We start from the raw sequence: 57671 nt of genomic DNA on the forward strand, positions 1-57671 counted from the left end.
GCCACCGTGACGGGCTGGATGATGCAGGAGGGGTGATCGTCAGTGGCCGGGTCACTGGGGCGGCGGACTGGTTTCGCAATGGCAAAGAGTGACGACATGAAAGGCAGCAGACCATTGCCTTTGGAGGTCGTACCCTCCGGGAAAAAGGCGATGTCATACCCTTTGCGCAGTTGGTTGATGACGTTTTCGACATCCTGTCCGGCTTCCTGCCGGTTGCGGTTGATGTAAATTGTCCGGCCAAGGAAGGTCAGATAGCCGATGACGGGCCAGTGGCGGACTTCCTGTTTGGCGATGAAGAAGGCCGGAAGAACTTTCCCCAACACCAGCACGTCCAGCCATGAGCAGTGGTTGGCCACGTAGATGACCCGTCGTCCATCAGCCCGTGGCGTGAGGGACCCCGCCCGCTCTCCGATCGTGCGGACTTTCAGGTTGAGGATGCGGCAGGCCACGCTCCAGAAAAAGAGAGGGAACCGGCGGAACATTTTGCCGGGCATGAGCAGGCACGACCCCTGCCCGACGCACCCGGCAGCAGCCCAGGCCAGCAGGGCGCCAGCCCGCAGGCGGGCCCGCAGACGGTCCGTGAATGTATCCTGCAAGGCACGGTTCTGCTCGGCAAAAAGACGGTCCGGGTCGAAAACCGGCCGATGGCTCTTTCGTTTTTTTGTTGGGTGAGGCTCTGCAACAGACATAGTCGTCTAGATAGGCATTTTATGGAAGAGAGACAATCTTTATCAGCAGGATAGGGCGATCTTCCTGTCGTGACAGTGAAGAATGCTTCATATGACAGAACAGAAACTTTTTTAGAACAGAACTGTCTGTCATAAGGGGCCGGAACAGCCAGTGTTCTGGAATATATGCCGGAACTGGTTGAATCAGCGGGAAAAATGACGAGTCATCATTTGGCAGGCAGGATGGGGAAACGGTCGGAGCGTATTGCAACGCTACTGTTGTGTGTGGTGGTGCTGGGGTGGGAGACCATGCCGGTATGGGGTGAGGACAGCATGCCTGTCGTGCACGAACTGGTGCGGCACGCCCTGCCTTACACGACAAAGATTGAACCGGTTGATGACAAGGCCGTCACGGATGGCATGGCGGCAGCGTCCCAGCTGGTCAGTCTTCAGGCTACACGCAGTGTTGGTCCATATGCTCTCGCTGGCCGGATAAGGGCTGATTATGAGCGGGTGCAGGGGGCGTTGCAGTCGCGTGGTTATTATGGCGGGCATGTGAGGATCAGTGTGGAGGCCGGAGGAGGCAGGACCGTGGATGGCCGTGCGCCGGATCTGGCTGGTTTTCTGGCGTCCGTGCAGCCGGGAGAGGCGGTCACGATCCATCTGGGAGCTGTATTGGGAGAGCAGTTCACGGTTGGGCGGATCATCATTGTCGGGGAAGATGGTGATGGCCAGGGGGCGGCTGGCAAGGCTGCGGATGGGAAACAGGGAAAGGCGGACCAGCCTTCCGTACGGCAGGTTCTTTCTCTCTCGGAGGGGGAGCGCAGCAGCCTGGGGCTGAAGGAGGGAGCCCCTGCTGTTGCAGAGGATGTGCTGGCCGTACAGGGCCGCCTGCTGACATATCTTCAGGAAGAAGGCTACGGGCTTTCCGACGTGCAGGCGCCTCAGGCCATCCTGCATCCGGAGCGGAAGCAGATCGATGTGCAGATCAGGATGAAGCGGGGCCCCAAACTGGTCATTGGCCCCATGACGCTGAAGGGGCTGGAGCGTGTGAAGCCGGATTATGTCCGACGCCGCATGTTGCTCAGGGAGGGGCAGCTGTATCAACCGTCCGTGCTGGAGCAGGCACGTCTCGATCTGGGGAGTACGGGGCTGTTTGCTTCGGTCATACAGAAGAATGGGGACAAGGTATTGCCCCTACCCAGTCAGAAACCTGCCCCCGGTGGGAAAAAGTCGGCTGGGAAGAAAATGGCGGAACAGCCTCTGCCTCCTGGAGTGGAGGGGGCGCTGCCAATCGATTTTGATTTCAGCGAAGGCAAACGACACCGTCTGACAGGTGATGTCGGTTATTCGACCGATCTTGGCGGGCGTGCCGGCGTTTCATGGCTGCACAGGAACCTGCTGGGCCGTGGTGAGCAGCTGCGTGTTGCTGCCATGGCCACGGGGCTGGGTGGAACAGCCCAGCAGGGCCTTGGCTATGACGGGTATGTGGATTTCATGAAGCCGGATTTCCTTCAGCGCAGCCAGTCGCTTGACCTCCGGATCGAAGCCATACGTCAGCTTCTTTATTCCTACCGGCAGACGGCTTTTCTGGTTCAGGGGCGTGTGGAACGCCCCTTGTGGAAGGATTTTTCTGGCAGTGTAGGCATGACGCTGGAGCAGGAACATATCCGCCAGTTTGGTAGGAAGGCGGAGTATTTCATTGCTTCTGTTCCCATCAAGCTGGATTATGACGGGACGCATCGCTCAAGCCCCATTGAACCGGCGACGCATGGTTTCCGTGTTTCGCTGGGTGTGACGCCATCTGTTTCCCTGGAGCACAAGACCTCGTTCTTCATTCCCATGAACATGCAGGCTTCCACCTATTTCGATCTGGCCCGTCTGGGGCTGACCAGGCCCGGCTCCAGCGTCATTGCCATGCGTGTCATGATAGGGTCGATCCAGGGGGCTTCCACCTGGAATCTTCCGCCGGATCAGCGTCTGTATGCGGGAGGGCCGGGGTCCATCCGTGGTTTCCGCTATCAGGGGGTCGGGCCTCAGTATGGAACGACCAAATATGCCATAGGCGGGACGAGCATGGATGCCGGGACAGTGGAGTTCCGGCAGCGTCTGCCAAAGAATTTCGGTCTGGCGGCCTTTGTGGATGCAGGCCAGGTCAGTGGCAATTCCATGCCTGGTCATGGGAGACTGCGTGTCGGTTGTGGCGGGGGTGTCCGGTACTTCACGCCGATCGGCCCTGTTCGTGTGGATGTGGCCATGCCGATCAACCGGCCGAACCGTGGTGACAAGTGGGAACTCTATCTGGGCCTTGGGGAGACTTTCTGATGCTGGCGCTGGGACGCAGGATTCTCCGTTACGTCGTCGTCTTTCTGGGATGTGTGTGCCTGCTGGTGGCCGTGCTGCTGGTGGGTATCAATCTGCCACCGGCAAAACGGTTCGTGGAGCAGAAATTGCCAGAGTGGTCAGGCGGCATGGTTCAGGTCGAGGGGATGGAAGGGATTCTGCCCTGGCATCTGGCGCTGTCTCATGTGGTTCTGCGGGACCCGCAGGGCATATGGCTGGAAGGGCGGAATGCGGACCTCCGGCTCGGCCTGTTGTCCCTGCTGCACAAACAGGTCCATGTGCGGCACCTTTCTGCGGAGCAGCTGGCCTATGTCCGCAATCCTGCTTTCCCACCGGACCCGAAGGCGCAGGAAAAACCTTTAACTGGTCTGCCAGACTGGGGGGTGCGGGTCGATCATCTGGGCCTTTCCCTGCTGACAGTCGGGCCGACTGTGTTCGGGCAGGCGGCCAGTCTGAAGATTGAAGGCAAGGTCCGGCTGGAAAGCCTCAGTGCGCTGACCCGTATGCCTTCATTCAAGAAAATGCCGGCCCTACGGCTCTGGGTGAAGGCAGAGCGTCTCGACAGGCCGGCCCATCTTCTGGTTGATCTGCAAACCTGGCGGTACAGGACACATGGCCAGCTGCATTATGATGAAGATGCTCAGGGATTTGCAGCCTCGCCGGGCGGGCTGGCCGTGTTTGATCCTCTTTCGGTCGATCTCTCCCTGCATGGGCCTTACAGGGCACTGGCCGTAAAGCTGGATGTCCGGGCTGCTACCCAGCAGGATAGCCCCCTGACGGCCCTGCTGAAAGGTCGTCTCGACCTTGTCCATCTGAAGAATGACCTGACATTGGATGTCCATGCGCCGCCCATGACGGTTCTGCCCGGTATGGGGTGGGAGAAGCTTGATCTGGCTGCCGCTCTGGATGGCGCCATGCTGGACCCTCATGGCACTATCCGGCTTGATGGCGTGAATCTGATGGCAGCAGGGGCCGGGGCAGGGCATCTGCATCTCCAGCTTGATGGGCAGGGAGGTGGCCTGCAGGCCCTTCTGGCACGGGATGCCATGACGTTCAGGAAGGTCATCAGAGGGCAGAACAGGGAAAGCAGGCTTTCCCTGTCCGCACGTTTTGATGGTGTCCGGGTACCTGGAAAAGCCCCGGCCATGCTGGCGGAGGCTCCGCTGGTTCTTGCAGCAACAGTGCAGCCCTATCGGGTGGACAGGCCCTATGAGGTGCATCTGGAACATGATGCGGTACGGCTGAATGTTACGGGAACGATGACTTCGGTTCTGGACGGACACATGCAGCTGGATGTGGGTCGGTTGCCGGAACTTGCTGCTCTGCTCGGCCAGAAGATGGCCGGATCGTTCCATGCTGGTGGGGCCTTCAGCGTTCCTCTGGGGGCACCGGGCAACATGACGGCCCGTCTGGAGGGGCATTTTGGCCTGAAGGAAGGCCCGGCACAGGCAGTAGCCCTGGTCGGAGATCAGGGAGCCTTGCGTCTTCAGGCGAAGCGGGACAGGGCGGGTCTGCTCCAGCTGGACCAGCTCTTTCTGGGAGGGAAAGCGTTCCGGCTGGAAGGGAAAGGCCAGCTGGACCCACAGCAGGTAGTGTCTGCCTCGCTCAGGTTGGCCCTGTCTGATCTGTCCGCATTGCATGAGGCCCTGCGGGGGCAGGCCACGCTGGAGACCAGAGTGGAAGGATCGGTGACGGACCTTGCCACACAGGCCCATCTGGCAGGAATGCTGGGGGTTGTGCATCCTGGTGTTTCCCTGCCCATGGCGCCGGTGGATCTCCATCTGGACCTGGCCCATCTTCCCTCCCGGCCGCAGGGGACAGTGCAGATGCAGGGCACGCTGGACCGTGCGCCCCTGAAGCTGCACATGACGTTTGCCCGCAAGGATGATGGCGAGGTCGTGGCCGACCTTGATACTCTGGCGTGGAAGGATCTTCAGGGGCGGGCCGCCCTGGCTCTGCCGACCGGGCAGCGCATCCCGTGGGGTGATGTGGAGTTGAGGATCGCCCGGCTGGATGGTTTCAGCCGTCTTCTGGGGCGGCCAATGGCCGGGCATCTCCAGCTGGGTCTGCATACGGTACCGGGGGTGGAGAAAGGGCTTGCGGGAGCTCCAGCGCCTGACCGCCTGACTCTGGCGCTGGATGGCCAGTTTCATACGAATGGCTATGCCGTGAAAATGGCGAGCCTGAAGGGTGAGCTTCAGCATCTTCAGGAAGACCCGGTGGCGGACATGTCTTTCCAGCTTTCTGGTCTGCAGGTCAATGACATGACGGGTAGCCTGAAGATGCGGGTGAAAGGACCACAGACAGCCTTGGGGATTCAGGCTGATGGTCTTTTTGAGCATGTCATGCAAGCTCCGGCCCGTTTTGGGCTTCTGGCGCAGGCTGACATTCCGGGGCAGGCCGTGAAGCTGGGCAGACTGTCTGCTGTTCTGAAAGGTGAAACCCTTCGTCTCCTGCGGCCGGTGACTGTGCATTACGGGCCAGCCATGGCGGTTGACCACCTGACTCTTGAAGTCCAGCCTCCTCATGGTGTTGCCGCACGGCTAACGCTGAATGGTAGTCTCAAGCCAGAGATGGCTCTTGAAGCCAGCCTGGAGCATGTCACGCCTGCCCTGGCAGAGCCATTTGTTCCGTCTCTTCATGCCGCAGGTGAATTTGCTGCTTCAGCGAGATTGAAGGGCAGTCTGGCAGCTCCAGCGGGCCGGATTACGCTGGATGGGACAGACCTGCGCCTGATGAGTGAGCCGACGGCGTCCTTCCCGGCGGGACGACTGCATGTTCAGGCTGATCTGAATGGGAAACAGGCCCAGCTGCGGACGGAGCTGCGTGCCGGTGAGCCGATGGCCCTGCTGGTGACAGGCCGTGTGCCGCTGTCGCCAGCAGGGGATATGGACCTTGCTGCAAAAGGGCGGCTGGTCCTGTCGGTTGCCAATGCGTTTCTGGGGACGGATGGCATGGCGGCCGGTGGGCAGATGAGCCTCGACCTTGGCATCAGAGGTCCCATGAAGCAGCCCAGTATCAATGGGAGTGTGCAGCTGCATGGTGGTTCGTTCGACCATTATGCTCAGGGGGTGCATCTTCAGGCCATTGATGCCGTGCTCATGGCTCATGGGGATACGCTGGTTCTGGATCATGTCACGGCCCGGGCGGGGCGGGGAACATTGGGGATGAAGGGGCAGGTGGGTGTCCTGCGGCCTGGTCTGCCGGTTGACCTGGAGTTCCTCATGGAGAAGGCCCAGCCGATACAGAGTGACATGTTGACGGAGCTTATCAACAGTCATCTGCATATTCATGGTCAGGCTACGACCAGGCTTGATGTCGAGGGTGACATCACGGTGCCGGAGGCTTCGATCACCCTGCCTGATTCCATGCCGGCTTCGGTGCCGCAACTGGAGATCATCACGCCGGAAGAGGCCAGGGAGGCTCCCCGACCGGAGCCGAAACTGGTCGTGGGGCTGAATATTGATTTCATCTCTCCTGGCAGACTGTTCGTCAGGGGGCATGGCCTGTTTGCCGAGATGCAGGGCAAGCTGCACATAGGTGGTGTGAGTACGGCACCCCTGCTGACAGGCGGGATCAATCTGAAGAGGGGCAATTTCAACCTGGCGGGGATCAATCTCAATTTCACACATGGGCAGGTTGGCTTTACTGGCGGTGGTGCGGCCCACCGGCTTGATCCGACAATCGATTTCAGAGCGGACCGCAACGCCAATGGGACTCTGGCAAGCCTGCTCGTGCGTGGTTATGCGAGTGATCCGAAGATTGATTTTGTCTCTAATCCGAGCCGTCCGCGTGATGAGGTCCTCTCCATCCTGCTTTTCGGGACGGACAGAAACTCTCTTTCTTCAACTCAGCTGGCATCTCTGGGGTTGGCGATCGTGCAGATTGGTGGTGGCTCTGCTTTTGACCCGATGGGCAAGGTCCGCAGCACGCTGGGGCTGGACCATCTGGCCATTGGTGGGGGCAACAGCGTGGGCAAGGGGGCTGCCAGTGTGGAGGCAGGCAAATATGTGATGAAGGGTGTCTATGTCGGTGCCAAGGAAGGTCTGTCCGGCAAGGGGGCGCAGGCGCAGGTCAAGGTTGATCTGACAAAACGGTTGCAGCTGAACACGACAGTCGGCACTGGTGGACAGGTGACAGGCTTTACAACTCCGGAGAATGATCCGGGCTCCAGCGTCGGGCTCTCCTATGGGATAGATTATTAGAGCCTGCTCCTGTAGAGAAAAGAGGCAGAGGCTTCAGTCTGCCACACGTTTTTACAGGGGAAGGACCTGCCATGCGTTTCTCATTACGGTCTGTTTTTACGGCCATTGCTCTTTCCTGCTCGGTTCCGGCAGTGGCGTCTGCACAGGTCGTGACGGATGCATCCCAGATCCAGCCGGGATATTACAGGGTCGAGCCCCAGCATACGCAGGTCAGCTTTACCGTGCTGCATTTCGGTTTTTCCGTGTTTGAAGGGCTTTTCTCCGGGGCTTCTGGTGTGCTTCGGCTGGATCCCCGCCAGCCGGAAGCCTCCAGCCTTTCCGTTTCCGTGCCGGTGTCTTCCGTCCTGACGACAAACAGCAAACTGATGGAGGAGCTGAAAGGGAGCGAATGGCTGGCGGCGGGCCAGTTTCCCAAGGCTGAGTTTGTTTCTGTCAGTGTCAAACAGACGGGACCGAATGACGCCCTCGTATCGGGCAACCTGACACTGCACGGCATCACGCATCCTGAGACGCTGCGTGTTCATTTCCTTGGGGCGGGCGTCAATATGCTCGACAAGAAATATACGGTCGGTTTTGATGCGACAGCGACCATCAGACGCAGCGATTTTGGCGTCAGGATGTTCATTCCGTATGTCAGCGATGAAGTTGAGTTGAGGATCGCTGCCGCTTTTGAACGGCAGGACGTGGCCGTTCCAGCAGGATCGGATGACAGGTGAAAGGCAGACGGCCCCGGCGGAACATCTGCGCCGGAGCCGTCTCTGGTCTTATGATGACCAGTTGTGTTCAAAATCTCCATAAAGGGTCAGGCCACCATCGACATAGAGTGTCTGGCCCGTGATGTAGCTGCTTTCCTCAGAGGCAAGGAAGCCCATGGCCGTAGCGATTTCGTCGCTGTTGCCGGGACGTTTCATAGGGATGTGGCTGGCAACTGCTTCATACTGCTTGGGATCGTTCACCCAGGCATCGTTGATCGGCGTAACGATGGCGCCGGGTGCGACGATGTTGAACCGTATTCCACGGGAGGCATATTCCAGAGCCAGGGTACGGACGATGTTGCCCACGGCACCTTTGGAAGCTGAATAGCCCAGATAATGAGGCTTGGGGATCAGCTGGTGAACGGAGGAGTTAACAACGGTTCGCCCCTTCACGCCGGTTTTCAGCCAATAGCGCAGGGCCGCACGGCAACAGAGCATGACGCCTGTCACGTTCACGGCCATGACACCTTCAAAATCGGCCAGTTTTACGTCTTCGGAGGGAGAGGGAATCTGATAGCCTGCATTGCAGATGAGGATATCAAGGCCCCCCATGCCTTCAATGCTCTTTTGGAACACGCCTTCGACAGCTTCTTCACTGGAGATGTCACCGGCAGCGATGACATGCTCGCCGCCAGCCACTTTTGGGAGGGTTTCCAGAACGGTCCGCAGCTTATCTTCCTTGCGTCCGTTAATGGCTACCTGTGCCCCGTGTCTGGCGAAATACTGCGCGGCAGCCTCACCGATTCCCTGGGAGGCGCCGGTAATCAGGACCTTCTGCCCTGCAAAACGCTTTGATGAAGTTGTGGACATAAACCTCTAACCTTTCCCGTCAGGGTTCTGGAGGAAGCACCCCTCCCGGAGAGACAGGTCTGAGGGAGGGGATGAGGGATCAGGCGTTCTTCATGGTCTGGGTCAGATCTTCAAGAACCTTGGCCGGATCCTTGTTCTCAAGTACAGCCAGCTCGGCGACGAAACGTTCCTGAGCGGCTTCGAAAAGTTTACGTTCGGAAAAGCTGCCGTCAAGGCTGTCCACATTGCGGCGCAGGTCACGCAGAACCTCCGCAATCTGGACAAGATCACCGGAGTTGATCTTTTCCTGGTAGGCCACGGCGCGGCGGGCCCACATGCCACGGCTGACATGCGGCTTGCCCTTGATGACGGACATGGCCTTGTCCACGATCTCGCGCGTGGCGATCTTGCGCAGGCCGGATTTGCGGGCCTTGGCAAGCGGGATACGCAGTGTCATCTGGTTGCCGGGGAAAGAAATCTGGATCATTTCGATCTTCGTGTCGGCGATCTCTTCTTCACCGATACGGTCAACCCGGCCTACGCCGTGGGCGGCGTAAACGATGGCATCACCCTCGCGGAAAGGATTCTTTTCCTGCTCTGGGTCTTTCTGACGGGCAGTGTGCTCGGCGGCGGCGCGGGCCATCTCGTCAGTAACACCACCCTTCTGGGACATTCTGAAGCTGTTGTTCATGGCGGGGAGGATAGCAGAAAAACGGGAATATGTCTTGCAGAACCTGAAACTGGTCTTCCATGGTTGTCTGTCATGGCATCTGCCCGAAGCGGGGCTGTGGCAATGGATGATATTCCATGCCCAGTGGCTGGAGCAGGTCCCGCTCGATCGTGCGGCTCATTGTCAGCATGGGCAGGGAATGGGGGCTGACCTTGAAAGGCTCCTGAAGGTTCTGCCCGCTCCGGTCCAGCATCTGGAAGAGCACGCCAATGATGCTGGAGCCCAGCGGGGTGATCCAGCCCAGGGTCTGCACGGCGGACAGGGGCAGCAGGATGCAGAAGAGATGCGTGATGACTTTTGGCAGAAGTGAGTACTGCACGGGCAGGGGCGTGTTGCGGATGCGTTCCAGTCCGCCCTGGGCATTGGCGAGGTCGGAGAGGATACGGTCCACCGTACCATGTACGGCTCCGTCTATGTGCCGTTCCTCAACTAGGGTACGGACCTTCTGGCCGATTCTGTAAAGCAGGGCATTGGCCGGATTTGTGCAGGAGAAGACAAATCGGTAGGTGTCCGCATCCAGCAGGCCCTGGATGGCGCTGTCCGGCTCGTTGCCGCTCAGTGAGGATTTCAGGATATAGGGATAGGCTGCCATGGCCCGGGCCAGGCTGGGCTGCCCTCCGAGCAGGGACTCCAGTTCTCGCCCGAAAGAGCGGCAGTTGTTGGTGATGGCGCCCCACAGGGTGCGGGCTTCCCACCAGCGGGCATAGGCGGCGTTGTTGCGGATTCCCAGAAAAATGGCCAGGGCTGATCCCATGAGAGAAAAGGGAAGGGCGGGCTGTTCCATCCATTCCTGATGGAATATCTGGAACAGGATGACCACCACGCAGTCCCATCCTGTGAGGATGACCAGAGGGGGGAGTATCTCCCGGAAGAGTATGGAAAGTCCGTAGCGGCGTTTGATGATCAAGGTGGCAGATTCCTCACATGGCGAGTGGTGAATATGTCAGGGCTTGAAGCCCGCTCATTCTGTGGCACAATTCGGGCCGCAGAAACAGCGACAGACAGAATTAATAAGGGGTAATGAAAATGGACGTTCGCGCCGCAATCGCTCTTGAAGCAGGCAAACCGCTGGTTGTTGATACCGTCCAGCTGGAAGGGCCCCGGGATGGGGAAGTGCTGGTGGAGATCATGGCCACGGGGCTGTGCCATACGGATAAATACACGCTCTCCGGCAAGGATCCTGAAGGTCTGTTTCCGTCCATTCTGGGGCATGAGGGGGCCGGGATTGTCCGTGAGGTCGGTGCTGGGGTGAAGCACCTCAAGCCTGGTGATCATGTCATTCCCCTTTACACCCCGGAATGTCGTGAGTGTCCGTCATGCCTTTCCCGCAAGACCAACCTGTGCACGTCCATCCGCAGTACGCAGGGCAGAGGCCTGATGCCGGATGGCACGACACGGTTCTCTTACAAGGGAAAGCCGGTCCACCATTATATGGGCTGTTCCACATTCGCCAATTTCACGGTCATGCCGGAAATTGCCCTGGCAAAGATCCGTTCTGATGCTCCGTTCGACAAGGTCTGCTACATCGGCTGCGGCGTGACGACCGGCATTGGTGCCGTGCTGTTCACGGCCAAGGTCGAGGCCGGCTCCACCGTGGCGGTGTTCGGTCTGGGCGGAATCGGCCTGAATGTCATTCAGGGAGCCAAAATGGTCGGGGCAAACCGCATCATCGGCGTCGACATCAACCCCGAGCGTGAGGCCATTGCCCGTAAATTCGGCATGACGGATTTCGTCAATCCCAAGGATCTGGGAGAGAATGGTGATCTTGTTGGTCATCTCATCGAACTGACGGGGGGCGGCGCCGACTATACGTTCGAGTGTGTGGGTAATGTCAGCCTGATGCGTCAGGCGCTGGAAAGTGCCCATCGCGGCTGGGGTGTGTCCTGCGTGATTGGCGTGGCCGGTGCAGGGCAGGAAATCAGCACGCGGCCTTTCCAGCTCGTGACAGGTCGCCGCTGGATCGGCTCTGCCTTCGGGGGGGCCCGTGGCCGGACTGACGTTCCGAAGATCGTGGACTGGTACATGGAAGGGCGCATCAACATTGATGATCTCATCACCCATGAGATGAAACTGGATGACATCAACCAGGGCTTCGAGATGATGGAGCGTGGCGAAGGCATCCGCAACATTGTGAATTACGGGCTATGATGGGCAGGAATCCATTCACACTGATTGAGCGTCATGCCTGCTGTGGAGGGGAGGTACACTTCCTCTCCCACCAGTCGCAGGAACTTGGGTTACCGGCCCGTGTCAGCATTTTCCTTCCGGCAAAGGCGCTTGCTGGTGATCGTGTGCCTGCCATTCATGTTCTGGCGGGCCTGACCTGCACGCAGGAGACGTTCCTCATCAAGAGCAACGCCATCCGTCATGCGGCGGACCATGGCCTTGCCCTGGTGGCGCCGGATACATCCCCACGGGGTGCAGACGTGGCCGGGGAAGATGATGCCTATGATCTGGGCACGGGTGCCGGCTATTATGTCGATGCCACGACAGACCCATGGGCGGCCCATTATCGCATGGGCTCCTATGTGCGCCGGGAGCTGCCTGCTCTGGTGGAAGAGCATTTTCCCATCATGGCCGGACGCCGTGGAATCATGGGTCATTCCATGGGAGGCATGGGGGCTCTGGCTGTGGCGCTTGGTGATGCTGGAGCGTGGCAGACTGTGTCAGCTTTTGCTCCCATTTCTTCACCCTCGCAGGTGGATTGGGGGCATAAGGTGACGGATGCCTATTTTGGCGGGCACGAGGCCGAGTGGGCGCAGTACGATCCTTGCCTTCTTCTGGAGGCCGGCATGACCCATCCGGGCACGCTGCTGGTCGATCAGGGACTGGATGACGAATTCCTGTCCCGTTTGCAGCCGGAGCGGCTGGAACAGGCGGCAAAGGCGGCTGGGCAGTCCCTGACACTGCGGCGGCATGAGGGGTATGACCATTCTTACTGGTTCGTGCAGAGTTTCATACAGGACCATCTCAAACATCATGCCGAGGGCCTGCTCTGATCATTCATGATTATGGCGTGGCTGAAGCCCTTTCCACCTTCGGGTCGGAAAGGGCTTTTCTGTATCAGGATGATTTTTTCGTGCTGTAAAGTTCTTCAGGAGCAATGGCCGGGCTGGTCAGCTCTACACAGCCGGCAGGGGTGAGGGACTGATAAAAGCAGCTGCGGCGACCCGTATGGCAGGCAACGCCTTTCTGCTGGACGGTCAGGAGCAGACAGTCCGCATCACAGTCCAGAGCGGCGGCAAGAAGGTGCTGTTCCTGCCCGGAGCTTTCTCCTTTGCGCCAGAGTGTGTTCCGGCTGCGGGAATAGTAGCAGACCCGCCCTGTTGCCAATGTTTCGGCCAGGGCCTCCCGGTTCATCCAGGCCAGCATGAGAACTTCGCCGTTTTCATCCTGTGCGATGGCGCTGATGAGGCCCTGGCTGTTGAAATGAACTTCATCCAGCAGGGTTGTCAGGGTAGGATCGGTGATAGGCTGCCAAGGCATGTCAGGAGTCCTTTTCTTGGGTCTGTTCCGTATCTCTGGGGAGCCAGTCAGGCCAGTCCAGCGTGATGGGGTGGTCGTCCAGCTGTAGCCCGCTGGTGTTCCAGGCCCGACGGTGCAGCAGGGCGAGCCCGTGCTGACCGGCATGTGACCTGAGCTCACCGACCTCCTGTCCGTCCAGTGTCACAGTGCTCTCATCGGGTAGGGGCTGGCCATCGGTAGACCGTACCGGCAGCAGCCGTTTCTTGATGAGCCCCCGATAATGGGTCCGAGCGGTGACCTCCTGCCCCAGGTAGCAGCCTTTGGTCCATGATACGCCATGGAGGTGGTCCATGTTGGCCTCCAGCACCAGTGTCTGGCCGGGGACGATATCCTCATCTCCCGGAATACCGGTTTGAAGGCGCCGGGCAAGCAGGGCGTCGGCTTCTCTCTGCTGGACGGCTTCATCATTGGCGGGAGAGCCTGGAATGATGGCCCGCCAGCCCAGTGCTGGATGCCGGGGGTCTGCAGCATGGATGAGTGCCCCGTCCGGCCGTGGGGTTTCCGGCGCTCCTGTCAGGATGGTGGCGTCCATCCGTTCCATGTGTACGTCTGCTCTCAGTCTGAAGCGACGCAGGGTTTTCAGGAGGGAGTCCGTTTCAGTCTCCGGGAGGTCGAGAAGGAGAGCCTCTTCAGTTTTCCATAGGAAGAAGAGCGTCTGTATGCGTCCCTGAGCATTGAGCATGGCGGCCCATGCGGTCCCGTTTTGTGAAAGGGCCTGTACATCATTGGTTATGAGGCCGTTCAGAAAGCTGGTCCGTTCATTTCCTGTGAGTGAAATGACAGAACGGCGTGAAAGATGGTTGCGCTTCATCAGTGTCCGCATGATAGTGGTGGCAAAAGAAAAGGGACCTTCGCCCTATTCCAGCATGGCATAAAAGGTATCATTTCGGGATACCGGATGACCGAGGGGGATTCTAGAGCCTTGCCGACAGATGAGATCATAGATCCCGCCATTGATACGACAGGGCGGCGCTGGCAGCTTTTTCAGTTCATAGGGCCAATCCTTGGCGTGATCCTGGTCATCATGACCATCGGAGTTGTCACGCTCTACACGTACAGGACCATGCGGGAGGGGGCGATCACCCTTTCGCGGAATCTGCTCAAAAGCCAGCAGCGTTATATTACGGAAGAAGTCAGCCATTATCTCTCTCCGGCGACGGGTATTTCCTTCATGGCCAGTGGAATGCTGGCCAGTGATGACATGAAGGCGAATGCCAGTGCCTTCATGTCGTTGGGGCGCTCTGTCCTGCGGGGCATTCCGCATGTGGACAGTTTCTATCTGGCTGATGATCAGGGGCATTTCTGGATGTCTGCCCGGCGGGAAGGGCAGTACGAGGAAACGACTCTTCAGGAAGAAGACGGGGCCCCCTATTACCGCCATAGGGTCACCGACAAGGATGGCCGCTTCATCTCTACGGACAGGCTTTCTGCCGAAGGGTATGATCCACGGCTGCGTCCCTGGTACAAGGGGGCCCTCCGGTTTGAGGACAGGACGCCGGACCGGCGCCTGTTCTGGACCGACCCTTATCCTTATCTCTCGACGCATCAGTTCATCGTCACGGCCTCCATGGCCTTCAGGACACTGGATGGACGGCACGTCGTTTTTGCCATCAGCATTTCATTGAATCAGCTGACACGCTTCGTGAACAGCCTCAAGGTCGGCAAGAGCGGACAGGCTGTGATCGTGGATCTGAGTGGTCATGTGATTGCGGGCCATAACATGCTGGATGTCGGCAAGCCAGGTTTCGATGCGGAGAATGTCCATCTGGACCCCAAGACACAGCCGGTGTTCGTCCGGGCGCTCAATGTGTTTCGTGTCATGGGAGATGGTACGGGCATGGTCCATGCCAGGGGACAGAACTATGTTACCATTGCCTCTGCCATGCCGCTGGCCAAGAGGTCGTGGGTGCTGCTGCTGAATGCGCCTGAAAGTGACTTTGCCAGTTTTACACATGCCGTGCAGAAACAGGCGGTTTATTTTTCTGTTGTGATTGTCGGGCTGGCGCTGATTCTCGCCATGGGGCTGATCTATCAGGGACGGCGGGTTGAACGGTTGCAGACCGGCCTGAATGTGCTTGATGAAAAAAAGAAGGAAGACAATGCGGTCCTTCTGAAGATCACCAACATGGAAGGTCTGCTCGATCCAGAGCAGGAACAGCCTTATTTCTGCGAGGCTCTGGCCGAACGTGCCGTAGCACGCCGGGCCAGCATCTGGCGGCTGCTGGCTGATGGGGACAGGCTGCTGTGTGAGGACATGTTCGACCGTGGCAGGGATGCTCACGGTTCGGGCATGGAGCTGACCAGAAACGGTCACTCTGGCGTCTTTGAATGTCTGGAAAGCGGCCATGCCGTTGATCTGCCAGATGCGGAGGAGGATCAGCGTTTCCAGAGCCTTCAGCGTGTGGTCATGCGGATGATCGGAGCCAGACATCTCTTCTTCATGCCTGTGATGGAAGAGCACCGGCCGGTGGGCGCCATCATGCTGGAGGACCCCTACCAGCTTGGTGAGGCGGACCGTGTTATTGGTCTGATCGCTTCGATTCTGGCTGTCCGTTTCGGTCATGTTCAGGAGGAAGAGAAAAAGGCGGCGCAGGCTCAGGGCGGGCCTGTCACCATGGCCGATTCTGCTGGCCGGTCCCCCAGACCCCAGATGCGTATTGTCGAGGGCTTTCTCATTCATCCGGAAGAGGAAACCGACAGGACACCGCCCATGCCCGGCCTGTATCCGACGGTGCCCATCATGGTTCTGGAATTTTCCGAGGCTTATTCTTCCAACCGCGATGCTGCCCAGGCCATGCTGGAACTGGTGGCCGAACTTGGCGGGAAGATCGAAGGCATTGCCAGGGAGCGTGGTCTGTTTTCGGCCCAGGTGGCGGGGAATCGGTTCATTTTCCTGGGCAGCTGTTCCCAGAATGTTGATGCGGAGGGGGCCGTCCATCTTGCAGAGGCAGCCATCGGAATCAGGGAAGCCTGCCTGATGGTCATTGCCCAGATGAACACGCAGCTCATGTTCCGTATCGGGATCGACGTCGGGCCTGTCCTTGTTGCCTATTTTGGGGAGAGACGGGACATCTTCAATCTGTGGGGAGAGGGGCTCACCATGGCAGAAGCCTTGGCCCACAATGCTCCTGATGGGGGGCAGATACAGGTCTCAGAGCGAGCCTATCAGGCCCTGCAGGGCATTTTCCTGTTCCGTCTGAGGGGAGAGTTTTTCCTGCCCAACAATGGGATCTCCAACAGCTACATTCTGGCAGGCAGGAGTGAGAACACGGCGGCAGGGGGATCATGAATTTCTCCGAGCGCTTTGCCGTCATTAATAGTGGCCTGGCCATGCTGGGCCGTTTTGCCCGGTCCCAGCCCCGGTTCTTTCTCATCATGATCGGGGCTGCATGGGGGGTCGTCTATGAGATGCTGCACCCCAGCTCATGGCGTCGGACGGTCATCATCGAGTTTCGTCGCAATCTGCGTCAGCTGGTAGGTAGCGGTTTTTTCAGCGTAGTGGTGGTGGCCGTCATCACGGGGTTGGGGCTGGTTTCGCAGGCTGTTTACTGGCTAGGTTTTGCTGGCATGTCGCAGATGACCGGAAGCCTTCTCTCCAGCGTCCTGCTGCGGGAAATTGCGCCCATTCTCGTCGGCGTCATTCTTCTGGGACGTTCTGGCATGTTGATGCTGACGGAAATGGGCACTCTGACAACCAGCGGGCGGCTCAAGACCCTGAATGGCATGGGTATTGATCCGTTTCTGGCACTTGTCGTGCCACGAACCATTGCGACGACGGTGGGCGGGGTCACGCTGGGTACCTTTTTCAGCGTCATCGCTTTGGGCATGGGGTATGTGGCCTGCTGGATGAAAGGGATCGTCACGTCATCCATCTGGTCTTTCATTTTCGATGTGATCAACAGCATGCAGCCGGGTGATTATATCGGGATTCCTCTGAAATTTCTTCTGAGCGGGGCCTGTGTCGGTCTGTGCTGCTGTCTGTCTGGCATGGATGTGACGGCAGAGGACAATCTGACAACCTTCATGCCACGGGGCTTTGCGCGTGGCATCATGTCCATTCTGGTCATCAATGTGGTGATCGACGTCATTCTGGGGAGCTTCTGACGGTGGAAGGCACAACTCTTTCAGAAGGGGATTATGGTTTTGTCCTGAAGCTGGATGATGCTGTTCCGGTGTCTGATTCCACAGGGTTGCCTTCAGTAAAATACAATCTGGCACTGGCACCCGGTGAATGTGTGTTCGTGGAGTGTCGTGACAGTTTCAGGGCGTCGCAGTTTACGGATTTCTGCGCAGGGCTTCTGCCCGTCAGGCAGGATGCGAGGACAGGCAGGGGACAGGGAACGGTCAGCTGCATGGGGCTGAACTGGGCGGAGCTGGATGAAAGACGGGCGCAGGCACTGCGGGGGCGTATCGGTCGCATTACCGAGGACAGTGGCTGGATTGACCTGTACGAGATGCATATGAACATTCTCTGGCCTAGCCTGCATCACAGTCGTGCCTCTTATGACAGACTGGTGGTGGAGGCCGTCCAGCTGGCCCAGTCATTCGGCATGCCCGGCCTGCCAACGCAGCTGCCTGAAAAACTCTCCCCGCTGGACAGGAAACGCTCGGAATATGTGCGAACCTTCATGAACAGGCCGTCCTTGCTTCTGTTGGAAAATCCTATCAGTCTTGGGGGACCGGTCGAGCTGTACAACGCTTTTCTGACAGAACTGACAGCTGCACGGGAGCGGGGCTGTGCGGTCGTGTGGATCGGTTCGGAGCGTTCCGCCTGGGCTGGTTATGCCGGGCCCGGCATGCAGCGTTTTCGCCTCGGTAGTAATGGTCTCGTAAAGTGAGAGATATGTGATGCGTCCTTTACGTTTACGTCGGCGTTCCGGTCTGGCAGCTCCTCTGTTCAGGAGCTCTTTCGTGGATGAGTGGGTCGGGCTTCTTGTTCTGCTGGCTCTTGTCATCCTGACAGCTGTTCTGGTCGAGGCCGGTTTTCTCAAGCAGTGGCTGACACCGGCAGGGCGTCTCCATTTCGTGCTGCCGGAAAGTGGTGTGGCGGGGTTGGCTGTCAATAATGACATTGAAGTCATGGGGGTCCGTGTAGGGGAAATCCGGCGGCTGGACCTCAATGAATCAGGCCGTATGTATGCGGAAGGAACGATCGAACCCCATTTCGAGCGCTATATTCGCAGTGACAGCATTGCTACCATCAAACGTCGCCTTGTCGTGGCGGGTGCGGGATATATTGAAATCACCCGTGGGCAGGGAGAGCCGCTCAACTGGGATTATGCCGTGTTGAATACCAGCGTGGAACCCAACCCTGCGGACATGATTGTCCAGACCCTGATAGATCTGCGGGCCAGATTGCTTCCTGCCATGGATAATGTGGAAGAGATCACGAAGCAGGCCAAGGACATCATGGTGGACCTTCATGCAGGTAAGGGGACAGCTGGTGCCCTGCTGACCAATGAGGAAACGGCCCAGCGTGTAAATACGATCCTGGTTTCATTGAACAAGGCCATTGAGGCTGTGCAGCCACTGGAACAGAAGTTGCAGATTACGCTGAATGAAGCCAATGGCGTGATGCAGAATGTGCACGGCCTGACCAAGGGGTTGAAAGATTCCGGCCCGGAAGTGCAGCGGAGCGTCCGTAATGTGGCTGATGCCACGGAGCAGCTTCCCGCCGTTCTGGCTGAAGCTGAGGCTACGGCAGACAGCCTGCGCAAGCTGAGTGATCAGCTGCGGGGTTTGTGGTTGCTGGGCGGTAGTGGCGGCAAAAACAGGCACCGGCCTGACCGCAGGCTCCCGGCCCGTGAGGTGAGACCATGAAATTTTGCAATTTCATCATTTCTCTTTCCCTCTCCGCCGGGCTTCTCTCAGGTTGTTCCAGCGGTCCCGGTGAGTGGGAAGACCAGCGCTACGCCACAAGAATGGATGCTGCCGACAGTGTGTTCAGTCTTGGCTATATCCAACAGGCGAGGCAGCATTACGCAGATGCTCTGGAGCGGGCGTTTCTGATTGATGATGTTCAGGCCATCCATGATGCCGGTTTCAACCTGGCTACCAGCGAGCTGCGTCTGAAAGACTATCAGGCGAGTCTGGAGACATTACGCCGGGTGTCTGAAGCATTGATGGTGAGGGGCTGGACTGGCGGACGGCAGGCTGATCTGCATCTCGTACGGGCATCTGTCTTTTATGCCCAGACATATTGGCAGCATGCGGGTGATGAGGCGAAGCTGGCCAGGACCAGTCCGGATGATCGGATACGTTTCAGCGCTTATGCGTTGGGTGGTCTGGCAGCAGCTGCGCAGTTTGATCGGGCTGGGCTAGAGGAGGCCATCACCGCTCTTGCTCCCAGCAGGAATGACAAGGACCAGGCCAACCTGAAAGAACTTCTTACCCTGCGTCTGATCCTGAACAGGGATTGGCAGCCAGCGGCAGAGTCTGCCGAGGGGCTGGTGAAAATACGCAGGGAAGACATGGATTACGAAGCCATGCGTCGGGCTCTGCTGCTGGAGGCCAAAGCTCTTCGTGCCATGGGGAAGGAGCAGGCTGCTGGGCGTGTCATGCAGCGTTTCAGGGATAGTGCCCGGAAGCAGCAGAGCAGCCTGTAAGCTCGCTGCCTGTCTGGTCAGGTGGATGCGCGCCAGAAACCGTTCTGGAGCGCATCCATGGTGGGGTCAGATCAGGCTGTTACCGTTTTCTGCATCATGGGGCTCATGCCCAGCATGGTCAGAAGCTCTGTGTCCCTGTTCTGTGCCGGATTGGGCGTCGTGAGCAGCTTTTCCCCCCAGAAAATGGAGTTGGCTCCTGCCAGAAAACAGAGCGCATGTGTTGATTCGGACATGTTTTCACGTCCCGCTGCCAGACGGACATGACTGGCTGGCATCATGATGCGGGCTGTTGCAATCACGCGGGCGAAGGTGATCGGATCCACGGCCTCTTCATCAGCCAGCGGAGTGCCCTCCACGCGGACGAGCAGGTTGATGGGAACACTTTCCGGGTGGGTCGGCAGATTGGCCAGTGTCGTCAGCAGGCCGGCACGGTCCTGCGTGTCTTCACCCATGCCGATGATCCCGCCGCAGCAGACCTTGATGCCGGCATCACGCACATTGGCCAGAGTATCCAGACGTTCCTGATAGGTCCGTGTGGTGATGATCTTGCCGTAGAAATCTTCTGACGTATCAAGATTATGATTGTAATAGTCCAGACCGGCCTCTTTCAGGCGGGCAGACTGGCTGGGCGTGAGCATCCCTATGGTCAGGCAGGTCTCCAGTCCGAGAGCCTTGACCTCCTCAACCATGCGGCAGACAGCATCCAGGTCACGGTCCTTCGGGGCACGCCATGCAGCGCCCATGCAGAACCGCCCGGCACCGGCTTCCTTCGAGCGTCTGGCATCGGCGATGACACGCTCCAGCGGCATGAGCTTTTCAGCGGCCATGCGCTTGTCGTGGTGGGCGCTCTGCGGACAGTAGGAGCAGTCTTCCGGGCAACCGCCGCTCTTTATGGAGAGCAGGGTTGATATCTGTACCTTTGTGGGGTCAAAAAATTGCCGGTGTGCCAGCTGTGCCTGAAAGATCAGCTCCGGGAAGGGCAGCGCAAGAAGGGCTTCTGCTTCTTCGCGAGCCCAGTCGTGCCGGAGCGTGACCTTCTGAGGCGAGGGGCAGGTCTGTTCAGTCATCTAGCTTTTGTCTCCAGAGTTGGCTGCATACACCTACCCAAAAGATGGACGCTATGCCATCCGAAAAGTATGATAGATGCATGAAGGGTTAACGTCATTTCGGAAAATTCAGGGTGTCTTTATGAAACATTGGCAGATTGATCAGATGGACTGGGCCGCCTTTGACGCGACGAAGGTGAACCCTGATATCCTTGCCCTCGTGAAGGCAGCTTCTGTGGTGGAGCGGAATGCACGGGACTATACCTGTTACCTCAGGAATGTTTTCCATGACGATTCCGGTTTCCGGGATGCCGCACAGAACTGGGCGGAAGAAGAGGTCCAGCATGGAGATGCCCTTGGGAAATGGGCCATGCTGGCAGACCCGGACTGGGATTACGCCAAAGCTTTTGAGCGATATCGGGACGCTTACAGGATAGATACGGACGTGTCCTCATCCATCAGGGGGTCTCGTACGGGGGAGCTGATTGCCCGCTGCATGGTTGAAACGGGAACATCCTCTTTCTATACGGCACTGGCTGACGCTACGGATGAGCCCGTTCTGAAGGCAGTCTGCAAGCAGATCGCTGCTGATGAATACCGTCATTTCAAACTGTTTTATGACAACATGCATCGTTATCTGGAACGTGAGAAGCTGGGGCGCTGGTTCCGTCTGCGGATTGCCCTGAGCCGTGTGATGGAAAGTGAGGATGACGAACTTGCAACAGCCTTTTACATCACGAACAGTGAGAAATTCCGTTTTTATGATCACAAGAACTGTATTGCTGCCTACATGGCCCGGGCCCTGTCCTTCTACCAGCAGAAGCATCTGGACCGTGTCACGGCCATGATTTTGAAGACATCGGGCCTGACACCCCATTCCCGCATGCAGCGGTGGCTTGCGAAGGGGATGCATGCCCTGATCTCTTGGAAGCAGAGGTCGTTCGCCCGTCAGCTTCAGCAGGCCTGAGCTGTTTCATACCTTTTTTTCAACAATGGATGTTTTCATGAAAATTCCATCATTCCGTACCGTCCTGAAACAGTGCAGCATGCTCATGGTGATCGGGGCCGGGCTTGCCGCAGGGGCAGCTGGCCACGCACAGACCCAGACGCCTCAGGCCTACAGGAATGGCTGGGGGTTTGATCAGGCAGGAATGGATCCGGCCACTCCGCCAGGGCAGGATTTCTTTACCTATGCCAACGGCCATTATATCGGTCAGCTGAAGATTCCTGACGACATGAGCAGTTACGGGCCTTTCCATATTCTCGCTGAACTGTCTCAGGTAAGGCAGAAAGCGCTTCTGGAGGCCTTGCTACCGTATGCGGAGGTGGGAGACGAACGCAGCAAGCTGGCAACCTTTTATAGCAGCTTTCTCGATCAGAAGACTGTTGATGCCAAAGGTGGCGATCCGCTTGAGGTGGAGCTGGGCCAGATACGGGAGATGAATGACAGGGCATCCTTGGCCCGTCTGTTCGGTCTTTCGGCCAGCTCCCTCATGTACAGCCCTTTTGCTCTGGATATTGAACAGAACCAGAAGGATCCGATACAGTACATGCTGATGCTGGATCAGGGCATGAGTATTGGCATCAGTGGCGGTCTTGGGCTGCCTGACATCAGCTATTACAGCAATCCTGCCCTGGCCCCGCAGAAAAATGCCTACCGGGCTCATGTTGCCAGAATGTTGGAACTGCTGGACTGGCCTGATCCGGACAATGACGCCTCAGCTGTTGTGGCTCTGGAAACGGCACTGGCGAAGGTGGAAACACCCCGTGATCAGACACGGGACCCCGTGAAGATGTTCAATCCGATGATGGTAAAAGAGCTGGTTGGTCTGGCGCCCGATGTGGATTGGGTCACTTACCTGCGGACCATGGGGGTGCCAGAGGCAGGTCTGATGGAGCGTGTGATCGATGTGCGTGAACCGGAATCCATTGCGGAGATGGCCCGGATCATTGCCGGGGCTGACAGGAGGACGGTCAAGGCTTGGCTGTCTTTTCATCTGGCCGACAATGCAGCGCCATATCTCTCTCGTGAGTTTTCAGATGCGTCTTTTGATTTCAATGGTCGGGTTCTGATGGGCATGAAGCGCCAGCCCGACCGCTGGAAGCGTGCTGTCCGTGCTACGAATACGGCCATGGGCTGGGCGCTGGGGCGCCTCTATGTAGAACATTATTTCCCGCCTGAGGCGAAGGATCGGATCACCGGGCTGGTCCAGGAGCTGAAGAAGGCCTTCCGCTGGCGGCTGGAGCATAATGAATGGATGGATGCTCCGACCCGTCAGGCGGCGCTCGTCAAGCTGGATCATTTTGCCATGCAGGTGGGCTATCCCCACAAATGGTGGGATTACTCCGCACTGGATATTCGCCCGGGCGATGTCTATGGCAATGCCTCACGTGGCATCGCTTTCAACTGGCATCATCGTCTGGACCAGCTCGACCGTCCCGTGGACCGGGACGAATGGGACATGACGCCTCAGACAGTGAATGCCTATAATGACCCGGTAAAGAACGAGATCGTTTTCCCTGCGGCCATTCTCCAGCCGCCATTCTTTGACCCCACGGGTGATATGGCCGTTAATTATGGCGGCATTGGCGGGGTCATTGGTCATGAGATGAGCCATGGTTTTGATGATCAGGGCCGTCATTATGATGAGCATGGTCGCCTGCATGACTGGTGGAGCAGCCGGTCTTCCCAGGCTTTTGAGGAAAGAGCGAAAAGACTCGGTGCCCAGTATGATGCCGAGGAAGTTTTTCCCGGCCTGCATGTGAATGGCAGGATGACCATGGGGGAAAATATTGCTGACCTTGGGGGGCTGAATCTGGCGGTGCAGGCCTATCATGACAGCCTTCATGGTCGGACGGAGGCACCTCTTCATGGCTGGACGGGAGACCAGAGAGTGTTTCTCGGCTGGGCGCAGGTCTGGCGTGAGAAGGACAGGCCAGATGCCCTGAAACGGCAGGTTCTTTCCAACGAGCATGCTCCAGCTGCCAGCCGGGTGAACATGCCGGTTCACAATATCGATCTCTGGTATCAGGTGTTCGGTGTGAAAGCGGGAGACAGGCTGTATCTGCCGCCGGAGCAGCGGGTCAAGATATGGTAACAGGAGCAGACCATCGTCCTGCGAAGCCAGCCCCTGCCTGAGGGAAAAATGGGGGCGGGGCTTCACAAACGGCCGGGCTATGGCTATCCCGGGTCTGTTTCTTCATCATGCGGGGCTGTTTCATGTCATATCTCACTATTGGTCATCTTTACACGGCGTTGCATGCCGCCTGTGCCAGTGGCGTGGCCCGTGTCATCGAGGCGAATGGTGAGGAAGTCGCCTATGCTGATCTGAGCCGGGATGAACGTTTACAGGCTTTGGACGATGGCGAGGTCGATATTCTCGTGTCGGCATGGTTCCCGCAGGATGAGGTCATTCTGTCTCATGGGCATGAAGCCATTGGTAGCCTGTATCATCCTGAACTTCAGTTTTCCGCCCTTAAAAAATCAGGGAAGGGTGCTGGCTGGAAGGCTGCAGACTTTACCTCCCTTCTCACCACGGCCGAGGCACGCCCGTTTGTGGAGAAAGCTTTTGAGCAGCGTCCTGCCCTCAAGGAGCTCCCTCTTGAAGTTGTTGCGCCGGAAGAGGTCTTCCCGCGGTTGAAGCAGGCGGAAGAGGCAGGGGATTGTCCTCTGGTCGCTGTCTGGCAGCCTCATGCCGTTTTCCATGTCGAGATGCTGGAGGGTCTTCCTGATGGAGACCTGCTTGCTGGCGAGGTGCAGACGGCCCGGCTTGTTCTGCGCAAGGGGCTTCGTGCGGAGGTGGATGAAGACATGCTGGATGAGCTGTCCATCATGATGCTGAGCAACAAGGTCATGAGCGCTCTTGACTACGCCGTAAGCATTGATGGAATGGGCCCCGGAGACGCTGCGGAATCATGGCAGCGCGGGCGGTTGATTCCCCGCTGACGTTCTTTTGTCATCACCGTTGATAAACTGAAAGCTGGAGGTGTTTGCATGGCTCGTCATGCGTTTGTGTTTCCTGGTCAGGGCAGCCAGTCTGTCGGGATGGGGCTGGAGTTGTACAAGGCATTCCCTGTTGCCCGTGCCGTGTTTGAAGAGGTGGATGAAGCTCTTGGGGCCAATCTTTCCCGGCTGATTTTTGAGGGGGATCCCGCCGAGCTGACGGCAACGGAGAACACCCAGCCGGCTCTTTTTGCAGTTTCCATGGCGACCGTGCGGGTGCTGGAACATGAAGGGGGCTTTGCCCTGAAAGAGAAAGCCACGCTTCTGGCAGGCCATTCCCTGGGAGAATATGCTGCCCTGACAGCAGCTGGTGTCATGGGGATTGCCGAGGGTGCCCGCCTTCTCCGCCTGCGGGGCCAGGCGATGCAGCGTGCCGTGCCTGCAGGGCAGGGAGGCATGGCGGCCATTCTGGGTGTTGAGCCGGATGTGGCGCAGGAGATCTGTGCAGACTGTGCGGAAGGTGATGTTCTGGAAATCGCCAATGACAATGGTGGTGGGCAGATCGTCATTTCGGGGCATATGGCAGCGGTGGACCGTGCCATGGCAGCGGCAAAGGACAGAGGCATCCGCCGTGTGGTGAAGCTGCCCGTATCAGCCCCGTTCCATTCTTCTCTGATGGCACCGGCTGCCGCCGAGATGGAAGAGGCTCTGGCAGGGGCAGCGTTCCGGCCTGCCGCCATTCCTGTCATTGCCAACGTGACGGCAGAACCAGTCTCTCAGCCTGATGACATCCGTACCTTGCTGGGCCAGCAGATCACCGGGCGTGTGCGCTGGCGGGAGACTGTACTTTCCATGCCGGGCAAGGATGTTACCTGCCAGCATGAGCTGGGTGCCGGGAAGGTGCTGACAGGGCTGGCGCGTCGCATCGTGCCTGATCTGGCGGCTGATCATGCTGGAACTCCGGCAGAGATCGAAACAATGCTGAAAAGCCTGTAAGGGGGTAGTCCTGATGTTTTCTCTTTCTGGTAAGCTGGCTCTGGTGACTGGCGCTTCTGGTGGTATTGGTGCGGCCATTGCCCGTCAGCTGCATGAGTGTGGTGCGACTGTCGTGCTGAGCGGAACACGGGAGGGAGCCCTCCAGGATGTGGCAGCGGCTCTGGGTGGTGAGCGTGTGCATGTCGTCACGGCCAATCTGTCGGATGATGCACAGGCCGATGCTCTGGTGGCCCGTGCAGAGGAAGTGGCAGGGCAGCCTCTGGATATTCTTGTCAACAATGCGGGGCTGACACGGGATACGTTGGCCGTGCGGATGAAGGATGATGATTGGGCACAGGTGCTCAAAGTCGATCTGGAAAGTCCGTTCCGTCTGGCCCGTGCTGCGCTGAAAGGGATGCAGCGGCGCCGTACTGGGCGTATCATCTCCATTTCTTCCATTGTGGGGACAACGGGCAATCCGGGGCAGGCCAATTATGCAGCTGCAAAGGCCGGTCTGGTGGGCATGAGCAAGTCTCTGGCCCAGGAAGCAGGCCGCCGTGGTGTGACGGTCAATGTTGTGGCACCGGGCTTCGTGGAGACTGCGATGACCGATGTTCTGCCGGAAGCTGTACGGGAGAAGCTGCTGGGTAACATTCCGCTTGGCCGTATGGGGCGCCCGGAGGATGTTGCTGCAGCCGTTGTCTATCTTGCTTCGGACGAGGCCGCATGGGTGACGGGCACGACGCTTCATGTTAATGGTGGGATGGCCATGGTCTGAAAAAGTTGGCGTTTGCAGGAAAACATGCTAAGCGCGGCCTGCTTGGCCTGGCAAAGGCTCAGAGTATGGCTTCATTGCCGGGCATTCCGATGTCCCGAAGCTGACAGGCAGGCAGGTTTTTTTCTTAGAAACACCCGGTAGGGGTAGCAAGGATTTAAGGCAGATGAGCAACGAAATCGCTGACAAGGTGAAGAAGATCGTCGTCGAGCATTTGGGCGTCGAAGAAAGCCAGGTGAAGCCGGATGCTTCCTTCATCGACGATCTGGGCGCTGACAGTCTGGACACGGTCGAGCTGGTCATGGCTTTCGAGGAAGCATTCTCCGTCGAGATTCCGGAAGATGCAGCCGAGAAGATTGCTACTGTGAATGATGCCATCGAGTATATCACCAAGCAGAAAGCTGCCTGATTCCCGGTGTAGGGATTGGATGACGGGACGGGCTGGTCGGGGATCAGTCCGCTCCGTTCTGAAAGAGCGAAGCGGAGCAAGTCCGTTTCGCTTTATGCGTATTTACGAATTGTGAGGTAAGGCGGCGATGAGCGGCTCTGGAACGGACAGAAAACGTGTGGTCGTTACGGGAATAGGCGTAGTCAGCCCGTTGGCTGTTGGTGCAGAACTGACATGGAAGCGCCTTATCAACTCTCAATCCGGCATTGGTCCGATCACACAGTTTGATGCTTCTGATCTTCCGGCGAGAATTGCAGGCGAAGTCCCAGCCGGACCAACGGAAGAGGGTGGACTTACCCTTTCCGACTGGGTGCCTGTCAAGGAACAGAAAAAGATGGACCGGTTCATCCATCTTGGTCTGGCAGCGGGTATCCAGGCTGTGGAAGATTCAGGCTGGAAGCCGGAATCAGAGGAAGATCGTTGTGCAACAGGTGTCATGATCGGTTCTGGCATTGGCGGCCTGAAAACGATCTACGACAACTCGCTGGCTGTGGCAGCAGGCAAGGCACGTCGTCTTTCTCCTTTCTTTATTCCTTCATCGCTGATCAATCTCACGGCGGGGCATTTGTCCATCCGTTATGGTTTCAAGGGGCCGAATCATGCCGTGGTGACCGCTTGTGCGTCCGGTACCCATGCGATCGGTGATGCGTCCCGTCTGATCCAGCATGGCGATGCGAAGGTAATGGTTGCTGGTGGCGCAGAGTCGGCCATCTGCGAGCTCGGTATTGCCGGTTTCTGTTCAGCCCGCGCCCTTTCGACCAGTTTCAATGACAGTCCGACAACAGCATCCCGCCCGTGGGACAGGCAGCGTGACGGGTTTGTCATGGGTGAGGGTGCCGGCGTGGTAGTGCTGGAAGAGTACGAACATGCAAAGCGTCGTGGTGCCAAGATTTATGGCGAAGTCGTTGGGTATGGTCTTTCGGGGGATGCCTATCACATCACCGCTCCGGCGGAGAATCATGAAGGGGCCTTCCGTGCCATGCAGGCTGCCCTGAAGGATGCCCGGGTCAGCCCTGCCGAGATTGGCTATGTCAATGCTCATGGGACCTCCACAATGGCGGATGATCTGGAACTCGGGGCTGTAGAGCGCCTGTTTGGTGATGCAGCTGCTGGTACGAGCATGTCGTCCACAAAGTCGGCGATCGGGCATCTGCTGGGTGCCGCTGGCGCCGTGGAGGCCATTTTCTGCCTTCAGGCCATGCGTGATGGTATCCTGCCTCCTACGCTCAATCTGGATGAACCGTCCAGTGAGAGCGCCATGGACCGTATCCCTCACAAGGCGAAAGAGCAGCAGGTGGATGTTGCTCTTTCCAACAGCTTTGGCTTTGGTGGGACCAACGCCAGCCTTGTTCTGAAGCGGTTCAGGGGCTGATCTGACTGTCTGATGCAGATTTTCGACGCTGGAGACTGAAACGATGGCACAGGAACCTGCATCAGACACTTCCAGAAAACAGGGGCCTGAAGAAGAGAGTGGAAGCAGGGCCAGGAAGCGTTTCCGTCTCCTGACAAAAGGACGGGTCTTTGCTTTGCTGCTGGCCGCTGCTGGTGGAACCGTTTTCGCCGGGTATGGCCATTACACAGACCCGGGGCCTTTACAGACAGAGCGTGTGGTTGTCATCCCAAGGGGGGGCACTGGTCGGGTCATTGAAGCCCTTCAGGAAAATGGGATTCTGGCACGGGGTGGTGTGTCTTCCCTGTTCTTCAAGGTAGCCATGTATGCCACCCGCTCACAGGGAGCGATTCACGCAGCGGAACTGAAGTTTCCAGAGCGGGTGTCCATGGCTCACAGTCTTGAGATTCTCCGTCATGGGCATCCTGTCACGCACAGTTTGACCGTAGCGGAGGGCCTGACAGCAAAGCGCATCAGGACATTACTGATGCAGGCACCTGCGTTGCAAGGAGACCTTCCCACCATAGGGGAGGGGCAGGTGGCACCTCAGACGTTCTTTTATGTCTGGGGCATGGAGCGACAGGCACTTCTGCATCACATGACAGAATTGATGGGTAAGACGCTTCAGGCGATCTGGGATCAGCGGGATCAAGCAGCCTTGCAGGGTGTCATAACCACACCAGAACAGCTTCTGATTCTGGCTTCGCTTGTGGAAAGGGAGACGTCTTTGGCAGAGGAGAGACCACAGATCGCCCGGGTCTTCCTGAACCGTCTGAAACAGGGAATGAAGCTTCAGACAGATCCGACTGTCATTTATGGGTTGAGCGATGGAGATGGGGTGCTGCCTCGCCCCTTGACGCATGAGGACCTGCAGACAGAAAGCCCCTACAACAGTTATCTTCATCCGGGTCTGCCTCCGGGGCCTATCTGTTCGCCCGGTCGTGAGTCGTTGGAGGCAGCAGCTCATCCCGCTTCGGGTAATGCGCTGTATTTTGTCGCAACAGGACATGGGGGGCATAATTTTGCCCATACCCTTGCCGAACAGACGGATAACGTCCGTGCCTATCGCCGTATGAAAAAAGCGGCAGCCCAGTAATTTTTCCTGTGCAGCGGGATACCTGAAAAGAAGAAGGGGCATTATCCACTTCTGGATAATGCCCCCATCTGTGAGAAGACCGTATGATCTGCCTCAATCTTACTGGTTGAAGGCCTTCATGACGACACGACGCAGCGCATCGGCTGACTTGTTGTTGACCTGCATCCGCACGACGATGTCTTCCGGCCCGACGACCTGATGGTAATAGGAACGGTTCGCCTCACTATCGGGTTTCAGCTTGCTGCTGCCGAGGGACACACCAGCAAAAACCCCCTTCATCTTCTGCATGGCATAGACTTCCTTGGGGGTGTTCTGCGTGCTGCTGCTGTCATTGCCAAAAGCAGCATCGGCACTGGCGTCAAAGCTGAACTCGTGATCCATCAGGTTCAGGAGTGCTTTCTGGGACGTGATGAAGAAGAAAAGCTGGCTGTGCTGATAACCAGCCTGAAGACCAAAGGAGCCTGCGCTCAGGTTATAGAAAGCCGGGTCAGACCAGGAATTGTTGGCACCACGGGCCAGCAGGACGCAACGCCCACCGGTACCACCAACGATGAGAGACATCTTCGTGACGTCGGGACAGATCACGACGGCTTTTGTCTCGCCAAGTACATGGGCCGTCTTTTCCTTGACTTTGGAGTCAAGCAGAGCGGACTGCACGGCGAATGTAGCCTTGTTTACGAGAACCTGCTGTTTGGAAATCTTGGCAGCGGCTGCGTCACCGGCGCAGGCGCTCATGGCGAGCATGCCAACACCCGCAGCAATGGAAACAGTCCGTGAGATGTAGGAAAATGACTTGGACATCGGAAACCTCTCTGTAGGCTGAAAACGGATGCACGTTGGAACTATAAACTTAATCTAGTGTAACGCCTAGTGTCTTCGAGAGGGTTGCCGCAACCAGCGGGGCACAGGCGAGGATGGTCGTACGCTGCGTCAGGCCGCCCATTTTCAGGAAAGGTGACACGTGGGCTCCAGCTTCATCAAGAAGGACCAGGGCCGCAGCAACATCCCAGAGGAAGATGACGTATTCGTGATAACCATCCGAGCGACCACAGGCAACGTCAGCCAGAGCGAGGGCGCCAGACCCCAGCGACCGTGGCATGACCCCCTTGTGCAAAAGGGCCTGCATCTTTTCGGGGTACCAGCCTTCGGGGACGTAGGGTGACCAGCCAATTTCCACCATGGCTTCATTCATCTTGTCGGTTGTTGATGCCTTGATGGGGGCTCCATTGAGGAAGGCGCCTTTTCCCTTTCTTGCCGTAAAGCTTTCCCGGATGGCTGGAGCTTCTATGATACCTGCCACCGGGACATTCCGGTGCATGAGGCCTAGAGAAATGCACCAGCGATTACGGCCTCTGGCATAATTGGATGTGCCATCAATAGGGTCTATGACCCATCGGAAGAGCCCGGATGAGCTGCCGCCATGCTCTTCTCCCAGAAAGGCATCCTCGGGGAAGAGGGCTCCCAGACGGGCCGTGACAAACTGTTCCACGGTCCTGTCTGCTTCAGTCACGTAGTCCTGATGGCCCTTGAGATCAGCGGCTGGCTTACCGGGGGCAGGCTGCATGTTCAGGGCAAGGGCCGCAGCTTCCTTGATGATGGAACAGGCCGCATGAAAGCGGATGTCGATGGCGGTATCCGTATCGTATGTGATGGGCATTCATGAATCCTTGAATATGGCAGCTGCGACGTGTCCGGGGCAGAAAAGTACAGGAAGATGCTCCGGCTGTCAGCCATTCCAGAGGAACAGTAGCTCTTCCACTGGAGAGGGCAGCTCTGTATGGTGGAAGATGATTTTATGAGCATGTATCCGTAGGATGATAAGAGATGAAGCTGTTTAAAATGGACTATTGGCGTTCGGCCATTCTTCATGCTCCTTTTGAGCAGGTTATCCGGCAGAACAGTCTGGACGACATAGACATGACGTTCCTGCCGTCCTGTGGAAAGGATGGGTTTCTTGCAGATCCTTTTGGTCTGTGGGACGGGGGACGCTTGCATGTTTTTGCTGAGTATTATGATTACAGCCAGGCCAAGGGTGTCATTGAGGTTCTCATTTACGATGAGTCCTTCGCCCTGCAGGAGCGTCGCTGTGTCCTGAGTGAGGATTGGCATCTCTCTTATCCCTATGTGTTCCGGCACGAGGGAGTGACCTACATGCTGCCGGAGGCCTACAAGTCCGGGCGTCTGACACTCTACAAGGCAACATCCTTTCCCTATGAGTGGCAGCGTGTGCCCATGTTCGACTTCCCCATTGGAGCGATTGACGCCACCCCACTTCATTATGCTGGACGCTGGTGGCTGTTCTGGACACCACCTGCCCCTAAACAGGCACGGCAGAGCACATTGCACATTGCTCTTGCAGAAGAGCTGACAGGCCCATGGTGCGATATGGGGCATTTTCTGATTGACCGCAGCGGTGCCCGTCCGGGAGGGACGCCGTTTGTTGAGGGCGATGAAGTGTTCCTGCCAGTGCAGGATTGTTCGGAGACATATGGCGGTGGCATCCGTCTGCTTCGGATCAGTGGCTTTGGTAAGGGGAGGCCGTCAATTTGCGGGGGAGATTCTGTCCCAGTGCATCTGCCGGAAATCAGGGACTATCCAGACGGCATGCATACTCTTTCTGCCGCTGGAGATGTAACGCTGGCGGATTTCAAGAAAATACGCCGCGGACTGGGACCTCTTCTCTTCAATATCAAGAGACAGATTTTGAAGTAAGATCGTGTTTCTCTTCATGCCGTTGTCAGAATGGGGCGACATGAAGGGAAATGTCAGGGATGACTCAGCAACTGCTCTGCGAGAGCTGCGTCAGCGGGTTTGTCAACATCGACAGCAGCCCGGCCGTCAGAGAGAGGGATAAGTCGTATTCTGGCGCCCGTGAGGGCATGTATGCGTTCTTCAAGCCTGTGGGAACTGAGCGTGCGCGTAAGGGTACGCAGAATGGTCGGCAGCCCCAGAATCATGGCCATGCGCAGAGGCTGTTTCCGGTAACGCTGAAGACGCTGCCAGAGCGCAACTACGGCTTTCGCCTGTGGAGTAGCCAGCCAGAAGAGATTGCAGCCTGAAAACTGAATATCTGCCAAGCGGATGTAGGTCCGCTTGGTCTGGGGTACGTCCCGCAGGATTGTCTCCTTCAAGGCGACACCGGCCGTCAGGTCGACATTGGCTGTCCGACTCTTTTCGATGAATTCCCTGACCCACTCCGGGCGGAGCAGAGCATGGTCTGCCGTCGTGACGAGGCAGGGCGTGCCGATGGCGTCGAGTGCCTGGGCAACACTTTCGCTTGGAGAGGGGGCAGACCGCAAAAGAGTGATGCGATCCCCCAAATGGCTCAATAGACCGGGCTGTTCGATACTGACCCATATTGGCCCGATTTCAGGAACCTGTTCAAGCGTATGGAGAACACGCTCAATCATGGGGCTGTTTGCAATGGGCAGCAATGCCTTGTGAGATACCTGCCCCATGCGGGCCAGAGGGTCACGCTCGCCGTCACGCGACCCGGCCAGTATCAGGACTGGAATGTTCATGCGCTCTTGGAAAGTTCTTCGTTCTTGGGAGCACGGGCAGGGTCCGGCCGGTCACGGGGAGGGGCACCTGTCCGCCGCATGACCCAAGGATAACGCTCTGCCTCTTCGACCGTGTAGCCCAGATTGAAGACATACGGGCTGCGGGGGCGTTCCTTGGCGGCCCGGTAAAAGGTACCCATCAGGCGATCTGGCAGATAGTTGGTGATGCCGTAATTGCCATCTTCATCGTGAAAATGGTGCAGGACATGGAGCTGCTTGATGTACACCACCCACTGCCAGCGGGGTTTGTAGGCCAGATGCTGGATGCAGTGGAAAAATTCATAGATGCAGGTCATGACCAGCGCTGTGGAGAGTGCTGAAAAAGCTCCACCCCAGCCGCCAATCAGCCAGCCTATGGGCATGGTGATGACCATCATGGTCGGAACTGTGTTCAGAGGAGAGCCGAACAGGACTTCGAGCAGATGGGGATCCTGGTGGTGGTCAAAATGGATACGCTTCCACATGGAGGCTGTGATGGGGTTCCGGTAGAACCAGCGTCCGTGCAGGATGTAACGGTGGATGATGTACCAGGCTGTCGGATAGACAGCGACAATGACGGGAATGGGGATGAGGACTCCCCACCAGCTGTGACGCAGATACAGGCTAAGTATGGCCGTACCGATAATCAGGGCAAAATAGAGCAGGATTGTCGGATAGGTAAGGTAAGCCGCCCATAACTGCGAAAGATTCATTTTTCCCAGATCATAACTCCTGCCTTTCTGCATGAGAGTCGTGCCCTGGAAAAATTGTTTGAACGTACTCATTTTTCCTCCATCCGCAGTATCCATGCCAGACCAAACAGGGCTGCCACGATCTGGCCCGAACTTATAGCGATTAATATGGGAAGGGAACCTGAATTTCCCAGAGCCGAGATCATGCCCTGTAGAATGACCACTCCCAGACCAGCCGCCATCACGTACACCGGCAACGGGTTCCGCAATCCCGCACGCGGCGGAATGTAGGTGATGGGCAGAGTGATGAGAAGCATCACTGCCATCTGCACCGGCAGCATCAGTGTAGCATATAATGCCATCAGATAATTTGACCTAGGTAAATTGGATGGCACTTTTCCCGAGAAAATTTTCCAGAACTGATGCGGGGTATAATACACGCCCTGCAATGTCATGTTGATGATCTCCTGCGGGGATGCCGTCAGGGTGGGAGGGGGCGGTTCGCTGCTCAGCTGAACCTGTGTCTGTTCGTTGGAAACGGTCAGCTGCCTGGCGATGCCATGGTTGACCCAGTGTCCTCCTTCATGGACCAGATTTTCATAATACTGGGCTGCGGTCAGGTTTCCGTTCTCGGCCTGACGACGGTAGAAGATGACCTTGGAAAGGTTTCTTCCACCATGGCTGATGGTTTCAACATGGATGATGTCTGTTCCGAGGCGGAACCACAGGCTGTGTAGATCGTCAGTGGCATTGGCCTGCGTTGCGCCTTCGTTCCACCAGCGGTTGAGTTCCTGCTCACAGGGGGGAATGACCCATAGTTGCACGGCCATGCAGATGACGCCAAGCAGGAGTGGAATGGGCAGAAGGTAGCGGAACATGTTGAGGGTAGAGAGCCCGGCTGCCCGCAGCACGGCAATCTCGCTGGAGAGTGCCATCTGAAGCAGCGTGAACAGGCCCCCGATCATGACCGAGAGGGGCATGATTTCAACGATGAGTGTTGGCAGGTGCAGGCCTATGTATCGGAACAGGCCACTAATCCCCAGATGCCTGTCCAGAATGGTGGAGGCATCATCCAGCAGGGCAAGAATCTCGAGCAGGGCTGTCAGCACGCCACAGCATAGGAGAATCTTTGTCAGAAGCGGCTTGAGAAAGACCTGAAGCAGGGTGGGATTGGAGGGCAGGACTCTCATGGTGACGTCCTGTTCAGGAGTACCGGTTTTCTGTGACGCCAGGAGACCTGGGAGCGTGCCAGCAGGGCTGCTGTGCAGCCAATGCAGAAGAGGAATTCGGGAACCCAGATCGTCAGCCAGACGGAGGCTTTTCCATTTGTGGCCATGCTGTGCCCAAAAAGGAGAACCTCATTGAAGCCGACCAGAATGATGGCGAGCATGATCTGCCCGACCACGGATCGGCGACGCTTGCGCCCGATGGCGAAAGCGATGGCAAGCAGTGGAATGAACATGATGCTGATGGCCCGTGCCAGACGGAAATCCATTTCGGAGCGGAGCACGATGTAGGAAATGCGTGGGGAGCCGTGGCGGAGGGCCTGGAACAGCTCGGGTGTGGTCATTTCCCGTTCATCATCACCACGGGATCGAAAAGCTTTTCGGCTTTTGCTGCGTTCGATGACACGGGCTATATGTTCAAAATGGGTAACGGTAGCATGGTCGTCAGGCACATCTGGTGTGTTAACGTGAATGACCTGCCCATCCCAGAGGTCGAGCTGGGTGGCCTGGTCCCGCTCAGAAATGGTCAGCAGCCCTCTGGGAGCCGTGATGAGCTCAGCTTTCCCATTATCCTTCAGATTGCGGATGAAGATGTTTTTCAGACGGGCCCCACCATGGTCGACACGGTCTGCTGTCAGCATGGTGGTGGAAGATGTTGAGGCGAACATGCCAGACTGAAGGTGGGGTGCCCAGCCCGTATGTTTGGCGAAATAGAATCCTTCCCGGTAGTCATATCGGGCAATCGGTTGAATGTAGCCGTACAGGAGCAGGCTGAGGGTGGCCAATATGGCCCCGACCTTGATGTAAGGCTGGCTGATGCGCAGCAGGGAAATATGGCCGGCACACAGCACGTCAATCTCGTTGTGATCGCTCATCCGGTTGACGGTCATGAAGATTGCGATGCAGAGGGCAGCCGGTAGCGCCAGTCCCATATAATGGGGCAGGAGATCGCTGAGAAGCGTGATCAGTGTGGCAATGGAGCTGCCGCTGCTGGCCAGATGGTTGAACAGCGTCAGCAGTCGCTCCAGCAGCAGGGCAACAAGCATCGTCCCCAATGCAATCGTGAAGGGGGGAATCAGCTGCTTCAGCAGGTAGCGATCCAGTGTTGGCAGGGTACTTCGTATCAACATGCAGGCTGCCTTGCCGAAATGCTGGAGAACCATTCCATGTGGGAAAAGGGGTGCCCCGTGTGGTCTCGGCGGATGAGCCTGATCTGCCATCCTTCTTCATGCGGGGTAAAGGTAAGATGGTTCCATGAGGCCCTGCGCTCGGGATTCTGGCTGTTCATGGCCGCAGCGCCGACCCCCAGAAGGGGTATGTCTGTCCCCTCGACGGTGGTTATGGTTGCATCGTGAGAGTGTCCGTGCAGGACCAGTTCTGCTCCATGGCGACGCAGGAGGCTGGACAGGGCTGGCGTGTTGATCAGGGATTTCCTGAAAGGCAGCAGCTTTTTGCGAGGGGGATGATGAAGCATGACAACCCGGCAGTATCCTTCTTCACCCAATTTCGCAAGAAGGCTTGCCAGTTTTTGGCGCTGTTTCCTGTCGATGCGTCCGTAGGCGGTAAAAGGAGGGGTTGGCAGGGCGGAGTTGAGCCCGATGACGGCGACCCTTCCGAAAAAACGGACAAAAGGAAAGGCACTGTCGGACCACGTTTCCCACTGTGCTAGGCTGTTCCTGTAAGAAATGGGCGCCATGAAGTCATGGTTGCCTGGCACGACGACGGGAGTGAGAGGCAAGGTGGACAGCCAGGCAGCCGCCTGACGATATTCTTCCTTCGTGCCGAAATTTGTTATGTCGCCGCTGATGAGCAGGGCAGAAAGTTCCTTGTGGGAGGCGATGTTTTCGAGCAGCTCGGCTGTGACGGATGGCAGCAGGACATGCTTCCGTCTGCTGACCCAGAGAATGCGGCTGAGCAGACGTTTGTTGAGGAAGGCAGACCATGCGATGGTGGGGGGAGGCAGATGCGGGTCTGACATATGGGCCAGACAGACAGAAAGGTCACGCCGGGAAGATGCAGTGGCGGACGGGTCGGAAAGCATTGTTGCACCATATCCATGAAGGGGCGGGTGATCTCTCAGGAGAAAAACTCCTTGCTGGCCCCCTTAGCATAGCCATGTTAAAGGGGTTCGGCCAGCGTATGAAATAGCCTGGCTTTTTTATGTTTCTGGGCGGATGCGTGGTGGATAGATGCAGAAATTGATGAATGTCGTACAATCGGCCCTGATACATAACCCCAACAGCCGCAAAAATGCTCAGGACAAAGGGCAGTTCGTGCGAATGGCACGGCAAAAAATGGGGGATTTCTGCGTATCTGCTTTAAATGACAGCCATCTCCCTGCGCATCTGACTGAACTGAAAAGCCGGGGTGTGGATCTGATTGCCATCAGTGGGGGGGATGGTACGGTCAGTGCCTGTCTGACAGCGATTGCTTCTGTCTATCATGACTGTCCCCTGCCGTCCGTGGCCATTCTGCCTTCCGGCAATACCAATCTCATAGCCGGTGATGTCGGGTTCGGCCTGCATGGCGAGGCCGCCATTGATCGTCTGTTGCGCCCTGAAGGGCTGAAAAGCTGTATTAGGACGCCCATAAGATTGTCCTGGCCGGATGGAGAACGGCCTTCGGTACTGGGCATGTTTGGTGGCTGTACGGGATATGCCAGAGCTGTCCGTATCGCTCATTCGCCGAATGTCCTGAAATTTGCTCCGCATGATCTTGCTGTTTTCTTTACGCTCTTCAGCAGCATGGCGAGCCTTCTTTTCCGTCGCAGCCGCCATTCCTGGATGAATGGGGACAGGCTCTCCTGGTCGGCAGAGGGAACGGGATTGCCTGTGCCAGGCAGGGAGGGGCGCAGCTTCCTTTTCATGACGACAGCGCTGGAAAAACTGTCTCATGGCATCTGGCCATTCTGGAATGAAGATACCAGTAGGGACGGGTTCCATTTTCTTGATGTCCATGCGTTTCCTGAGGCGTTGCCGAAGGCCTGTTTCAACCTTCTGAGGGGGCGGGCACCGGAATGGCTGCGGGCACACAAGGATTACACGAGCGCTACTGCCCGGGCGATGCAGCTTGAAACAGACAGTGATTTTGTTCTGGATGGTGAGGTCTTTCCAGTTTCTGCCGGTGGCCGCCTGAAACTGGAAGAAGGACCGGCCTTTCGGTTTGTCCATGTCTGACATCATCAGGAAGACGCTCATCAATGAGCTGACAACGCCCGTAGCTGGAGAGCTCGCCCAGTTTGCAGAGGCTGTTGCCAGCCGGCTGCGCAGGCCGCCGCTCGGTGTCCTATTTTATGGATCGGTTCTCCGCAAGGTTGATCCCGAGGGGATCGTTGATTTCTATGTCATCACAGACCGGCCGGAAAGTCTGGGTGGACATGCCTTGGCCCGTATGGCCAATCGTCTTCTTCCCCCCAATGTCTATTACATGGAACATGAGGTAGAGGGGCGGACCATACGGGCAAAAGTTGCCTTTCTGTCCATAGCGCAGTTTCTCGGGCGCAGTACGCTTTTTACAGTGGATACGACCATATGGGCCCGCTTCTGCCAGCCGGTGCGTCTGGTCTGGGTACGTGATGCTGGAAGTGCTGATCGTCTTTTACAGGCCATTAGCCAATGTGTGATTACGGCATCCTGCTGGGCGGCCTTGCTGGGACCTGAGCAGGGCAGGGCGGACGTATACTGGCACGATCTGTTTGCCCATACCTATGCTGCCGAGCTGCGTGTGGAAAAGAAGGGACGCAGTCACAACCTTCTGGCAGGAAGAGAAGAGCGATACGAAATCCTGCTGAAAGCAGCCTGGAGGCAGGCCTCCCTGAGCTATGCTGCGCAGGGAGACGTTCTGCTTCCCCAGCTTACGGCTTCAGCGAGAGACAAGGCAACACGGGACTGGGGAAGGGTGAAAGCCTTTGGGAAGCCGTTGAACGTGGCACGTCTCATCAAGGCAGCGTTTACGTTCAGGGATGGGGTGAGCTACCTGCTGTGGAAAATACAGAGGCACACGGGACAGACGATCCACGTATCGGCTTTTGAGAAAAGGCACCCTATTTGGACCCTGCCGCTTTTTCTTTGGCGGGCCCGGCATCTCCGGTCAGGGAGATCATGACAACGGCCTGATGGGGATGCTTATCAAAAGAAAAGCCCCCAAAGCGGAATCATGATCCTGCTTTGGGGGCTTCGGCCTGTCGGGCGGGATCAGACCAGCTTCAGTTCCTTGGCGATGGTGCCGAATGTCTCTACGGCCCGGTCAATTTCGGCAGCAGAATGTGCCGCCATGACAGAGCAGCGCAGCAACGGCCTGTTGTCCGGCGTTGCCGGAGGCAGGGAGAGATTGACATAGACTCCGGCATCAAGGAGTGCGTTCCAGAAGGTAATGGCCTGCGGAATATCTTCCAGCGTGACGGCAATGACCGGGGAGACGAAGCTGCTCGTGTTCAGTCCGACAGACTTGAATCCCTGATGCAGTCGGGCTGCATTATCTTGCAGTTTCTGGCGCAGATCAGGACGGTTCTGGATTTCCTCGAGGGCCGCCAGGGTTGCTGCGATGATTTCAGGTGGCAGCGAGGCTGTGAACATGTAGGGGCGGGAGCAGAGGCGCATGAGATCAATTTCATCATGATCCGTTACGCAATATCCCCCGACCGTCCCGAGAGATTTGGAGAACGTTCCGACGATAAAGTCGATATCGTCCTCACAGCCCTGCATTTCTGCAACGCCACGGCCATGCTCGCCCAGCACACCAAAAGAATGGGCCTCATCTACCATCAGGGGAATGTTGTGGCGCTTCTTGACCTCGACGAACTCCTTGAGGGGAGCGATGTTCCCCGTCATGGAGTAGATGCCTTCAGCGATGATCAGGCGGGCCCCGGTCGTTTTGGCTGTTCTGGCGACACGCTTCTCCAGGTCCGCCGGATCATTGTGCCGGAAGCGGATGACCTGTGCCCCAGAAAGGCGGGCTCCGTCATAGATGGAAGCATGACTGTCAGCATCGAGAAAAAGGATGTCATCCTTGTTCACGAGGGCCGAAATCGTCCCCAGATTGGCCTGGTATCCTGTCGAGAACACCATGGCGTGTTTTTTTCTGAAAACGGACGTCAGAGCCTTTTCCAACTGCTGATGCAGTCCGAACGTACCATTGGCAATGCGGGAGCCTGTAGTGCCCACGCCCATGGTTTTGGCCGTATGGATGGCTGCGTCCCGTGCTGCGGTGGATTGGCTGAGACCAAGGTAATTGTTGGTACCGAAGAGAAGGGTTTCCCGCCCCTCGATGATACCGACCGTAGCGGAAAGAGGGCGCTCTATCACGACGCCAAAAGGATTCCTCGGGCTTGCAGCCATGAGGGAGTCGTAATTTCCCTTCAGAGTGGCGTATTTGTCAAAAATGCCAGCGCTCATGCCTGTTCTGCCTTGATGGTATGCAGACAGGAAGCGAGATCTTTTATGGTACGGATGTCTGCAAGCTTGTCGAGAGGGACGGAGACATCAAGCATATCCTCAATCTCCATCACAAAATTCATGACGGCGAGACTGTCGAAGGCCAAGTCTTCCACGATCCGACTGTCTTCGGAAATGTCGCGTGGCACTTTCGGGTTTTCCAGAAGTTTCTGGAGAATCATGTGAGAGATATCAGCAACACTGTCTGTCATGTCTTGTCCCTTTGTGACCAAGCGAAGAAGGAAGACCAGCATGACCTTCCTTCTCATATTTGGGAATGGCCTCTTCAGCTCTCAGGCGAATTCCTTGTTGAGGTACATGGCCCTCGCACGAGCCCGGGTCAACTTCCCCGATGAGGTCTGGGGCAGAGACCGTGGCGGCACCAGTACCACATCCACATCAATACCATGTAGACGGCGGAACAGGGCAACCAGTTCTTCTTTCAGTCTGCTACGGGGTTCTTCTTCCGTGTAGCGACACTGGACCAGCGCCACAACCCGCTCTCCCTGGCCATCTTCAACCGAGAAGACGGCGACATCACGGGAACGGAGAGAGTCGACTTCATGCTCTGCGGCCCATTCCAGGTCCTGCGGCCAGATGTTTCGGGCATTGATGATGATGAGATCCTTGGCACGCCCGGTAATGACGATCTGGTTATCAAGCATGTAGCCGATATCGCCAGTATTCAGCCACCCATCCCCGGAGAAGGCCTTTGCCGTTTCGTCCGGGCGGTTGAAATAGCCTTTCATCAGGCTGGGGCCGCGGACATGGACGGTGCCAACCTGACGTTCCTTCAGTGCTTTGCCGGAACCGTCACGCACTTCGATCTGATGTCCGGGCAGGCAGACGCCACACAGCACGAAGTCACGTGCCGTATCGGTACCTTTCTCAGCCGGCTGCGCATAATCTTCCCGTTCCATGATGGAGAGGTCGACCGTATCTGTACGCAGCCCGGTGTTGAGCGGGGCAAAGCTGATGGCCAGAGTTGTTTCGGCCATGCCATAGCTGGCGACGAAGGCCTTTTCATCAAAGCCACGTTTGGCAAAAGTCTCGGCGAAATTGTGGATGATGTGCGGGCGGATCATGTCACCGCCGATACCGGCCACACGCCATGAGGAAAGATCAATATCCTCCCGGGCGCCACGGCGGGCGCAGAGCTCGTAGCCAAAGGAAGGACTGTAGGACATGGTTGCCTTGTTGCGGGCAATCAGCTCCAGCCAGATATGCGGACGGCGTGCAAACTCCCGTGTGGGCAGGAGATCGACAGAAAGCTGGCAGGTCATGGGCGTCAGGAAAAAACCGACAAGCCCCATGTCATGATAAAGCGGCAGCCATGAGACGCAACGGTCATCCCGCTCATCAGAGCTGGGATAGACTTGGAGACCATGACGGGCAATGGCGTGAGCATTGGCCATTCCGGCTTTCTGCGTCACACTGATGCCCATGGGAAAGCGAGTGCTGCCCGATGAAAACTGGAGGTAGGAGAGAGCCTCCTCACTGATTTCCGGCAGCGGAATATCCTTTTCTTCACAGGCTGTCAGTTCAGCCGGGGACCCGCCAAAGAGAAGGGAAAAACCAGCGACGATATCGGCTGTCCAGTCACCGATGACCTTGGGGACGACAACGGCTCTGGCATCCGCACTTGTGATCATGCCACGCAGTGTCTCGATGTACCCTTCCTTGCCACCAAAAGCGACAGGGAGGGGCAGGGGGGCGGGGACGAGACCGGCATACTGGCAACCGAAGAAAATGCGGGCGAAATCACCGTCACTTTCCGCAACAATGGCCACCCTGTCTCCCGGCTCCAGTCCCAGGCCGAGCAGGCGGCGGGCCATGGCATGGGCCTGCTGTCGCAGCTTGCTGTAGGGGAGGACTTCCAGCAGGGTTCCCCGTCCAGAATAGATATTGAAGCCACTGGCCCCCTGTGCTGCGTAGTCAAGGGCAGCGGGGAAGCTGGGGAAGTCTCCATAGCGGCGCTCGATGCCGGAGCGGCTCGGGGTGATGGAGAGTGTGGGAGTGGGTTTCTGATTGGCCTCGGTCAAACCTGGACTAGCTCCGTTTGGACCATCGGACTGAACATCCTGAGGCCCCTGCGAAATCAAAAAAACTTGACCCCTGTTCATAGGGTAAAGACCACTCTGCGCCCGCAGAGCAGTAATGCTGTGCCCTGTCTCTAATACAGAACACCCCTCTGCCTCAAGCATATGTCATGATTTTCACCGACAAAATTGCTGCCCTCTGGCGGGAGGCTTTGTCTTCCTTCCTGAAAACTGGGAGAAAAGCCCGGAAAACAGGGAAAAAACGGTATGGGATTTTATCATTAAATAATAATTTCTAAGGAAGATATTTCCTGTAAGATCAGGGCGCCTGATCTTGGACAGCATGAGAATGAGAGGCCAGAGAGATGCATTTCTGCAAGCAGACAAGTGCCCGTCTGACGGTGGATCTTGCCGCTATCAGGAGGAACCATGCGTGGTTGGCGGAGTGCGTACGGGGTGCGGAATGTGCTGCTGTGGTCAAGGCTGATGCTTATGGGCTGGGTGTGCGGGAGATTGCCTCCAGTCTTGCTGACAGGGTCCAGACCTTTTTTGTGGCCCAGCCGGAGGAAGGATGCCAGCTGCGGAGACTGCTGCCGGACAAGAGGATTTTCGTGCTGCATGGCTTCCTGACAGGGCAGCCGGAAACGATGGTGGAGCATGGTCTGATCCCGGTTCTGAACAGTCTGGAGCAGGTAAGGCAGTGGCGGGCTTTCTGTCATGGGGAGGGGCGGGATCATCCGGCGGCTCTTCAGTTCGACACGGGCATGTCCCGTTTCGGGGTTTCGAAAGATGACCTTCGCGCCGAGGTTCTGAGAGGGTTGAAGCCGGTTCTCGTCATGAGCCATCTGGCCTGTGCTGACCAGCCGGATGACCCTGCCAACAGGGAGCAGCTTCAGCGTTTTCTGGCCATGAGTGCAGTTTTTCCTGATGTGCCTCGGTCATTGGCGGCTTCTTCCGGCATTTTCCTGGGAGCTGACTATCATTTCGAGATGGTTCGCCCCGGTATTGCGCTTTATGGCATTCCGCCGCATGGGGAGAGCTGCCCACTCGTGCCAGCCATTGGGCTTGAGGCTCAGATATTGCAGGTCAGGACTGTCGAAGCAGGGGGGAGTATCGGGTATGGCCTGACCTATCGTGCAGAGCGGCCCAGGCGTGTGGCGACTGTTGGTATTGGCTATGCCGATGGCATCTTCCGTTCTTTTGCCCGGGATGGTGCCTTGTGGTGGGGAGATAGACGTCTGCCTGTTCTCGGACGGATTTCCATGGATAGTCTTTCCGTTGATGTTACGGAGTTGCCGGATGAGGTTGCCCGGGAGGGTGTATGGCTGACACTCATCGGGCCGCAGCAGGATATTGCTACGATGGCCGAATGTGTGGGTACGATCGGTTATGAGGTGCTGACGTCTCTGGGCTACAGGTTTGATCGTTTTTATAATGGTTCGTGCCGGTAATTGTCTGTCAGTTTCTGATCTGTTGATGGCCAAGAACAGAACTGGGTAATGGTATGGGCTGGATCAGCCCAATGCACCATATGGTCGCAGCATGGGATGCACATTGCCATGGGGCTCTGTGAGGTCATATGATTGTGGCATCATGGATGTTTGATACGTTGAATTTGCTGGTATGTATGGCTGGCCGTTAGATTATCTGGTTGGTTTTAACATATATGAGTTTGCATAATCTTTATTATGCGATTTTCTTTTGTGGAGGGAACTCCCACAAGATTTCTGTCGCTGCTATAAGACAACCCATGACTGACAGATCATTTGATATCCTTCCAGCCAGATATAAAAACCCGGAGACTGAATTTCTTGGGCATCCCAAAGGTTTGTGGGTTCTGTTCTGGACGGAAGGCTGGCTCTCCTTTGCCCAATACGGGATGCTTTCCATATTGGTGGTGTATCTGAAGGACATCCTGCAGCACACAGACCGGGCCCGGCATATTCTGGGCCTACCGTCCCTTCTGTCCATCAATGATAGCCTGTACGCTCCCAGTGGTCTGGACGCCACAGCTGGGAGTCTTTCGGGCCTCATCATGGCGGTCATATTTGCAGCTCCATTTGTGGGAAGTTTCATGGCAGATCACGGCCTTGGCCGGACGCGTTCTGCTGTCATTGGCATCAGTCTGCTGACAGTCAGTTTTACCCTCATGATGGCGGAAAGCTGTTTTGTTCTGGCCCTGTGGCTCTTTTTGGCAGGTGTTGCTTTGTCCGGCAGCCTGAAGGCGCAGGTTGGAGCGCTATATACGTTGGAAGACCGTAGACGTTCTGATGCTTATCAGCTTTACAGCCAGAGCATACAGATCATGGCCATCATCTCTCCCCTTCTCTGCGCCTTTCTGGGAACCATTGCCTGGCGTTGGGCTTTCATGGCAACAGCTTGTGCGATGATGATGGGGCTGGCTGGTTATCTCATGGGGTGTCGCTATCTCCCAGAAGAAACGGCCTCCTTTGCTGTTGGCAAGGATATCCGGCCAGTCGGTTGCACGGTGGTGGAAAAGAAACGGATTGTCTTTCTGCTCTGGCTGGTAGGCCTGTTTGCCCTTGGAGTTCTTCCCAATCAGGAAATCATGGATGGTTATCTTCTCTGGGGCAGTGATCATTATCGCCTGACTGTCATGGGCATTACGTGTCCCGTCAGTACGCTGGTTTCATTGGATAGCGTCATCAGCATGATTACGGGATTTCTGGTCCTGTGGTTCTGGCGCTGGTATGATCACCGCCGTGGCCGCCCCGTACATGACATGACAAAGATCATCATTGGTAGCGCCATTGCGACAGCTGGGCCGTTATTCCTGATCGCAGGAGAATATGTCTGCCCCGCCCCTCATCAGATCAGCCTCTGGTGGGGTGTGGCCTTCCATACCGTCAATGACATTGGCTGCGGGATGACTTTTCCTATCGGAATGGCCCTCTTCTCCCGTTATGCACCTGCACGGCACAGTACGACACTGATTTCCTGCTTTACATTGCATATTTTTCTGGGAAACCTGATGGTCGGCAAGCTGGCAGGGATGCTGCACCATATCCCTGATGCGCTTTTCTGGTCGCTTCATTCAGGCGCTGCTTTCCTGTCTACGCTCGGCCTGATGGCCTCCAGCAGGATTGGCAGTCGCCTGTTTCTGGCAGGTTCTTCCCACGGCTGAAAAAGTCAGCGTTTTTCCACGATCGGCGAAATGATGAAACCGGCTTCATGGGCTGGAGAGATGGTGTTGCCTTCTCTGGTAATGACCACGTTGGCTCCGAGAGAGCCCTTCAGCCTCATGTCATGCCGCTTCATGATCTGACGCTTCACGATGGGAAAGGTTTGCAGAAGCCTGTCAAAATCAGCTTTTGGAATGGCCAGCATGTGGGAAAATTGCAGGGAGCGGACCGTATTATGCGCTCTCTGTCCCTGAATATGGCTGTTGGCGCCAATCAGGTCTCCTGCTCCCAGCATGACTTCCTGGGTTTCCGTGCTGGTGGATGTTTCTACAAGACCTGCCACCTGCGCATAGATCGTGCGGATGCGCTCGCCTTTGCGGATCAGTATCTCCCCTGGCGAGAGGAAACAGATGAAGACCCGGCCCGCCAGTTCATGAAGGGCTGCATCTGGAACCCCGTTGAAGGCAGGGAAAGACCTCAGACGCTGCTCAATGCCACTGCGCAGGTTGAAGCGTAACGGCGTGTCCAGCCGATTCCTCTGTCGTTCGATCGACTTATGAAGCTCCCGATGCAGTTCCTGCGAGATGAGGTTGTCCTTTGCCAGAGTGGCATATTCTTCATCTTCCAGACGGAGGGCTATCTGGCGCAACAGACGTCCCTCCAGCGCTTCTGAATAGCCGGAATAATGCAGCCTCAGTGTTGCCAGGGCATCATCCAGCAGTTTGCGCTGCCGTCCCAGCACTTCAGACACGATTTCCGTAATACGGAGTCCCAGAGTGGGTTCCATGCGTTCCCGGACAAAGCGTATCAGGGATGTGGAAACCAGATGGGAAATGATCAGCGTTTCAAAACGCTCCATCATGCAGGCGGTCAGCGGGCGATCAATATGAAAGCGCCTGTGCAGCATCTGTGCCAGGCGGAGACGCCAGGAAGGCTGAAGACTCTTGCGGCGTGTCTTGACGTAGCCATACCGTCCCTCCAGCTGGGTGGCATCCACGATGGCCTCTGTAGCGCGCAGCAGGGTCTCGATCACCCGACGGCTGGACATTCCCTGAACCCGGAAAAGGTCCAGCAGCAGGGTCCGCTCCTGGTTGGCAATGGTCAGCAGGGCCATGTTGACGCGATCTTTGTCGGTCAGTGCTGTCTCAAAATTGTTGCTGGCTTTTTCCTTTTCGGCACGCTGTTCAAGCCGGCTGATGACCCCGCCCCGTGTCCGGGCACCAAAACTGAGTTCATCAGACACATGGGCCACACGCTGAGCCACATGGCTGAGACCGATACCGATGATCTGGTTTCGCAGGGCTTCATCAATGGGGGACAGCCTGTCGAGCTTCAGGAAAAGAACCAGAGAGCGTAGCGTCGTGCCATTGATGAGAAGCGTGGTCAGTACAAATCCGGTAGCTACGATCCCGACAAAATGGGTGATGGAATCGTTGATGTGCGGGTTTTCATTGACAGCAAGTGCCAGCGCCAGCGTGATGGCGCCACGCAGGCCACCCCAGGCCATGGTGGTCTTGAAGCGTAATGGAACAGGTGGCGACAGTCTGGTGAGGATCAGGAGAGGAAGGAGGCCGAAGATGACGGCTGCTCTGGCGATCAGCCCTGCCAGACTGGCAATGAAGATCAGCAGAAGGTCCCACTTCGTCATGCCGATCATCATACGGGGGACAAGCATGGCCGCTAGCATGAAGACGAGCGTACTGGCCCAGAACTCGATCTGCTCCCACAATTCCCGGAGAAAGCGCCACGTCTGGGGACGGAAGGTGGATGGACCAAAAGCCGAAATGGTCAGACCGGCAGAGGCCGTGGCGACCACACCGGAAAACCCGAGGATATCGTCACAGAGGATGTAAACCCCATAGGGCAGCACGAGGGAGAGTGTGATCTCAGCTGCGGGGAATCCGCTGATGGCAGTAATCATGATGAGGGCCAGTCGGGCGACTGACACACCGATGATGACGGCTCCGGCAAAGTTGGTCAGAAAATCTATGCAGGCTTCACTGAAACTGATCTGATGATGGGCGGTGATGGCCGATACCAGGATGGTGAAAATGGCAATGGCCGCTGCATCGTTCAGCAGGGCTTCCCCTTCCACAAGGCGGCTTAGGCGGGCCGCTGCGCCGATCTCACGGAAAATGCTGGCCACGGCAGAGGGATCTGTCGTGGCCACGATGGCCCCCAGCAGGAGGCAGGCAACGAGGCTCTGCTGTGCAAAGGGATAGAGGGCAAAGCCAATAGTCGCTGTGGAGACAATGACAGCCACGATGGCCAGCAGCAGCACCGTGGCGATTTCATGGGTCAGACTGCGGACATTGATCCCCATGGCCCCCTGAAAGACCAGGAGTGGCAGGAAGATGAGCAGGAAGCCCTCACTGCTGATGGGGAATGACAGGAGAGCCCCTGCCGGTCCTTCCAGCAGGTCCAGCCCCATGGAATTGTTGACGAGAGAGGACGCTGCCCCCAGCCCTATCCCCAATACGGCAATGATGACCGTTTCAGGCAGGTTGATCTTCTTGGCCAGGGGCGGAATGAAGCTGATGAGAAAAAGGAGGAAAACCAGGGTCAGAAGTACAGCTGCCAGCCCTATTTCCATCTGATATCCCCTTTTTTCACCCTCTGATCACGCTGCCCGGAGAGTAAGCGCAAAACCCCTGTCAGGCAAGCCTTGCAGGGGGTTATTACCTGCTTTCCACCTTTCTGAAGCATTAACGGGGCGTCGTCGTTACTCCACGGTAACGGACTTGGCCAGATTGCGGGGCTGGTCCACGTCCGTACCTTTCAGCAGGGCAACTTCGTAGGCCAGAATCTGTACCGGAATGGTGTAGAGGATGGGCGCCACGAAGGCACTGACATCCGGCAGGATGACCATGTGTTCTGCAATGCCTTTCAGCCGTTCAGCCCCCTTGTCATCGGTAAAGACAAGAATGCGTCCCCCACGGGCCCGGGCTTCCTGAAGGTTGGAAAGTGTCTTGTCAAACAGGATGGTGGAAGGTGCGATCGCCACGACAGGAACACTGGGGTCGATCAGGCTGATGGGACCATGTTTCAACTCTCCAGCGGCATAGGCTTCTGCATGGATGTAGCTGATTTCCTTGAGCTTCAGCGCCCCTTCCTGGGCAACAGGCATGCAGATTCCACGTCCCAGATAGAGGACGTCCCTGGCCTGGGCAATCACCCGTGCCATGGTGCGTATCTGGTCGAACAGGCCCAGAACTTCCATGGCATGGGATGGAAGGTCCAGCAGGTTGTCTGTCAGCTCCCGTTCCCGTTTTTCATCCAGCAGGTTGCGCTGGCGGGCAAAATCGATGGTCAGGGCAGCAAGCACGGCAAGCTGGGCCGTAAATGCCTTGGTAGAGGCAACTGATATTTCTGGTCCGGCTACCATGCCCAGAACCAGATCACTCTCCCGGCCCATGGTGGAATGTTCCACGTTCAGGATGGAGACGATGCTCTGCCCTGCCGTCTTGAGCTCCCTCAGCACCCCGAGTGTATCGGCTGTTTCACCGGACTGGGATATGAGCAGTGCCAGCCCCTTGTCAGGCTGTGGCGGGTTCCGGTAGCGCAGCTCGGAGGCCACATCAATATCAACCGGCAGCCGGGCCAGCTCTTCAAGCCAGTAGCGGCCGACCATGCCAGCATAAAAAGCTGAACCGCAGGCCGTGATCGTAGCACGGGACAGCGTACTGGCATCAAATGGCATATCTGGCAGAGCAATGCGGCGTGTGACAGGGTCGATGATGCGCTGGAGCGTCTGGCCAATGGCTACGGGATGTTCATGGAGTTCCTTCTCCATGAAATGCCGGTACCCATCCTTGCCAATCTGCCCTGTTGTCAGGGAGGCTGTCTGGATCGGCCGCTCAACAGCCCTGCCCTGCCCGTCCAGAATCTCGACATGCTCCCGTGTCAGCACGCACCAGTCCCCATCTTCAAGATAGGATATCTGGCTGGAGAGCGGTGCCAGGGCGAGACTGTCCGACCCGAGGAACATCTCCCCTTCGCCGTAGCCAATAGCCAGAGGAGCGCCATGACGGGCCCCGATGAGGAGATTGTCATATCCCTCAAAGATCATGGCAATGGCATAAGCACCCTGGAGCTGACGGATGGTTGCAAAAGCAGCTTCCTTGGGAGGCAGACCGTTCTGGATATGCTCATCCAGCAGATGGGCAACGGCTTCTGAATCCGTTTCAGTCTCGAAGGTACGCCCCCCGGCTTCAAGGGTTTTCTTCAGGTCTGAAAAATTCTCGATGATACCGTTATGAACAATCGCCACTTTTCCGACCCTGTGCGGGTGGGCATTGTTGGTGGTTGGTGCTCCGTGGGTTGCCCAACGGGTATGGCCAATACCTGTGGTACCGGAAAGGGGTGTTTCCTCCAGAGCCTTGGCCAGATTATCCAGCTTTCCGGCAGCCCGGCAACGTGCGAGCCGACCATGCTCCACGGTCGCAATGCCGGAAGAATCATAACCGCGATATTCCAGCCGACGGAGCCCTTCAAATACGATCGGAGTAGCAGGACGGTGTCCGACGACGCCACAAATACCACACATCAGCCCTGTTCCTTCTTCTTCCGCAGTGCCTGCTGGAGAGCCTTCCCCTTGCCTGCCTTATTGTCCTGCCGTGTCCGCCCGAATGCAAGGGCCTCGGCGGGAACGTCCTGCGTGATGACACTGCCTGCCGCTGTCATGGCATCATCGCCAATCTGGATGGGGGCCACCATGATGGTATTGGACCCTATGAAGCAGCCTTCCCCAATAACGGTTCCGTGTTTGAAGACGCCATCATAATTGCAGGTTATGCTGCCAGCGCCAACATTGCTCCCCGCACCTATCTGGCTGTCCCCCAGATAGCTGAGATGATTTGCCTTGCTTCCGGCCCCCAGAGTCGTGTTTTTGAGTTCCACGAAATTGCCGACGTGGCTGCCTTCATGGCAGACAGTGCCAGGACGCAGCCGGGCATAAGGGCCAATCACGACGCCCTGCTTCACAACACATCCTTCCAGATGTGAAAAGGCACGGATTACGCAACCTTCTTCGAGAGTGACGCCAGGCCCAATGAACACGTTGGGTTCGATCACCACATCGGCAGAAATGATGGTATCAGGGTCGAAAAAGACGCTGGATGGATCAATTAGGGTGGCGCCCTGTTGCAATGCTTTCTGGCGCAGACGCTGTTGGAGCCGTGCTTCGGCCTCTGCCAGCTCGGCCCGGGAGTTGATGCCGGCCAGCTCGTCCTCCGTCCCCTCGACGCAGCTTACTCGTCCTTGCCGGGCTGCGAGAGCGACGATATCCGTCAGATAATACTCGTTCTGGGCATTTTCGGGGGTGATGCGGCTCAACCAGTCTTTCAGCTGCGCAACCTCAGCACACATCATGCCTGCATTGCAGAGTGTAATGCGCCTTTCGGCGTCGGAAGCATCCTTGAACTCGACGATCCGTTCCACCTGCCCATCGGGGCCTGTCACAATCCGCCCATAATGCCCGGGCACAGCAGGGCGCATTCCCAACAGGGACAGTCCGTTCTCCTGTTCTCCCTGGGCATCCAGCAGGCGCTGCATGGTATCGGCTGTCAGGAGTGGGTTATCAGCATAAAGTATGACAGCCCGTCCCTCTTCCAATCCATCCACGCCTGTTTTTGCGGCGTGTCCCGTGCCCAGACGTTCATGCTGGATGACAGTTGTGTGGGGAGATACCTGCCGGGCCAGATCATCCATTCCCGGGCCGATGACGACCACAATGCGGTCCACGACCTGCCGGGCTGTTTCGATCAGATGCCAGATCATGGGGCGGTTTCCCAGACGCTGCATGGCCTTGGGATACCGGGACTTCATGCGTGTTCCCATACCGGCAGCCAGAATGATGGCAGTAGTCATGGAACTCATAGATCAGGCCTCCCATGGAATGAAGACAGGTGCATGAGGGGAAGGCTCAGCGGGTCTGGGTGTGTGTGACAGCAGAGACTTTTGGTGCTGCCTGTAGAACGACAAGAATCTGCCCCATCTTGTAGTGATCGAATTCGATGCGTGCTGGAACGAACCCGCCCTGAGGATCATGGACAAACCAGACGGTTCCTTTGTGAGGACTGGACTGGGCGGCCTTGAAGCGTGTGCCGATGGAAAAACCACCAATCTGCCGTCCCGTGAAATCACATTTCAGGGCGTCCCCCCGAAAATAGGACCCATGATCCTTGGGAAGGGTCGTCTGGCTGGGGCCATGAACATCCAGATAGGACAGACGGATACCGTCGAAAACAGGTCTGCTGAAAGTGCAGTCCTGTTTCAGCGTCATCCGGTGTGTCAGCGCAACAAGAAAACTGAGCATGTCGACAGACTGCTTCAGCTCTGCAGCGGGCAATGGCTCCCGCTGTTTGTCTACTGGCAGGAAGACGGCCACATGCGGGCCAGTCAGATCAAAATCAATGTGAGCTTTTTCTTCCTCGCCATGGGCAAATCCACTGTTGCTGAAGGAAACCGGCGCAACATTATCTCCGTTGAAGTGCCCCTGGGCACTGCTCAGCAGATTCAGTGTCAAAAACCAGCTGGCGAGACCAACGGTATAAAGATGCGTCTCCACTCCGTAGCCCCAAGGTTGCAGGACATAATCTGCATCAGCGCCCAAGGCACGATACCCATGAATGAAAACACCGTACCGGAGATGTATGTTCTGTGCGGCAGGCAGGGTGTCGGCTGCGCTTTTCAGTGAGGGTGCCGGTGCAGGCGCGTCTGCCTGCTCTGCCAGAGCCCCCGGGGCCAGCAGACAGGAAGAAGCCAGTGTCAGGCCCGCCAGCAGGCGGCCAGTGATGGAGCGGCGGATTGAAAGCGTGTCAGACGTCAAGATTGGCAACCTTCAGTGCGTTATCCACGATGAACTCACGACGGGGTTCGACAACATCCCCCATGAGGGTGGAGAAAACCTGCCCCGCTTCTTCGACATCGCCAACCTGCACTTGCAGGAGGGTCCGGGTGGCCGGGTCCAGCGTGGTGTGCCAGAGCTGCTCATCATTCATTTCGCCCAGGCCCTTGAAGCGGTTGATGGCCAGACCACGGCGCCCCTGGGCCAGTATCTGTTCCATCATCATGCCTGGGCCAGAAAATTCGAAATTCTTCTGGTCAAGCTGCAATGTCACGGGCCTGCTGAAGAATTCAGCAAGCCACTGGGACTGCGCGAGAAGACGGCGTGCTTCACTGGAGCGAAGCAGTGTGGCTTCAAACGTGTAGCGTTCTCCCACACCACGGAGAAAACGACGGCAGGTGACGCCTTGGCTGTCGGCCTCAACTTCCCAGCCCCGCTCATTTTCGGGAGATGCTGCTTCCAGTCTGGCCAGGAAGCCATCGACTGCTTTCTGTCGGATCGCTGCATCAGGGTTGATGAGCCCGCTGACAGCCGCCTGCTCCATGATCCAGAGCGGGACACGGGCTGAAAGTGCCCGCATGTCCTGTGCCAGTCGGCTGCAACGGTCAATCACGTCACGGAGTTCCGCACCGTCCAGTACGGTTCCGTCATGGCAGGTCAGGGATGCATTGCTCAGGGCCTTGTCCAGCAGGTAGCTGTCCAGTGCAGGTTCATCCTTGAGGTAGCGTTCCTCTTGTCCACGTTTGGCACGGAAGAGCGGCGGTTGGGCAATGTAGAGATGGCCGTTTTCGATGAGTTGGGGCATCTGCCGGAAGAAGAAGGTCAGAAGCAGGGTGCGGATGTGGGAGCCATCCACGTCAGCGTCCGTCATGATGACAATCTTGTGGTAACGGAGCTTGTCAATATTGAAGCCCCCCTGCTCGGCTGGACCATGACCGATCCCCGTGCCCAAGGCTGTGATGAGGGTGCCAATTTCGGCAGAGCCAAGCATCCGGTCGAAGCGGGCACGCTCAATGTTGAGAATTTTGCCACGCAAGGGCAGAATGGCCTGGAAACGGCGGTCCCGTCCCTGTTTTGCTGTTCCGCCGGCAGAATCCCCCTCCACAATGAAGAGTTCTGCCCCTTCCGGGTTGCGTTCCTGGCAGTCGGCCAGTTTGCCCGGCAGGGATGAGACATCCAGAACGCCTTTGCGCCGTGTCAGTTCCCGGGCACGGCGGGCGGCCTCTCTCGCACTGGCGGCATCAGCAATCTTGGCAATGATGATGCGGGCTTCCTTGGGATGCGTCTCGAACCAGTGGCCGATCATGTCGGCGGCGATGGTGTGCACGACAGGCTGAACTTCGGAAGAAACCAGCTTGTCCTTTGTCTGGGATGAGAATTTAGGATCGGGAACCTTGACGGAAAGAACGGCGGAGAGCCCCTCCCGCATATCCTCACCTGTGAGATTGCTGGTTTCTTTCTTGTTGCCCAGCAGAGAGGCATATTTCCCGACGGCCCTCGTCAGGGCCTGCCTGAAACCGGCCAGATGGGTGCCGCCATCACGTTGGGGAATGTTGTTGGTGAAGCACAGCATGGTCTCGTGGAAGCTGTCATTCCAGCAGAGAGCAAATTCCACCTTGATGCCAGATGTTTCATCCTGCAGCTCCCCGGTGATGGGAGGGTCGATCAGTGGCGTCTTGGAGCTGTTGAGCCATTTGACGAACGCTGTCAGCCCCCCTTCATAGTGGAAGACAACCTCCCGTGGCTCACTGTGACGCTCATCACGCAGGATGATCTTCATACCCGAATTCAGGAAGGCCAGCTCACGGACACGGCGCTCCAAGATACTGAATTCGAATTCAGTTTTGGAGAATGTCTCCGCACTCGGCTTGAAGGTGACTTCCGTCCCGTTTTCTTCGTCCGAATCACCGATGACGGCCAAGGGAGCTACACGCTCACCGTGCCGGAAATGAATGGCATGTTCCTTGCCCTGTCGCCAGATGCGTACATCCATGGTCTCGGAGAGAGCATTGACAACCGCAGCCCCCACACCGTGCAGACCGCCGGAAACCTTGTAGGAATTCTGATTGAATTTGCCCCCGGCATGCAGCTTGGTCAGCACGACTTCAGCCGCACTGATCCCCTCTTCCTCGTGCAGGTCTGTCGGGATACCACGCCCGTTATCCCGGACTGTGACAGAGCCGTCCCCATTCAGAGTGAGAATGCAGTAGGAGGCGAAACCTGCCTGTACCTCATCAACGGCATTATCAATGATCTCGAAGACCATGTGATGCAGGCCGGAGCCATCATCCGTATCCCCGATATACATGCCAGGCCGCTTGCGGACAGCATCCAGCCCCCGCAGGACGGAGATGGAAGAGGCGCCATATTCCTCATGATCGGAAGACTGAATTTCCGGCTGGTTATGGGATTCTGACATGCCTGCGCATTACTCCGGTTGGCTGAGAGCTTTGATGAGTGAATATACTGTCAGAAGCCTTTCCTGACCAGTGCTGTCACCGGGGTTATCCCGAAATAACCGTGAGAAAAGGCCATATTCTGGCCGCCTCATGCCGGATGGAGTGCGCCATTCTGAACATGAAAGAAAGCTGCAATGTTTCTGATGGAAGAAAAAGGTTCAGCTTCGGTTCCTGTCAGGATGGTGGTCGTTTTCAGAGCAGAGAGACTGTCCATCAGGATGATCCGCCGCCGTTCATCAAGATGGGTCAAAGGTTCATCCAGAAGGATGACGGGAGCCTGCCCCCAGACCCTGCTGATGGCATGGGCATGGGAGAGGATGACGCTCAGGAGCATGATTTTCTTCTGTCCACTGCTGGAGTGTGCTGCCTGACGGCCTGTCATGGCGTCCCGCAGGCTCATGTCAGCCCTGTGTGCTCCGATAGAGGTGCTCTTGCGGGCTTTGTCCTGAAGGCGGGACTGGTGCAGGGCGTGGCGGAGCTGGTCTTCCACTTCCAGAGCCGGGCTGGCTTTCAGCGCTGTGGCGATGGGGCAGTGCAGCTCCAGAAGGGTTTGGGGGAAAGCTTCATTGCCGAAAGGGGTTTCTTCCAATGTTTCGAGAAGATGCAGCCGGGCTGCCGTTATGGCGACTGCGTGGCGGCTTATGGATTCTTCCAGGGAGGTCAGCCAGGCCGTTTCATCAGGCTGTTCCAGCAGGATGCGGTTCCGGCTCATGACGGACCGCTCATGTGCCATGAGCTGCTGCGTATGATCCGGCAGGAGAGCGACGGTCAGCCGGTCCAGAAACCGTCTACGGCTGCCAGCACCTTCAAGAAAGAGACGTTCCATCTGCGGAGTAAGCCAGACGCAGGAATAAAGTCGGGCAATTTCTGCCATGGTCCGTGTTCTTTCTCCGTCCAGGAGAAAGATGCGGCGTCCCCGCCCCTCGGTCAGGCCGGTAGACAGTTGGAACTGTTGTCCTTCCCGCTCCAGATGGGCGGCGACGCCCCATTGGGTTGTTCCGTGGCGGGGCAGCATATGAGCTGGTGAGCCCAGAAGCCCCCGCCCCGGGGCAAGCAGGGAAAGGGCTTCCAGAAAATTGGTTTTGCCGCTGCCATTCTCCCCTGTCAGGACGGACAGGGTGGCGGACGGCTCCCAGACGCACCGTCTGTAATTACGAAAATCCGTTAATGTCAGACGGTGCAGGTTCAAGGAGATCGTTCAGACCCGGATGGGCATGAGAACGTACAGAGCCGCAGGTTCGGCCGTATCGCGGATCAGTGTTGGAGATGAACTGTCGGCAAGGGCGAACTCGGCTTCAGCGTCAATCTGGTCGGTGATGTCCGTCAGGTAACGGGCCTGGAAGCCGATCTCCATGTCGTCATTGTCGTAGGTGACGCTGTTTTCATCCAGCTCCTCCTGAGCAATGCCCTGATCGGGGCTGGTTGCGGAGAGGGTCAGATGGTTCTTCGTGATGGTCAGCTTTACCGGGCGGGAACGTTCCTGGCTGATGGCCGCCACACGACCTACGGCTGCCGCAAGATCCTGCTTGGTAACACGCAGGATGCGTGAATTGGACTGGGGAATGACACGGGTATATTCCGGAAAAGTGCCATCCACCAGCTTGGAGGTCAACAAGATGGAACCGATACGGAACTGGATGCGCGTCTCTGAAAGAGCCACCTCTACGGAGGCTCCATCATTATCCAGCAGTTTCCGAACTTCGGTTACGGTCTTGCGGGGGATGATGATGCCCGGCATTTCTTTTACGCCGAAAGGCGCTGGAACGTCGACTTTGGCCAGCCGGTGTCCATCTGTCGCCACAGCCCGGAGATGGTTCTTTTTGTCCACCAGTACGATATGGAGATAGATGCCGTTGAGATAATAACGGGTCTCCTCGTTGGACATGGCAAAGCGGGTACGGTCGACCAGCCGACGCAAATCACCTGCCTGAATGGCAAAATGATGAGGCAGATCGCCTGCTACCATGGCCGGAAAGTCATCAACTGGCAGAACGTTCAGGCTCGTCTCGTACCGCCCGGCCTTGAGGTGAAGGGGCCCTTCCGCATCCTTCTGTTCGAACTCGATCAGGGCACCATCGGTCAGTTTGCGGACGATCTCGAAGAGAACGGCAGCCGGAACAGTGACGGACCCGGCATGTGTGGCCTCTGATGGAATTTCCTCGACGACGGCAATCTCCATGTCCGTCGCTGTCAGGCGCAGAACCTCGCCATCATGCTCCATTAGCACATTGGCGAGAATGGGGATGGTGTTCCGTTTTTCAGCGACACCCTGAATGTGAGACAGTGCACGCAGAAGTGGCGCGCGATCAACTGTGAACTTCATGACAACCCCAAAGCCTTATCGGGAAGAGTAATATGTCTCTCTAGCAAAACAAGGACATGCTTGAAAAGCCATCTTCAGCTTTCCAGCATGTGGCGCAGCAGCTCGACGCTTTCAGCCAGACCGGGGTCCTGTTCCATGAGCTCCGAAATGCGGTTCACGGCATGCATGACAGTCGTATGGTCCCGATTGCCGAATTTCCGGCCGATTTCCGGGAGGCTGCGGCTTGTAAGCTGTTTGGCCAGATACATGGCAATCTGCCGGGGGCGGGCCACGGCCCGGGCACGACGGGCTGATGACATGTCGGTCAGACGGATATTGAAATGCTCGGCCACCTTGCGCTGGATTTCATCGATCGTGACACGGCGCTCATGAGCTTTGAGCATATCTTTGAGGACATCCTGTGTCGATTCCAGCGTGACGGGTCTGCCTACCAGATCAGCATGGGCGATGAGGCGGTTCAGTGCACCTTCCAGCTCCCGCACGTTGGTGGTGATCTTGTGGGCCAGATATTCCAGCACCTTGGGAGGGACAGGCGTGCCAGAGGCCTTGGCCTTGGCTTCCAGAATGGAAATGCGCAGTTCGAAGGTCGTAGCGTGAATATCCGCTACCATACCGCAGCCCAGCCGTGTGCGGAGCCTGTCCTCCAGACCGGAAAGATCAGAGGGGCTCTTGTCAGCG

The 57671-nt window shown here is 57.2% G+C and carries 48 protein-coding genes (2 of these 48 only partly in view); 23 read left to right on the forward strand and 25 right to left on the reverse strand.

Translation table 11 applies throughout. The features are described from left to right. Positions 1-689 carry the 5' portion of a 1-acyl-sn-glycerol-3-phosphate acyltransferase gene (locus tag CO583_RS01100; protein ID WP_081563184.1) on the reverse strand. Its footprint begins 271 nt before the window's first position, so 689 of the gene's 960 nt are visible here — the first part of the coding sequence; the start codon lies at positions 687-689; the stop codon falls past the left edge of the window. Between the two features lie 195 nt (positions 690-884). On the opposite strand from CO583_RS01100, the gene CO583_RS01105 reads away from it, so the two are divergent. The 3 genes from CO583_RS01105 to CO583_RS01115 all read left to right on the forward strand — a co-directional run bounded on the left by CO583_RS01105 (position 885) and on the right by CO583_RS01115 (position 7932). Further along, entirely contained in the window at positions 885-2993 is a 2109-nt protein-coding gene (locus tag CO583_RS01105; protein WP_248630497.1) for an autotransporter assembly complex family protein, read from the forward strand. Then, positions 2993-7216 carry a translocation/assembly module TamB domain-containing protein gene (locus CO583_RS01110; protein ID WP_248630496.1) on the forward strand — a complete coding sequence of 1408 codons (4224 nt, stop codon included), beginning with the start codon at positions 2993-2995 and terminating at the stop codon, positions 7214-7216. Before CO583_RS01105 ends, CO583_RS01110 begins: the two co-directional genes overlap by 1 nt. Before the next feature lie 71 nt (positions 7217-7287). Further along, entirely contained in the window at positions 7288-7932 is a 645-nt protein-coding gene (locus CO583_RS01115; RefSeq protein WP_043560048.1) for a YceI family protein, read from the forward strand. Between the two features lie 48 nt (positions 7933-7980). On the opposite strand, the gene CO583_RS01120 is transcribed toward CO583_RS01115, so the two are convergent. The 3 genes from CO583_RS01120 to CO583_RS01130 form a co-directional block, all read right to left on the reverse strand. Next, positions 7981-8781: an SDR family NAD(P)-dependent oxidoreductase gene (locus CO583_RS01120; RefSeq protein ID WP_154981424.1), complete on the reverse strand. Its 801-nt coding sequence runs from the start codon at positions 8779-8781 to the stop codon at positions 7981-7983. A gap of 79 nt (positions 8782-8860) precedes the next feature. Further along, a complete protein-coding gene (locus CO583_RS01125; protein ID WP_227431438.1) occupies positions 8861-9433 on the reverse strand; it encodes a CarD family transcriptional regulator in 573 nt (190 codons plus the stop codon). Positions 9434-9521: 88 nt separating this feature from the next. Then, positions 9522-10397: a bestrophin family protein gene (locus CO583_RS01130; protein WP_086431419.1), complete on the reverse strand. Its 876-nt coding sequence runs from the start codon at positions 10395-10397 to the stop codon at positions 9522-9524. Positions 10398-10516: 119 nt separating this feature from the next. Here CO583_RS01130 and CO583_RS01135 point away from each other — a divergent pair, with 119 nt between their 5' ends. Together CO583_RS01135 and fghA are read left to right on the forward strand one after the other, a co-directional pair. Continuing rightward, the gene (locus tag CO583_RS01135; protein ID WP_081563478.1) at positions 10517-11638 is read left to right on the forward strand and encodes an S-(hydroxymethyl)glutathione dehydrogenase/class III alcohol dehydrogenase; all 1122 of its coding nucleotides are present in this window, start codon (positions 10517-10519) and stop codon (positions 11636-11638) included. Further along, positions 11638-12489 (forward strand): S-formylglutathione hydrolase, encoded by an 852-nt coding sequence (gene fghA, locus CO583_RS01140; protein WP_408902078.1) that lies wholly within the window; start codon positions 11638-11640, stop codon positions 12487-12489. The genes CO583_RS01135 and fghA overlap by 1 nt, the downstream gene beginning before the upstream one ends. Positions 12490-12553: 64 nt before the next feature. On the opposite strand, the gene hisI is transcribed toward fghA, so the two are convergent. Both hisI and CO583_RS01150 read right to left on the reverse strand, forming a co-directional pair. After that, complete coding sequence (gene hisI / locus CO583_RS01145; RefSeq protein ID WP_086431417.1) at positions 12554-12976, reverse strand: phosphoribosyl-AMP cyclohydrolase; 423 nt, start codon at positions 12974-12976, stop codon at positions 12554-12556. A gap of 1 nt (position 12977) precedes the next feature. After that, the gene (locus CO583_RS01150) at positions 12978-13826 is read right to left on the reverse strand and encodes a folate-binding protein YgfZ (RefSeq protein ID WP_249102963.1); all 849 of its coding nucleotides are present in this window, start codon (positions 13824-13826) and stop codon (positions 12978-12980) included. A gap of 87 nt (positions 13827-13913) precedes the next feature. On the opposite strand from CO583_RS01150, the gene CO583_RS01155 reads away from it, so the two are divergent. From CO583_RS01155 to CO583_RS01175, 5 genes are all read left to right on the forward strand, one after another. Next, positions 13914-16304 (forward strand): cache domain-containing protein, encoded by a 2391-nt coding sequence (locus CO583_RS01155; protein ID WP_227449700.1) that lies wholly within the window; start codon positions 13914-13916, stop codon positions 16302-16304. Next, entirely contained in the window at positions 16301-17119 is an 819-nt protein-coding gene (locus tag CO583_RS01160; protein ID WP_154981426.1) for an ABC transporter permease, read from the forward strand. The genes CO583_RS01155 and CO583_RS01160 overlap by 4 nt, the downstream gene beginning before the upstream one ends. Positions 17120-17121: 2 nt before the next feature. Continuing rightward, positions 17122-17853, forward strand: a complete 732-nt coding sequence (locus CO583_RS01165; RefSeq protein ID WP_081563177.1) for an ABC transporter ATP-binding protein — start codon at positions 17122-17124, stop codon at positions 17851-17853. Between the two features lie 73 nt (positions 17854-17926). Beyond that, positions 17927-18835 (forward strand): MlaD family protein, encoded by a 909-nt coding sequence (locus tag CO583_RS01170; protein WP_248630493.1) that lies wholly within the window; start codon positions 17927-17929, stop codon positions 18833-18835. Beyond that, positions 18832-19620, forward strand: coding sequence for a hypothetical protein (locus CO583_RS01175; protein WP_248630492.1), 789 nt, complete (start codon positions 18832-18834; stop codon positions 19618-19620). The genes CO583_RS01170 and CO583_RS01175 overlap by 4 nt, the downstream gene beginning before the upstream one ends. A 71-nt stretch (positions 19621-19691) precedes the next feature. On the opposite strand, the gene bioB is transcribed toward CO583_RS01175, so the two are convergent. Beyond that, positions 19692-20687 (reverse strand): biotin synthase BioB, encoded by a 996-nt coding sequence (gene bioB / locus CO583_RS01180; protein WP_248630491.1) that lies wholly within the window; start codon positions 20685-20687, stop codon positions 19692-19694. Between the two features lie 121 nt (positions 20688-20808). Between bioB and CO583_RS01185 the strand changes: the two genes are divergently transcribed. The 8 genes from CO583_RS01185 (at position 20809) to mltG (ending at position 29293) form a co-directional block, all read left to right on the forward strand. Then, positions 20809-21633 (forward strand): acyl-ACP desaturase, encoded by an 825-nt coding sequence (locus CO583_RS01185; protein WP_043561201.1) that lies wholly within the window; start codon positions 20809-20811, stop codon positions 21631-21633. A gap of 37 nt (positions 21634-21670) precedes the next feature. Then, positions 21671-23764, forward strand: a complete 2094-nt coding sequence (locus CO583_RS01190; protein ID WP_248630490.1) for a M13 family metallopeptidase — start codon at positions 21671-21673, stop codon at positions 23762-23764. Positions 23765-23886: 122 nt separating this feature from the next. Beyond that, complete coding sequence (locus CO583_RS01195) at positions 23887-24612, forward strand: glycine betaine ABC transporter substrate-binding protein (protein ID WP_043560070.1); 726 nt, start codon at positions 23887-23889, stop codon at positions 24610-24612. A 48-nt stretch (positions 24613-24660) separates the two neighbouring features. Continuing rightward, positions 24661-25605: an ACP S-malonyltransferase gene (gene fabD / locus CO583_RS01200; protein ID WP_043560071.1), complete on the forward strand. Its 945-nt coding sequence runs from the start codon at positions 24661-24663 to the stop codon at positions 25603-25605. A 13-nt stretch (positions 25606-25618) separates the two neighbouring features. Then, entirely contained in the window at positions 25619-26362 is a 744-nt protein-coding gene (gene fabG, locus CO583_RS01205; RefSeq protein ID WP_043560072.1) for a 3-oxoacyl-[acyl-carrier-protein] reductase, read from the forward strand. 163 nt (positions 26363-26525) lie between these two features. Beyond that, on the forward strand, positions 26526-26768 hold the full coding sequence (locus CO583_RS01210) for an acyl carrier protein (protein ID WP_043560073.1): 243 nt from the start codon (positions 26526-26528) through the stop codon (positions 26766-26768). Between the two features lie 127 nt (positions 26769-26895). After that, the gene (fabF, locus tag CO583_RS01215; protein ID WP_043560074.1) at positions 26896-28179 is read left to right on the forward strand and encodes a beta-ketoacyl-ACP synthase II; all 1284 of its coding nucleotides are present in this window, start codon (positions 26896-26898) and stop codon (positions 28177-28179) included. Between the two features lie 43 nt (positions 28180-28222). After that, on the forward strand, positions 28223-29293 hold the full coding sequence (gene mltG / locus CO583_RS01220) for an endolytic transglycosylase MltG (RefSeq protein ID WP_248630489.1): 1071 nt from the start codon (positions 28223-28225) through the stop codon (positions 29291-29293). 99 nt (positions 29294-29392) lie between these two features. Here the strand turns inward: mltG and CO583_RS01225 are convergent, their stop codons facing one another. Next, complete coding sequence (locus CO583_RS01225) at positions 29393-30094, reverse strand: lipid-binding SYLF domain-containing protein (protein ID WP_052349055.1); 702 nt, start codon at positions 30092-30094, stop codon at positions 29393-29395. Positions 30095-30143: 49 nt separating this feature from the next. Next, positions 30144-30950, reverse strand: a complete 807-nt coding sequence (locus tag CO583_RS01230) for an inositol monophosphatase family protein (protein ID WP_192848220.1) — start codon at positions 30948-30950, stop codon at positions 30144-30146. 167 nt (positions 30951-31117) lie between these two features. On the opposite strand from CO583_RS01230, the gene CO583_RS01235 reads away from it, so the two are divergent. Then, complete coding sequence (locus CO583_RS01235) at positions 31118-32005, forward strand: hypothetical protein (RefSeq protein WP_043560078.1); 888 nt, start codon at positions 31118-31120, stop codon at positions 32003-32005. Between the two features lie 53 nt (positions 32006-32058). Here the strand turns inward: CO583_RS01235 and CO583_RS01240 are convergent, their stop codons facing one another. Genes CO583_RS01240 through CO583_RS01260 form a run of 5 tightly spaced genes read right to left on the reverse strand, consistent with a single transcriptional unit; the run spans position 32059 to position 36791 of the window. Further along, on the reverse strand, positions 32059-32814 hold the full coding sequence (locus CO583_RS01240; RefSeq protein WP_154981431.1) for a nucleotidyltransferase family protein: 756 nt from the start codon (positions 32812-32814) through the stop codon (positions 32059-32061). Continuing rightward, positions 32811-33617 (reverse strand): sterol desaturase family protein, encoded by an 807-nt coding sequence (locus CO583_RS01245; RefSeq protein ID WP_043560082.1) that lies wholly within the window; start codon positions 33615-33617, stop codon positions 32811-32813. The genes CO583_RS01240 and CO583_RS01245 overlap by 4 nt, the downstream gene beginning before the upstream one ends. After that, positions 33614-34714 carry an LptF/LptG family permease gene (locus CO583_RS01250; protein ID WP_052349056.1) on the reverse strand — a complete coding sequence of 367 codons (1101 nt, stop codon included), beginning with the start codon at positions 34712-34714 and terminating at the stop codon, positions 33614-33616. The genes CO583_RS01245 and CO583_RS01250 overlap by 4 nt, the downstream gene beginning before the upstream one ends. Further along, on the reverse strand, positions 34711-35880 hold the full coding sequence (locus CO583_RS01255; protein WP_081563172.1) for an LptF/LptG family permease: 1170 nt from the start codon (positions 35878-35880) through the stop codon (positions 34711-34713). The genes CO583_RS01250 and CO583_RS01255 overlap by 4 nt, the downstream gene beginning before the upstream one ends. Further along, positions 35874-36791 (reverse strand): metallophosphoesterase, encoded by a 918-nt coding sequence (locus CO583_RS01260; RefSeq protein ID WP_086431406.1) that lies wholly within the window; start codon positions 36789-36791, stop codon positions 35874-35876. Before CO583_RS01260 ends, CO583_RS01255 begins: the two co-directional genes overlap by 7 nt. Positions 36792-36951: 160 nt before the next feature. Here CO583_RS01260 and CO583_RS01265 point away from each other — a divergent pair, with 160 nt between their 5' ends. Next, positions 36952-37926 (forward strand): diacylglycerol kinase family protein, encoded by a 975-nt coding sequence (locus tag CO583_RS01265; RefSeq protein ID WP_086431405.1) that lies wholly within the window; start codon positions 36952-36954, stop codon positions 37924-37926. Continuing rightward, positions 37919-38854 (forward strand): hypothetical protein, encoded by a 936-nt coding sequence (locus CO583_RS01270; protein ID WP_248630576.1) that lies wholly within the window; start codon positions 37919-37921, stop codon positions 38852-38854. The genes CO583_RS01265 and CO583_RS01270 overlap by 8 nt, the downstream gene beginning before the upstream one ends. An 89-nt stretch (positions 38855-38943) precedes the next feature. Here the strand turns inward: CO583_RS01270 and spt are convergent, their stop codons facing one another. The 3 genes from spt to CO583_RS01285 all read right to left on the reverse strand — a co-directional run bounded on the left by spt (position 38944) and on the right by CO583_RS01285 (position 42224). Continuing rightward, positions 38944-40143, reverse strand: coding sequence for a serine palmitoyltransferase (gene spt, locus CO583_RS01275; RefSeq protein ID WP_081563168.1), 1200 nt, complete (start codon positions 40141-40143; stop codon positions 38944-38946). Beyond that, positions 40140-40394: an acyl carrier protein gene (locus tag CO583_RS01280; RefSeq protein WP_043561221.1), complete on the reverse strand. Its 255-nt coding sequence runs from the start codon at positions 40392-40394 to the stop codon at positions 40140-40142. The genes spt and CO583_RS01280 overlap by 4 nt, the downstream gene beginning before the upstream one ends. Before the next feature lie 81 nt (positions 40395-40475). Then, positions 40476-42224, reverse strand: coding sequence for a fatty acyl-AMP ligase (locus tag CO583_RS01285; RefSeq protein ID WP_249102965.1), 1749 nt, complete (start codon positions 42222-42224; stop codon positions 40476-40478). 362 nt (positions 42225-42586) lie between these two features. On the opposite strand from CO583_RS01285, the gene alr reads away from it, so the two are divergent. After that, the gene (gene alr / locus CO583_RS01290; protein WP_248630486.1) at positions 42587-43672 is read left to right on the forward strand and encodes an alanine racemase; all 1086 of its coding nucleotides are present in this window, start codon (positions 42587-42589) and stop codon (positions 43670-43672) included. A 299-nt stretch (positions 43673-43971) separates the two neighbouring features. Then, on the forward strand, positions 43972-45366 hold the full coding sequence (locus tag CO583_RS01295) for a peptide MFS transporter (RefSeq protein ID WP_249102969.1): 1395 nt from the start codon (positions 43972-43974) through the stop codon (positions 45364-45366). Between the two features lie 5 nt (positions 45367-45371). Here CO583_RS01295 and CO583_RS01300 read toward each other — a convergent pair whose 3' ends face one another. The 8 genes from CO583_RS01300 to dnaA form a co-directional block, all read right to left on the reverse strand. Further along, the gene (locus CO583_RS01300) at positions 45372-47957 is read right to left on the reverse strand and encodes a cation:proton antiporter (RefSeq protein WP_086431402.1); all 2586 of its coding nucleotides are present in this window, start codon (positions 47955-47957) and stop codon (positions 45372-45374) included. Positions 47958-48086: 129 nt separating this feature from the next. Beyond that, positions 48087-49910 (reverse strand): glutamine--fructose-6-phosphate transaminase (isomerizing), encoded by a 1824-nt coding sequence (glmS, locus tag CO583_RS01305; RefSeq protein ID WP_248630484.1) that lies wholly within the window; start codon positions 49908-49910, stop codon positions 48087-48089. Continuing rightward, complete coding sequence (gene glmU, locus CO583_RS01310; RefSeq protein ID WP_248630483.1) at positions 49910-51241, reverse strand: bifunctional UDP-N-acetylglucosamine diphosphorylase/glucosamine-1-phosphate N-acetyltransferase GlmU; 1332 nt, start codon at positions 51239-51241, stop codon at positions 49910-49912. The genes glmS and glmU overlap by 1 nt, the downstream gene beginning before the upstream one ends. A gap of 46 nt (positions 51242-51287) precedes the next feature. After that, complete coding sequence (locus CO583_RS01315; RefSeq protein WP_052349059.1) at positions 51288-52193, reverse strand: hypothetical protein; 906 nt, start codon at positions 52191-52193, stop codon at positions 51288-51290. After that, positions 52183-54630, reverse strand: coding sequence for a DNA topoisomerase (ATP-hydrolyzing) subunit B (gene gyrB / locus CO583_RS01320; RefSeq protein WP_081563161.1), 2448 nt, complete (start codon positions 54628-54630; stop codon positions 52183-52185). Before gyrB ends, CO583_RS01315 begins: the two co-directional genes overlap by 11 nt. A 128-nt stretch (positions 54631-54758) precedes the next feature. Then, positions 54759-55859: a DNA replication/repair protein RecF gene (recF, locus tag CO583_RS01325; protein ID WP_249102972.1), complete on the reverse strand. Its 1101-nt coding sequence runs from the start codon at positions 55857-55859 to the stop codon at positions 54759-54761. Positions 55860-55868: 9 nt separating this feature from the next. After that, entirely contained in the window at positions 55869-56993 is a 1125-nt protein-coding gene (gene dnaN, locus CO583_RS01330; protein ID WP_043560108.1) for a DNA polymerase III subunit beta, read from the reverse strand. A 74-nt stretch (positions 56994-57067) separates the two neighbouring features. Then, positions 57068-57671 carry the 3' end of a chromosomal replication initiator protein DnaA gene (dnaA, locus tag CO583_RS01335; protein ID WP_249102974.1) on the reverse strand. Its footprint extends 848 nt past the window's final position, so the window shows 604 of its 1452 coding nt (coding positions 849-1452); its start codon lies beyond the right edge, outside the window; its stop codon occupies positions 57068-57070.

The sequence above is a fragment of the Parasaccharibacter sp. TMW2.1882 genome (genome assembly GCF_023337635.1).
GTDB classification, from domain to species: domain Bacteria; phylum Pseudomonadota; class Alphaproteobacteria; order Acetobacterales; family Acetobacteraceae; genus Bombella; species Bombella apis.

Coding starts and splice junctions, on each gene's coding strand:
- CO583_RS01300 (WP_086431402.1), bottom strand. CDS start 47,957: ATGGAAATAGGGCTGGCAGCTGTACTTCTGACCCTGGTTTTCCTCCTT.
- glmU (WP_248630483.1), bottom strand. CDS start 51,241: ATGAGTTCCATGACTACTGCCATCATTCTGGCTGCCGGTATGGGAACA.
- CO583_RS01195 (WP_043560070.1), top strand. CDS start 23,887: ATGTCATATCTCACTATTGGTCATCTTTACACGGCGTTGCATGCCGCC.
- CO583_RS01230 (WP_192848220.1), bottom strand. CDS start 30,950: ATGCCCATCACATACGATACGGATACCGCCATCGACATCCGCTTTCAT.
- CO583_RS01295 (WP_249102969.1), top strand. CDS start 43,972: ATGACTGACAGATCATTTGATATCCTTCCAGCCAGATATAAAAACCCG.
- CO583_RS01225 (WP_052349055.1), bottom strand. CDS start 30,094: ATGTCCAAGTCATTTTCCTACATCTCACGGACTGTTTCCATTGCTGCG.
- alr (WP_248630486.1), top strand. CDS start 42,587: ATGCATTTCTGCAAGCAGACAAGTGCCCGTCTGACGGTGGATCTTGCC.
- fabD (WP_043560071.1), top strand. CDS start 24,661: ATGGCTCGTCATGCGTTTGTGTTTCCTGGTCAGGGCAGCCAGTCTGTC.
- CO583_RS01260 (WP_086431406.1), bottom strand. CDS start 36,791: ATGCTTTCCGACCCGTCCGCCACTGCATCTTCCCGGCGTGACCTTTCT.
- CO583_RS01110 (WP_248630496.1), top strand. CDS start 2,993: ATGCTGGCGCTGGGACGCAGGATTCTCCGTTACGTCGTCGTCTTTCTG.
- CO583_RS01135 (WP_081563478.1), top strand. CDS start 10,517: ATGGACGTTCGCGCCGCAATCGCTCTTGAAGCAGGCAAACCGCTGGTT.
- dnaN (WP_043560108.1), bottom strand. CDS start 56,993: ATGAAGTTCACAGTTGATCGCGCGCCACTTCTGCGTGCACTGTCTCAC.
- CO583_RS01280 (WP_043561221.1), bottom strand. CDS start 40,394: ATGACAGACAGTGTTGCTGATATCTCTCACATGATTCTCCAGAAACTT.
- CO583_RS01185 (WP_043561201.1), top strand. CDS start 20,809: ATGAAACATTGGCAGATTGATCAGATGGACTGGGCCGCCTTTGACGCG.
- CO583_RS01155 (WP_227449700.1), top strand. CDS start 13,914: ATGACCGAGGGGGATTCTAGAGCCTTGCCGACAGATGAGATCATAGAT.
- hisI (WP_086431417.1), bottom strand. CDS start 12,976: ATGCCTTGGCAGCCTATCACCGATCCTACCCTGACAACCCTGCTGGAT.
- CO583_RS01265 (WP_086431405.1), top strand. CDS start 36,952: ATGAATGTCGTACAATCGGCCCTGATACATAACCCCAACAGCCGCAAA.
- gyrB (WP_081563161.1), bottom strand. CDS start 54,630: ATGTCAGAATCCCATAACCAGCCGGAAATTCAGTCTTCCGATCATGAG.
- glmS (WP_248630484.1), bottom strand. CDS start 49,910: ATGTGTGGTATTTGTGGCGTCGTCGGACACCGTCCTGCTACTCCGATC.
- spt (WP_081563168.1), bottom strand. CDS start 40,143: ATGAGCGCTGGCATTTTTGACAAATACGCCACTCTGAAGGGAAATTAC.
- CO583_RS01125 (WP_227431438.1), bottom strand. CDS start 9,433: ATGTCCCAGAAGGGTGGTGTTACTGACGAGATGGCCCGCGCCGCCGCC.
- fabG (WP_043560072.1), top strand. CDS start 25,619: ATGTTTTCTCTTTCTGGTAAGCTGGCTCTGGTGACTGGCGCTTCTGGT.
- CO583_RS01160 (WP_154981426.1), top strand. CDS start 16,301: ATGAATTTCTCCGAGCGCTTTGCCGTCATTAATAGTGGCCTGGCCATG.
- CO583_RS01105 (WP_248630497.1), top strand. CDS start 885: ATGACGAGTCATCATTTGGCAGGCAGGATGGGGAAACGGTCGGAGCGT.
- CO583_RS01115 (WP_043560048.1), top strand. CDS start 7,288: ATGCGTTTCTCATTACGGTCTGTTTTTACGGCCATTGCTCTTTCCTGC.
- CO583_RS01250 (WP_052349056.1), bottom strand. CDS start 34,714: ATGAGAGTCCTGCCCTCCAATCCCACCCTGCTTCAGGTCTTTCTCAAG.
- CO583_RS01240 (WP_154981431.1), bottom strand. CDS start 32,814: ATGAACATTCCAGTCCTGATACTGGCCGGGTCGCGTGACGGCGAGCGT.
- CO583_RS01235 (WP_043560078.1), top strand. CDS start 31,118: ATGAAGCTGTTTAAAATGGACTATTGGCGTTCGGCCATTCTTCATGCT.
- mltG (WP_248630489.1), top strand. CDS start 28,223: ATGGCACAGGAACCTGCATCAGACACTTCCAGAAAACAGGGGCCTGAA.
- CO583_RS01120 (WP_154981424.1), bottom strand. CDS start 8,781: ATGTCCACAACTTCATCAAAGCGTTTTGCAGGGCAGAAGGTCCTGATT.
- CO583_RS01175 (WP_248630492.1), top strand. CDS start 18,832: ATGAAATTTTGCAATTTCATCATTTCTCTTTCCCTCTCCGCCGGGCTT.
- fabF (WP_043560074.1), top strand. CDS start 26,896: ATGAGCGGCTCTGGAACGGACAGAAAACGTGTGGTCGTTACGGGAATA.
- CO583_RS01255 (WP_081563172.1), bottom strand. CDS start 35,880: ATGTTGATACGAAGTACCCTGCCAACACTGGATCGCTACCTGCTGAAG.
- CO583_RS01190 (WP_248630490.1), top strand. CDS start 21,671: ATGAAAATTCCATCATTCCGTACCGTCCTGAAACAGTGCAGCATGCTC.
- fghA (WP_408902078.1), top strand. CDS start 11,638: ATGGGCAGGAATCCATTCACACTGATTGAGCGTCATGCCTGCTGTGGA.
- CO583_RS01245 (WP_043560082.1), bottom strand. CDS start 33,617: ATGAGTACGTTCAAACAATTTTTCCAGGGCACGACTCTCATGCAGAAA.
- bioB (WP_248630491.1), bottom strand. CDS start 20,687: ATGACTGAACAGACCTGCCCCTCGCCTCAGAAGGTCACGCTCCGGCAC.
- CO583_RS01270 (WP_248630576.1), top strand. CDS start 37,919: ATGTCTGACATCATCAGGAAGACGCTCATCAATGAGCTGACAACGCCC.
- CO583_RS01150 (WP_249102963.1), bottom strand. CDS start 13,826: ATGAAGCGCAACCATCTTTCACGCCGTTCTGTCATTTCACTCACAGGA.
- CO583_RS01210 (WP_043560073.1), top strand. CDS start 26,526: ATGAGCAACGAAATCGCTGACAAGGTGAAGAAGATCGTCGTCGAGCAT.